General features: G+C 49.6%; 54 protein-coding genes and 1 pseudogene (2 of these 55 running past the window's edge). 35 read left to right on the top strand and 20 right to left on the bottom strand.

What is annotated here, in order from left to right; genetic code table 11:
* The 3 genes from ACQ76X_RS20505 to ACQ76X_RS20495 all read left to right on the top strand — a co-directional run.
* Window positions 1-481, top strand: partial view of a winged helix-turn-helix domain-containing protein gene (locus ACQ76X_RS20505; protein ID WP_438495674.1) — the 3' portion only. It extends 671 nt beyond the left edge of the window; only the last 481 of its 1152 coding nucleotides appear in the window; its start codon lies off the left edge, out of view; the stop codon is at window positions 479-481.
* Window positions 482-564: 83 nt separating this feature from the next.
* Window positions 565-1839, top strand: a complete 1275-nt coding sequence (locus ACQ76X_RS20500) for an MFS transporter (RefSeq protein WP_438495673.1) — start codon at window positions 565-567, stop codon at window positions 1837-1839.
* Window positions 1840-2504: 665 nt separating this feature from the next.
* Entirely contained in the window at window positions 2505-3074 is a 570-nt protein-coding gene (locus tag ACQ76X_RS20495) for a histidine phosphatase family protein (RefSeq protein WP_438495672.1), read from the top strand.
* 61 nt (window positions 3075-3135) lie between these two features.
* Here the strand turns inward: ACQ76X_RS20495 and ACQ76X_RS20490 are convergent, their stop codons facing one another.
* Both ACQ76X_RS20490 and ACQ76X_RS20485 read right to left on the bottom strand, forming a co-directional pair.
* Entirely contained in the window at window positions 3136-3915 is a 780-nt protein-coding gene (locus ACQ76X_RS20490; protein WP_438495671.1) for a TatD family hydrolase, read from the bottom strand.
* 53 nt (window positions 3916-3968) lie between these two features.
* On the bottom strand, window positions 3969-5102 hold the full coding sequence (locus ACQ76X_RS20485) for a stalk domain-containing protein (RefSeq protein WP_438495670.1): 1134 nt from the start codon (window positions 5100-5102) through the stop codon (window positions 3969-3971).
* 270 nt (window positions 5103-5372) lie between these two features.
* Between ACQ76X_RS20485 and ACQ76X_RS20480 the strand changes: the two genes are divergently transcribed.
* Window positions 5373-5789: a MarR family winged helix-turn-helix transcriptional regulator gene (locus ACQ76X_RS20480; RefSeq protein WP_438495669.1), complete on the top strand. Its 417-nt coding sequence runs from the start codon at window positions 5373-5375 to the stop codon at window positions 5787-5789.
* Window positions 5790-6017: 228 nt separating this feature from the next.
* A complete protein-coding gene (locus ACQ76X_RS20475) occupies window positions 6018-6179 on the top strand; it encodes an aspartyl-phosphate phosphatase Spo0E family protein (protein WP_081965701.1) in 162 nt (53 codons plus the stop codon).
* A 36-nt stretch (window positions 6180-6215) separates the two neighbouring features.
* Here the strand turns inward: ACQ76X_RS20475 and ACQ76X_RS20470 are convergent, their stop codons facing one another.
* The gene (locus tag ACQ76X_RS20470; protein ID WP_438495668.1) at window positions 6216-6503 is read right to left on the bottom strand and encodes a hypothetical protein; all 288 of its coding nucleotides are present in this window, start codon (window positions 6501-6503) and stop codon (window positions 6216-6218) included.
* 171 nt (window positions 6504-6674) lie between these two features.
* Between ACQ76X_RS20470 and ACQ76X_RS20465 the strand changes: the two genes are divergently transcribed.
* Genes ACQ76X_RS20465 through ACQ76X_RS20445 form a run of 5 tightly spaced genes read left to right on the top strand, consistent with a single transcriptional unit; the run spans window position 6675 to window position 9722 of the window.
* Entirely contained in the window at window positions 6675-7058 is a 384-nt protein-coding gene (locus tag ACQ76X_RS20465) for a sigma-70 family RNA polymerase sigma factor (RefSeq protein WP_438495667.1), read from the top strand.
* Complete coding sequence (locus ACQ76X_RS20460) at window positions 7025-7240, top strand: sigma-70 family RNA polymerase sigma factor (protein ID WP_438495666.1); 216 nt, start codon at window positions 7025-7027, stop codon at window positions 7238-7240. The genes ACQ76X_RS20465 and ACQ76X_RS20460 overlap by 34 nt, the downstream gene beginning before the upstream one ends.
* Complete coding sequence (locus ACQ76X_RS20455; RefSeq protein WP_438495665.1) at window positions 7237-8205, top strand: DUF4367 domain-containing protein; 969 nt, start codon at window positions 7237-7239, stop codon at window positions 8203-8205. The genes ACQ76X_RS20460 and ACQ76X_RS20455 overlap by 4 nt, the downstream gene beginning before the upstream one ends.
* A 37-nt stretch (window positions 8206-8242) precedes the next feature.
* Window positions 8243-9220, top strand: coding sequence for a helix-turn-helix domain-containing protein (locus tag ACQ76X_RS20450; RefSeq protein ID WP_438495664.1), 978 nt, complete (start codon window positions 8243-8245; stop codon window positions 9218-9220).
* Window positions 9221-9257: 37 nt separating this feature from the next.
* Window positions 9258-9722: a GNAT family N-acetyltransferase gene (locus ACQ76X_RS20445; RefSeq protein ID WP_438495663.1), complete on the top strand. Its 465-nt coding sequence runs from the start codon at window positions 9258-9260 to the stop codon at window positions 9720-9722.
* A 114-nt stretch (window positions 9723-9836) separates the two neighbouring features.
* Here ACQ76X_RS20445 and ACQ76X_RS20440 read toward each other — a convergent pair whose 3' ends face one another.
* The 6 genes from ACQ76X_RS20440 to ACQ76X_RS20415 form a co-directional block, all read right to left on the bottom strand.
* Window positions 9837-10505 (bottom strand): hypothetical protein, encoded by a 669-nt coding sequence (locus ACQ76X_RS20440; protein ID WP_438495662.1) that lies wholly within the window; start codon window positions 10503-10505, stop codon window positions 9837-9839.
* A 140-nt stretch (window positions 10506-10645) separates the two neighbouring features.
* The gene (locus ACQ76X_RS20435; protein WP_438495661.1) at window positions 10646-11065 is read right to left on the bottom strand and encodes a MarR family winged helix-turn-helix transcriptional regulator; all 420 of its coding nucleotides are present in this window, start codon (window positions 11063-11065) and stop codon (window positions 10646-10648) included.
* A 76-nt stretch (window positions 11066-11141) separates the two neighbouring features.
* Window positions 11142-12110 carry a hypothetical protein gene (locus tag ACQ76X_RS20430; protein WP_438495660.1) on the bottom strand — a complete coding sequence of 323 codons (969 nt, stop codon included), beginning with the start codon at window positions 12108-12110 and terminating at the stop codon, window positions 11142-11144.
* Window positions 12111-12160: 50 nt separating this feature from the next.
* On the bottom strand, window positions 12161-13153 hold the full coding sequence (locus ACQ76X_RS20425; RefSeq protein WP_438495659.1) for a hypothetical protein: 993 nt from the start codon (window positions 13151-13153) through the stop codon (window positions 12161-12163).
* On the bottom strand, window positions 13143-14051 hold the full coding sequence (locus tag ACQ76X_RS20420; protein WP_438495658.1) for a helix-turn-helix transcriptional regulator: 909 nt from the start codon (window positions 14049-14051) through the stop codon (window positions 13143-13145). Before ACQ76X_RS20420 ends, ACQ76X_RS20425 begins: the two co-directional genes overlap by 11 nt.
* A 156-nt stretch (window positions 14052-14207) precedes the next feature.
* Window positions 14208-14396: a hypothetical protein gene (locus ACQ76X_RS20415; RefSeq protein ID WP_076111252.1), complete on the bottom strand. Its 189-nt coding sequence runs from the start codon at window positions 14394-14396 to the stop codon at window positions 14208-14210.
* 194 nt (window positions 14397-14590) lie between these two features.
* Here ACQ76X_RS20415 and ACQ76X_RS20410 point away from each other — a divergent pair, with 194 nt between their 5' ends.
* From ACQ76X_RS20410 to ACQ76X_RS20385, 6 genes are all read left to right on the top strand, one after another.
* Entirely contained in the window at window positions 14591-14755 is a 165-nt protein-coding gene (locus ACQ76X_RS20410) for a hypothetical protein (RefSeq protein ID WP_179091764.1), read from the top strand.
* 279 nt (window positions 14756-15034) lie between these two features.
* On the top strand, window positions 15035-16348 hold the full coding sequence (locus tag ACQ76X_RS20405; RefSeq protein WP_438495657.1) for an ABC transporter substrate-binding protein: 1314 nt from the start codon (window positions 15035-15037) through the stop codon (window positions 16346-16348).
* Window positions 16345-18042, top strand: coding sequence for a methyl-accepting chemotaxis protein (locus ACQ76X_RS20400; RefSeq protein WP_438495656.1), 1698 nt, complete (start codon window positions 16345-16347; stop codon window positions 18040-18042). The genes ACQ76X_RS20405 and ACQ76X_RS20400 overlap by 4 nt, the downstream gene beginning before the upstream one ends.
* Before the next feature lie 210 nt (window positions 18043-18252).
* Window positions 18253-19095, top strand: coding sequence for a methyl-accepting chemotaxis protein (locus ACQ76X_RS20395; RefSeq protein ID WP_438495655.1), 843 nt, complete (start codon window positions 18253-18255; stop codon window positions 19093-19095).
* Window positions 19096-19137: 42 nt separating this feature from the next.
* The gene (locus ACQ76X_RS20390; protein ID WP_438495654.1) at window positions 19138-20358 is read left to right on the top strand and encodes an outer membrane protein assembly factor BamB family protein; all 1221 of its coding nucleotides are present in this window, start codon (window positions 19138-19140) and stop codon (window positions 20356-20358) included.
* A gap of 164 nt (window positions 20359-20522) precedes the next feature.
* Entirely contained in the window at window positions 20523-21176 is a 654-nt protein-coding gene (locus ACQ76X_RS20385; protein WP_438495653.1) for a M48 family metallopeptidase, read from the top strand.
* Window positions 21177-21224: 48 nt separating this feature from the next.
* On the opposite strand, the gene ACQ76X_RS20380 is transcribed toward ACQ76X_RS20385, so the two are convergent.
* A complete protein-coding gene (locus tag ACQ76X_RS20380) occupies window positions 21225-22100 on the bottom strand; it encodes a GNAT family N-acetyltransferase (protein ID WP_438495652.1) in 876 nt (291 codons plus the stop codon).
* A 192-nt stretch (window positions 22101-22292) separates the two neighbouring features.
* Between ACQ76X_RS20380 and ACQ76X_RS20375 the strand changes: the two genes are divergently transcribed.
* The 9 genes from ACQ76X_RS20375 (at window position 22293) to ACQ76X_RS20335 (ending at window position 31746) form a co-directional block, all read left to right on the top strand.
* A complete protein-coding gene (locus ACQ76X_RS20375; protein WP_438495651.1) occupies window positions 22293-23378 on the top strand; it encodes a DUF4367 domain-containing protein in 1086 nt (361 codons plus the stop codon).
* Between the two features lie 228 nt (window positions 23379-23606).
* Window positions 23607-24788, top strand: coding sequence for an alanine racemase (gene alr, locus ACQ76X_RS20370; protein ID WP_076111245.1), 1182 nt, complete (start codon window positions 23607-23609; stop codon window positions 24786-24788).
* Window positions 24789-25000: 212 nt separating this feature from the next.
* Window positions 25001-25282, top strand: coding sequence for a CopG family ribbon-helix-helix protein (locus ACQ76X_RS20365; protein WP_076111276.1), 282 nt, complete (start codon window positions 25001-25003; stop codon window positions 25280-25282).
* A gap of 3 nt (window positions 25283-25285) precedes the next feature.
* Window positions 25286-25636 carry a type II toxin-antitoxin system PemK/MazF family toxin gene (locus tag ACQ76X_RS20360; protein WP_038586937.1) on the top strand — a complete coding sequence of 117 codons (351 nt, stop codon included), beginning with the start codon at window positions 25286-25288 and terminating at the stop codon, window positions 25634-25636.
* 166 nt (window positions 25637-25802) lie between these two features.
* Window positions 25803-26411 carry a TetR/AcrR family transcriptional regulator gene (locus tag ACQ76X_RS20355; RefSeq protein WP_438495650.1) on the top strand — a complete coding sequence of 203 codons (609 nt, stop codon included), beginning with the start codon at window positions 25803-25805 and terminating at the stop codon, window positions 26409-26411.
* Between the two features lie 285 nt (window positions 26412-26696).
* Window positions 26697-27905, top strand: coding sequence for an MFS transporter (locus ACQ76X_RS20350; RefSeq protein WP_438495649.1), 1209 nt, complete (start codon window positions 26697-26699; stop codon window positions 27903-27905).
* Window positions 27906-28089: 184 nt separating this feature from the next.
* Window positions 28090-30288 carry a Tex family protein gene (locus ACQ76X_RS20345; protein WP_438495694.1) on the top strand — a complete coding sequence of 733 codons (2199 nt, stop codon included), beginning with the start codon at window positions 28090-28092 and terminating at the stop codon, window positions 30286-30288.
* Between the two features lie 185 nt (window positions 30289-30473).
* Window positions 30474-31013: a hypothetical protein gene (locus ACQ76X_RS20340; RefSeq protein ID WP_438495648.1), complete on the top strand. Its 540-nt coding sequence runs from the start codon at window positions 30474-30476 to the stop codon at window positions 31011-31013.
* 388 nt (window positions 31014-31401) lie between these two features.
* Window positions 31402-31746: a DUF1648 domain-containing protein gene (locus ACQ76X_RS20335; protein ID WP_438495647.1), complete on the top strand. Its 345-nt coding sequence runs from the start codon at window positions 31402-31404 to the stop codon at window positions 31744-31746.
* A gap of 200 nt (window positions 31747-31946) precedes the next feature.
* Here ACQ76X_RS20335 and ACQ76X_RS20330 read toward each other — a convergent pair whose 3' ends face one another.
* Complete coding sequence (locus ACQ76X_RS20330) at window positions 31947-32870, bottom strand: ketopantoate reductase family protein (RefSeq protein ID WP_438495646.1); 924 nt, start codon at window positions 32868-32870, stop codon at window positions 31947-31949.
* Between the two features lie 148 nt (window positions 32871-33018).
* Between ACQ76X_RS20330 and ACQ76X_RS20325 the strand changes: the two genes are divergently transcribed.
* Window positions 33019-33570: a TetR/AcrR family transcriptional regulator gene (locus ACQ76X_RS20325; RefSeq protein ID WP_438495645.1), complete on the top strand. Its 552-nt coding sequence runs from the start codon at window positions 33019-33021 to the stop codon at window positions 33568-33570.
* A gap of 202 nt (window positions 33571-33772) precedes the next feature.
* On the opposite strand, the gene ACQ76X_RS20320 is transcribed toward ACQ76X_RS20325, so the two are convergent.
* A complete protein-coding gene (locus ACQ76X_RS20320; RefSeq protein WP_438495644.1) occupies window positions 33773-34801 on the bottom strand; it encodes a polysaccharide pyruvyl transferase family protein in 1029 nt (342 codons plus the stop codon).
* A 375-nt stretch (window positions 34802-35176) separates the two neighbouring features.
* Between ACQ76X_RS20320 and ACQ76X_RS20315 the strand changes: the two genes are divergently transcribed.
* From ACQ76X_RS20315 to ACQ76X_RS20300, 4 genes are all read left to right on the top strand, one after another.
* Complete coding sequence (locus ACQ76X_RS20315) at window positions 35177-35959, top strand: TetR/AcrR family transcriptional regulator (protein ID WP_438495643.1); 783 nt, start codon at window positions 35177-35179, stop codon at window positions 35957-35959.
* A gap of 27 nt (window positions 35960-35986) precedes the next feature.
* Window positions 35987-36733 (top strand): type I methionyl aminopeptidase, encoded by a 747-nt coding sequence (map, locus tag ACQ76X_RS20310; protein ID WP_438495642.1) that lies wholly within the window; start codon window positions 35987-35989, stop codon window positions 36731-36733.
* A gap of 452 nt (window positions 36734-37185) precedes the next feature.
* Entirely contained in the window at window positions 37186-38481 is a 1296-nt protein-coding gene (locus tag ACQ76X_RS20305; RefSeq protein ID WP_038586967.1) for a GntP family permease, read from the top strand.
* A 21-nt stretch (window positions 38482-38502) separates the two neighbouring features.
* Window positions 38503-39645 (top strand): glycerate kinase family protein, encoded by a 1143-nt coding sequence (locus ACQ76X_RS20300; RefSeq protein WP_438495641.1) that lies wholly within the window; start codon window positions 38503-38505, stop codon window positions 39643-39645.
* An 89-nt stretch (window positions 39646-39734) separates the two neighbouring features.
* Here ACQ76X_RS20300 and ACQ76X_RS20295 read toward each other — a convergent pair whose 3' ends face one another.
* Window positions 39735-40190, bottom strand: coding sequence for a PucR family transcriptional regulator (locus tag ACQ76X_RS20295; RefSeq protein WP_438495640.1), 456 nt, complete (start codon window positions 40188-40190; stop codon window positions 39735-39737).
* Window positions 40135-40743, bottom strand: coding sequence for a sugar diacid recognition domain-containing protein (locus tag ACQ76X_RS20290; RefSeq protein ID WP_438495639.1), 609 nt, complete (start codon window positions 40741-40743; stop codon window positions 40135-40137). Before ACQ76X_RS20290 ends, ACQ76X_RS20295 begins: the two co-directional genes overlap by 56 nt.
* A 234-nt stretch (window positions 40744-40977) precedes the next feature.
* On the opposite strand from ACQ76X_RS20290, the gene ACQ76X_RS20285 reads away from it, so the two are divergent.
* Both ACQ76X_RS20285 and ACQ76X_RS20280 read left to right on the top strand, forming a co-directional pair.
* Window positions 40978-41298, top strand: a complete 321-nt coding sequence (locus tag ACQ76X_RS20285; protein ID WP_438495638.1) for a carboxymuconolactone decarboxylase family protein — start codon at window positions 40978-40980, stop codon at window positions 41296-41298.
* 129 nt (window positions 41299-41427) lie between these two features.
* The gene (locus tag ACQ76X_RS20280; protein WP_438495637.1) at window positions 41428-42153 is read left to right on the top strand and encodes a hypothetical protein; all 726 of its coding nucleotides are present in this window, start codon (window positions 41428-41430) and stop codon (window positions 42151-42153) included.
* Window positions 42154-42284: 131 nt separating this feature from the next.
* Here ACQ76X_RS20280 and ACQ76X_RS20275 read toward each other — a convergent pair whose 3' ends face one another.
* From ACQ76X_RS20275 to ACQ76X_RS20260, 4 genes and pseudogenes are all read right to left on the bottom strand, one after another.
* Window positions 42285-44951 carry a cation-translocating P-type ATPase gene (locus tag ACQ76X_RS20275; protein WP_438495636.1) on the bottom strand — a complete coding sequence of 889 codons (2667 nt, stop codon included), beginning with the start codon at window positions 44949-44951 and terminating at the stop codon, window positions 42285-42287.
* A 374-nt stretch (window positions 44952-45325) separates the two neighbouring features.
* Window positions 45326-48901: a M14 family metallopeptidase gene (locus ACQ76X_RS20270; protein WP_438495635.1), complete on the bottom strand. Its 3576-nt coding sequence runs from the start codon at window positions 48899-48901 to the stop codon at window positions 45326-45328.
* Between the two features lie 579 nt (window positions 48902-49480).
* The gene (locus ACQ76X_RS20265) at window positions 49481-50452 is read right to left on the bottom strand and encodes an S-layer homology domain-containing protein (protein ID WP_438495634.1); all 972 of its coding nucleotides are present in this window, start codon (window positions 50450-50452) and stop codon (window positions 49481-49483) included.
* An 82-nt stretch (window positions 50453-50534) separates the two neighbouring features.
* Window positions 50535-50840, bottom strand: a pseudogene (locus tag ACQ76X_RS20260) (SDR family oxidoreductase); the annotation flags it as partial.
* A gap of 237 nt (window positions 50841-51077) precedes the next feature.
* Between ACQ76X_RS20260 and ACQ76X_RS20255 the strand changes: the two are divergent.
* Both ACQ76X_RS20255 and ACQ76X_RS20250 read left to right on the top strand, forming a co-directional pair.
* Window positions 51078-53057 carry a GTP-binding protein gene (locus tag ACQ76X_RS20255; protein WP_438495633.1) on the top strand — a complete coding sequence of 660 codons (1980 nt, stop codon included), beginning with the start codon at window positions 51078-51080 and terminating at the stop codon, window positions 53055-53057.
* Between the two features lie 426 nt (window positions 53058-53483).
* A complete protein-coding gene (locus tag ACQ76X_RS20250; protein WP_438495632.1) occupies window positions 53484-54212 on the top strand; it encodes an HIT domain-containing protein in 729 nt (242 codons plus the stop codon).
* Window positions 54213-54312: 100 nt separating this feature from the next.
* On the opposite strand, the gene ACQ76X_RS20245 is transcribed toward ACQ76X_RS20250, so the two are convergent.
* Both ACQ76X_RS20245 and ACQ76X_RS20240 read right to left on the bottom strand, forming a co-directional pair.
* A complete protein-coding gene (locus ACQ76X_RS20245; protein WP_438495631.1) occupies window positions 54313-55365 on the bottom strand; it encodes a sensor histidine kinase in 1053 nt (350 codons plus the stop codon).
* Window positions 55362-56090 carry a response regulator transcription factor gene (locus ACQ76X_RS20240; protein ID WP_340894390.1) on the bottom strand — a complete coding sequence of 243 codons (729 nt, stop codon included), beginning with the start codon at window positions 56088-56090 and terminating at the stop codon, window positions 55362-55364. The genes ACQ76X_RS20245 and ACQ76X_RS20240 overlap by 4 nt, the downstream gene beginning before the upstream one ends.
* A gap of 164 nt (window positions 56091-56254) precedes the next feature.
* On the opposite strand from ACQ76X_RS20240, the gene ACQ76X_RS20235 reads away from it, so the two are divergent.
* Window positions 56255-57671, top strand: partial view of a serine hydrolase gene (locus ACQ76X_RS20235; protein WP_438495630.1) — the 5' portion only. The gene runs 482 nt beyond the window's last position; the window shows 1417 of its 1899 coding nt (coding positions 1-1417); its start codon is at window positions 56255-56257; its stop codon lies beyond the right edge, outside the window.

Raw genomic sequence — 57671 nt, 5'->3', positions numbered from 1 at the left:
GGAGAGGGCGCTGGAACGTCTGGAAAGGTCCTATCAAGTCATTGCTGAACCCGGTTATGAAAATTTCATTCCGGTTACGATGATTGTGGAGCTGTTTGTGCATCTGGTGGCGGGAACCGGAGATGCTGAGCTGGAACGGCTGGACGAGGCTATAGAGGGAGTATTGTTGGACAAGCCTTTTTTGCGGGAGATTGGCAGCTATAAAATAGTCAAAGGACTATGGCGTTTGCGCAACAAGCAGTGGCGTGAAGCAGAGAAACTGCTGGATGAAGGGCTGCAGGTGCTGGAAATGACCGGATTCGTTCCTCTGCCTCTTCATGCGTTGTACCGCATATATCACTTCTGCCGGATGTTCCCTCCTCCTCAAGCGTTGCAGCACAAATATGATAATCAATTTGCAGCCAAGCTTGAGGAATTGGGGTTCGACCGGCTCGCCCAGTCTTTGGAGGATGTGTTGCAGCAGATATTGAAAGCTCTCTGATAATTCTCTGACAATTCTCCGTTACAGTAGGATCATGAATTACACAATTCTAAGATTCTAAATGTGACCTGGAGGAATGACAGATGGAGGCTTCAACTAAGCAGGGAACCAGCCTGCTGCATAACAAAGTATACATGCGTGTATACAGCGCCTTCGCCACGGCAACCTTTGGCGATTGGTTCGATACACTGGCCATTCAAGTGCTTGTCGGCTACCGCTGGCAGGCCAGCCCGCTGATGCTGGCGCTGATTCCGGTAGCCATAGCGCTGCCGAGCGTATTGCTCGGCTCCGTGGCAGGGGTGGCCGCCGACCGGATGAACAAGCTGAAGCTGATGCGGTTATGCGATCTGCTCACCGCGGTTCTGACCGTGCTGGTATTATTTGCTCCCAGTATGGTCTGGCTGCTGCCTTTGCTGTCGCTGCGCGCAGCAGTTTCTACGTTAAATGTGCCTGCACAGCAGTCCATGACCCGGAGTATTGTCAGGGAGGACCAGCTGCTTCAGGCAACCTCGCTTAACGGCATTGTGAATCAAGGCTCCAAAATTGCCGGCCCGCTGCTGGGCGGATTAGCCTTGTCAGTGCTCACGCCGCAGTGGTGCATTTTATTGAATGCCATTTTTCGTGTCTGCTCCTATCTGCTGCTGCTTTCGGTAAGAAACATTCCTGCGGGAGAGGCAAATCCTGTTCCCGAGTCACCGGAAGAACGGGTTCCGCTTCGCACCATGTGGAAGGAAGGCTGGAGCTTTATGCTGCACAGCCGAGTGCTGCTGAATACGATGCTGTTCGGACTTACCGGGGCATTGGCGATCCAGATGGTTGATTTTCAATTTACCAGCTTGTTCCGGATGGTTTCGCCGACCAATGAATCCTTGCTGGGCTGGATGGTTGCCGCTTCCGGTGCGGGGGCTGTGCTCATCATCCTCGTCATGAACAAGCTGAAGCTGGGAACGGGGTATGGCTGGAGACTTGGAACTGGTTATGTGCTAATCGGCGTCTCAGTTCTCGGCCTGGGACTGCTCCAGCCCGGAGCTTCTGTAATCTGGGTGCTGCTGCTGGGATTCATACTGGGCATCGGGAACGGAATGTTTATTGTGGCCTTTAATTATTGCCTGCAGAAAGAAACGCCTCCACATATGACAGGCCGGGTATTCGGTATTCAGAGCACGATCCTCGGTGCCGTGATGATTGTTGCCCCGCTGCTGGGAGGTCTGCTGGTCGAACTTGCCGGTCCTGGTCAAATCTTCGTCAACTTCGGCATCGTCCAAGCTGTTCTGGGTCTGACCGGTATAGTGTTCGGACGTGTGCTCTGGCCAGTTGCAAAACGGGAGAGAGTAAGTTCTGTAGAACAGGTCAGCTAGTGTGCTGGATATTAGTGTGCTCGATATTAGTCTGCTGGATAGAAGTGTGCTGGATAGAAGTGGAAGTGGCTCTAAAGGGCGTGACAGCGTAGTTAAGCTGGTTCTGCGGACGAATTGGGTAGTAGGGCAGCAGTGCCCTAAAGTTATTTTAGTTGTGTTTTGGTAAGCTGGACCTCTCCCTTTGCCTCATTTGCCGGGTGGCAGATTTATAGTTGTACTTCGTACAGCTAAAGTGACTCCCCAGGGCCTGATTTTACTTTTAATTGTATTTCGTACAGCTAAAATTAGCTGATTGCCCGAAATTCGGTGGATAGCCGATTTCTAGCTGTACAGAATACAACTAACTCTCCCATATGTGCAAATATCCCTAATATAACTGTACAAAGTACACTTAGGGCTTCTCCTGTAGGGTTTCTCCTGTAGAGCTTCCCCCTGTAGAGATTCTCATATTCAACTTAAATATCCAACAAGCCCGCGTGGCTCTTTCGTAGTATTAGGTCAGCCAGAAACCTTTGGTTGGTCTATTTTTCTTGTTGAAGGAGGACATGGAATCCTCCCGGCGAAAGTGTTAGGAGAAGCGTATGCTTCAGCCGCAGGCTTGTAGGCAGTTACAGTTATTGTAAGAATTCAATGCCGGCAATACAATTTCAGGAGGATTATTTGAAATGAGTACTTTCATTTACATGGTACGGCACGGAGAGTCTCCCAAAACCGGAGGAGATGAGAGGGAACGCGGGTTATCTCCCAAAGGTGAAGCAGATGCCCGTCAGGTGACGGCAAGATTGCGGAGTGAAGGGATCCATGCATTTTACAGCAGTCCTTATGTCCGTGCGGTACAGACGATAGCACATTTAGCAGAAGAACTGGGTCAGGAGATTGTTCCCGATGAAGCGCTGAAAGAAAAAATCTGGATGGAAGGCAACCGCCCGTTGCCAGAAGACGAATTATATCCTTCGCTAAGAAAGATGTATGCAGACGCGGATTTTGCCTTACCGGGCGGAGAATCCAATAACGAATGCCAAGCACGGGCGGTCCAAGTCCTTAAGGGTATCCTGTGGAAGCACCCGGGAGAAAACATAGTCATTGGCACCCATGGTCTGGTGATGGCCTTAATGATGGGGTATTTCTCCGATGACTATGGACTGGAATTTCTGATGCAGACTACGAAGCCGGATATTTACCGGATGGAATTCACCGGTGAGAAATTGTCACGTGTAGAAAGAATCCCGCTGTAGGGCTAGCTCTGACTTGCCGGCAATTACACATCCTTCTTCTCCGGCGGCAGCGTGTCTCTATCTAGAAATCATAGAACCTCGCCGTATTCGCAGTCAGCATGGCCGCCGCCTGGGAGGCGGAATAACCATGTAGCGCCCCCCAGGCGGCTGCAACTTCACGGATCATGGCCGGATGGGTGGGCTTCCCGGCAAAAGGACCTTCGAACGGCCAAGGTCCATCTGTCTCCGCCATTACCAGCTTCGGCGGATAACGGAGGGCGAGGTCGCGGATCTCCGGTTCGTAGAGAATATCCGGGGTGAAGGAAATATGATATCCGCGTTCGATCATGCGGACAATAGCTTCTTCCGGGCCTTTGAACCAATGAAAGTGCGCACGGGTAATGCCGTGCTTCTCCAGAAGATCGCAAGCGGTCAGAGCATCCTCGTATACGGCATGCAGTACAACGGGCTTGTTCAGGCGGGTTGCAAGGCCAAGCAGGGTATCCAGCAGCCTGATATACGGCTCCATCTCAAAGGCTTCGCCCCGCTCCAGTGCTTCTGCCCGTGTATAGTAGGGCAATCCGATTTCACCTACGGCAGTCATTTCTCCGGCATGGCGTTCAATCCAGTCCAGCAGTGCGTAAAGCTCGGTTTCCTGAGGCAGCGGCTGCTCGGGATGGAAGCCATAGGCCGGTTTTACCTGGACTGGATATAATGCGGCGATTTTCTGCGTGCGGATGCAGGAATCCAGGTTCATCGAGACTGCGATCAGCGATTCGATGTCGAGTCCTGGCAGCTCAAGCAACATGGACTCCAGCTCCATGTCAGTATATTGCTCTAGATGGATATGGGCATCTATCATTGGTTTCTTGAACCTCCTTCTGTTGTCTCCGGCAGACTCTTGATTTTGTTCAATTACCCCTGCTTAGGCTCCATGTTCGGCTTAATGGCAGCATCCGGCTCAAATTTGATTGAACCCAGTTCCATTCCCTTCCCGCCTGCCTTGTACTCCAGCATGAGTGTTCCTATACTCTCTTGCATTCCGACCATTACACTGGTCTCTGCCTTCAGTTTGCCGCCCTCCACTTGGTAATAGGTAACAGCTCCGATTCCTGCCTCCTTGCCGAAATAATCCAAACCGTAATCCGTTGCACGGCCGGGAAGCCGCAGCGTTAGCTTGGACGGTGCCGTTCCTTTGACCTCAAGGCGGATCAGCACATCCTTCTGATCGATGGCCAGACTGGAGGTAACGGCAGCTGCAGCTGCCTTATCTGCTGCAGGGAGGGTTAGCTCTTTCCACAGTTCAGGCTTTACGACATGGACCTCCTGCGCAACAATTCCGGTTCCGGTACCCTGCGTAAGAATGACGATTGCTTCCGGCCTCCCGTCGTTATCGACATCGGCATAGTGAAGCTCGGGCGGAGAGTTGTAGATTCTTGGAGCCGACCAATTGAAGTTATGTTTCCGGCCATTCACTTCAAGTATGAATCCTTTATAAGTGTCGCCGTTCTTAAGCGCGGTGTATAGCTTGACCTTGGAGTTGTTCGCTGCAACAGCAAGAGGCTCCTTAGGAACCCGAACCGTCGTGCTGACACTTCCGGGCACAATGGATACTGTATTCCCTATGGTCTCAAACTTACTTTCAGCTCCGGTAAGATCATACAATGTATCAGCCGGGATATAGTTATGTCCGTCCTTCACGATGACGGGTCCTTCCTGCATTTCTTCATTGCTGCCGTCTGTTTGTGTATAGGTGATTTGCATGGCTGAGCTGCCGGGTGTAAGGACTGTATTGGAGCTGATATCGCTGAGGGTCAGTTGTTTACGGACATTGTCCCAGATCAATTGGCAGGGATAATATTCGAGCAAGACTCTTGCGGGTACATACAAGATTCCTCCGGAATAGAAGGGATGAAGTGGTGTGAGAGCAGGTTGTCCATCCACAGCAAGGAGTAAGGGGGATGCGGCGTAAGCAGTATCTATAGGAGACGCAGCCGTACATCCTGCAATAAACAGGGCGATCGCGGCAGCGCCGAATAATTTTTTCATAGGTTAACCTCCAAAGTATAAACGTTCCAGTCTATTTTATTATATAGTAAAACACCTGCTTTCAGATCACGATCTGTTAACAAAGCAACAACAAGGCTGTTACGAATGGGTCAGGTGCCAGCGGCCAACGTAGTGAAGGTACCCAGAATCACACCCTGATCGACAGGGATTCACCGGCTGGAAGCGGAATATTGAAGAAATCTACGCCGGGAAGTGCGGCTTTACGGGGAAAGGCTTGACACATATTTTGCTTAAAATTAACATGGGATTATGAATGAAAATAATGTACTCGCGGTCATTGGCCGCATTCACCGGCGTGGCAATAAGTTCATCGAACGGGAATTGAAAAAACACAATCTTCAAGGTATCGCCCCCTCGCACGGAGATATTCTATACCAGCTGTTTGTCCAGGAATACATAACGATGCATCAGTTGTCTTGCTACATTGATAAGGACAAATCTACAATTACAGCTTTGGTGGATAAACTGGTGCGCATGGAATACGTCCAGCGGGAGCAGGATCAAAGAGATGGGAGGATCTTTCGCTTGTCTCTTACGGCGAAAGGCCGGGAGCTTCAGCCGATATTTGAAGCCGTATCGGAGTCGCTGCTGGCAGCGGTCTATGAGGAATTCGCACCGGAAGAGAAGGAGCAGCTGCTCGGCTTATTAGAAAAGATTAAACTGTGAAGCATGGCTGGAACCGGACCGAGGCGGTACAAGAGTAAGTATTCTTGTACCGCCTCGGTCTGTTTACGGTAATTCCGTTTCCGCCTCTGAAATTTATATTTGTCGACTCTTTACCGCCGCCTAACGGGAACTAAACCGCAAGCGGCGTATTTTTATACGTTGATGCATTGTACAACTTCACCTATATTTTGACATAAACCTCTAGAATATTTACGGGAGGTAGTGCTAATGAACGAGATAGAAGTCATCCAGAAACAGATTGAAGTGGAGCGGGCCAGACTAAATCAGATGGAACAGCAGTTTGGCCTGCTGCACCCGAGTGTAATTAAACAATCTATGTTATTGGATGAGTTGATCAATAAATATACTAAATTAGATAATAATGTATAATTAATAGTTGTTGGAAAAGAAACGGTCCGCTGGGAACTACACAGTGCCCGTTTCTTTTTTGTGAAAAATCCCTGTAAGCAGAACGATCAATCCGGCCAGGAAAAAAAGTGGAAGCAGCAGCAGCAGCGCAATCCCTGCAAATCCATCATGTGCAACAAAGTCCGCATAGAGCAAAGAAATCATCCATGATGCCAAGGGAGAGACAGGCACCATGAGGGTGATCCCCCAAATGATTAATTTTCTCTTTCTGGATTTCCCGCTGCTTACACGATACGCTGCAACTAGAGTAGCTATTAACAGTAACGCTGCAAATACAATTACCATAATTTCAAATCCTCCATTTCAGCAAACCTATCATAGATTTGGTTAATTATACCATAAAATATTCATTCGTAATAATTTCCCAATCCTGTAATGAAACTGCGTGTACACGCGTATTAGCTGGAGTAAATTACTTGGCCAAGTGAAATTTTGCAGGAAGGGAGAGCTTAAGGGATGCAAGAGCGCGCATTGTTACAGCCTTTTATTCTAGAGAGAATGCAGGAAAATACGGAGACAGACCAGCAGTTTACAACGATTTTTGAAACCTACTATAAGCGGATATATAACTATATAGCTTACAGGGTCAGCTGCCGTTATACGGCTGAGGATCTGACGAGCCTGGTATTTGAGAAAACGTTGTCTAAGCTGGACAGCTTTTCCGGTGAGAAAGCGCCCTTTGAAGTGTGGCTGTTTGCCATCGCCAGAAATGTTGTGAACGATTATTACAGAAGCCGGAAGAGAACCCGTCTGTTCTCACTGGATACAGTTATGGAACTGGTGTCCGGCAAAAAAGCCCCGAGGATTTGCTGCTGGAGGAAGAACGAAATACGAGGCTGAATCATGCGCTGGACAAGCTGGCTGTCAAGGAGCGGAATGTCGTAGCGCTTAAATTCGGTGCCGATTTGAAAAATAAAGAGATCGCTCTGCTCACAGGGATTTCCGAGAGTAATGTAGGTGTGATTCTCTACCGAAGTATGAGAAAACTCAAATCTGAAATAGGGAGTGTGGATGAACTGTGAAAAACAAGGATACCGCGCAACGTTTTGCGATGGATATGGATAACGGTGTTCACAAAGCAGGCTCTGGTGAATGGAAGGGATCCGAAGAATACCGCGAGCTGCTTGAGCTTGGACAAGTGTTGGCCGAACATGATTTCAGCCGCAATACGGATCAGCAGGCAGTTTGGTCCAAGGTTAGAAGCCGGGCCGGCAAAGTGCAGGCCGGTTCCAGAAGGAGCTCTTCCCGCAGCTTCAAACGGCCGGTAATGATTGCGGCTTCGCTGCTTGTAGCATTTGCGGTAAGCGGAGCTGTGGTCAAGCCATCCTTTGCACAGGAGGTTCTGAGCCGGGTGCTTCAGACCATTAATCTGGGACATATCATCGCGAATGAGATGGATCCGGACCAGATCCCTGAAATTCCGGAAGAGATGAAAGGCAAGATTTATGATAAGGACGGCCATCCGGTAGTATCCTTTGCCCAGGAGATAGAGAGGGGGCAGATCTTTACGGCGGACGGCGAGCCGATTGTGGATTTTGTAGACGGCAAACCTGTCACACAGCAGGAGCAGGATGTGCTTGATAAGGAAAAAGCGGCTGGTATTTTCAGTGTCAAGACAGTTGCAGAGCTGAACCAATACACGGTTTTTGAAGTGAAGCTGCCGGAATATTTACCTGAAGGCATTGCTTTTGACCACGGAGAGCTGTACAAGGGAAAGGATGGGATCAGCAGGAAATATGCCGACTTGATCTTCACCAGTGAGAAGAAAGGCGTAAAGATCTGGATGCAGCAGTCTTATGCTGATCATGAAACAGCCTATGAGATGTCGACCGACGGCAAGATCGAGCAGGTGAAGGTGAACGGGATCGACGCAGTGTTAATGAATAGCAAAAGCTTGGATTGGGAAGCAGACGGCGTATTATACAGCTTGAGCACCAAAGGTTTAGACCGCGAAGAAATCATGCAGATTGCTGAATCAATCCGCTGAGCAGCGGAACAGGGGATCTCCTTAACGGGGGATCTTTTTGTTTAAATATAGAATTTATATGCTTCTCGCTATAAATGGACTTAGCAATAAATGTCCGGTAGTCCGTTTGCCGGGTGATTATAATGAAAGTAATCGTTGCAACGAGGATGTGAACGGCTTGGGGTATACGGAGTATATGCAGAAAGCAATTGATTACATTGAAGAGAATCTAAAAGGTCCGATTACGATTGAGGATTGTGCGCGCGTATCCGGATTCTCGAAATTTCATTTCCACAGGTTGTTTACTATTCATCTGGATATCACCTTAATGGAGTATATCCGCAGGAGACGGCTTTGCCATGCGATGAATGAACTGATTCGTGGAAGAAGGATTCTAGATATTGCCCTGGACTACGGATATAGCTCCGAGCGTGCGTTCAGCAGGGCATTTCTGCAGGAGTTCGGCCAAATTCCAAGCAGATGCCGGAGTGCTAACTACTCCATCCCTCCCAAACCGTTGTTAGAGGAAAGCTTAAACCACAGTACTGGAGGCATTCCAATGGGTTATTTAAGTGAGGTCAGAATTGACAGTCTCCACACGATGAATACCGCCAGCGGCGTAAGAATCAGCAAGGAGCCTGAGGCGGAGGTCATCACATTTATAAGTGAGTGGTCAGCGAAAACGGGAATCGGCGCCGGGACAAGAAGGTTTGGTTTTGATGTTCCTGTGTCTGAAGAACAGCAGCAGGAAGGCCTGCGGGGGTATGAATATTGGGTTGTACTCAATCAGGATATTCCGGCACTGGCTGAAGGCATAACGTGTAAGCATGTGGAGGGCTGCAGGTACGCAATATTACGGATTACGGAGCCCTTTGCCGATCCCTTTGAGCGTATACCCCTCGGCTGGAAGAAGCTCGCGGCTTGGGTGAACAGCAGGGGATACCAAGCAGCATGTGACAAAGAGCGTTACTGGCTAGAGGAAGTACAGGAGACCGGGGAATCTGTGGTGATGGATATCTATTTTCCCATTGAGTAATAAAAATAAGCTGAACAAGACAAAGGAGCCGGAAGATATGTTTAAAATTCAACTAGCCGATCTACAGGACGCCAAGACCTTAGCCGAAATACAGAAGAAAACCTTCAACGAGGACGCGCGGCAGTTCCAAAATAAAGAAGAAGACGGGCCACCGGGCTATGATTCCAGCGCCTGGCAGGCAGAGATGATGCAGAAGGGCCACTATTACAAGCTGCTTGCCGATGATGCCATTATTGGCGGAATGATCGTCTTTCCTGCTCCCGGCGGAGAGGAATGTCATCTTGGCCGGATTTATATGGATCCGCATTATCAGAATAAAGGCTACGGCCAGGAGGCCTTCCGCTTCCTGTTTGATACTTATCCCTCAGCACAGAAATGGACATTGGACACGCCCTCTTGGGCAGTCAGAAATCATTATCTCTATCAGAAGCTGGGGTTCATCCGGATCGGCGAGATTCAGGATGCCTCGAGCGGAGAAACCATAATTGAGTATGAAAGATGACCTCCAGGATTCAGGGTTTCACATACCGTAGGCAGCTTCGGAGGCATCGAGGAGGGTGAAGCCTTTACCGAGGAAGGCAGCTGTATTGGGTCGGGATCCATGCGGCTGCTCTGCTCATGATACAGGCCCTCCAGATCCGTTCGTATGCACAGCTCTGCCTACTTTCGATTTCGGGTCAACATGCAAACTTCCGCTGTAGCGGATTTCCTGAATATCGCAACCGGGTCCAACCCGGATCTGCTCCCCGCACACAAGCTCAGCTGTGGTGTGCTCCAGCTCAATGGCTGTCCCTTGAATCAAGCGGGCAGTGAATTTGCGGAACGGTCCCATCAGGCGCTTAAGCAGCAGAGATGAGCGCCTGACTATCAGGGTTCCGTCCGTTCTGATCTGATCCGCAGTACAGGAAGAACCGAGCAGAATCGTAATGGATTCCTTCGCGGTAAGGCTGTTCACTCGCACAGCGCCTTCCCCCAGAAAGGTCAGCGTATGGATTGCTTCCGATGCCGCAACATATCCGGAGGAACGGATATGTTCGGCTTGCAGGCTGTGTAAACGCAGGCTTCCGAAATTCTCTACCTTCGCAGCAAGACAGGCACCTGTTATAGAGCATTCTCCAGACACTTTCAGTCGTCCCGTCGTAACCCTGCCCAGCGCTTTCAAGTGACCGAATACATCTACGGAGGCAGAGGTGATATCCTCCCGGCGGATGAGAGACCCTCTTACTTTAAGCGGAGGATGATTCAACGCATCTGTTTCCGAAGTGTGTTTGTCCAGATGTATCATGAGTAGAGCCCCCTTTTGCCGGATGTTATTTTAATAATTATAATATATACATATAATAATATATAGTCAATAAAATAATGATCCATTCAAAAAGCACCGCCTTTCAGTAGCCTGAGGCGGTGCTTGCGCAGATAAGAGAGCTATTCAATAATTTCGTCCATCAGTATTTGAATTTTGGAGAGTGTATCCGCAATCTTGTCCAGCTCTGCGGTAGCGAAACGGTCAAACAGATCAAGAATCCGCCGTTCCCCTTGCTCCGTAAGTATGATATTGACCACTCTGCGGTCTTCCTTGGTACGTACCCGTTCAATTAGAGCCGCCTCTTCCAATCTATCGCACATGGAGGAGGCAGCTCCCGGCGTAATGACGAATCGTTCAGAGATATCGGTGATATTCAGCTTTCCCGTAAGCCGCAGTTGGAACAACAGCATAATTTGATTCTGGGTCAAGGATTCCTGCCTGTTAATTCTGTCAACGAAGGCCTGGGATTTATGCTGGACGGCTGCCATTCTATCCATCACCTGATGGATAGCTAATGTTTTCTCTTCTTCTGGGCTCATAGGCACGCTCCAATTTGTTATAGTTCTTAAAATATATAGAAGCTATAACTTTGTTGTCAAGCGTACCTGCTTCTGCTCAGCGTAGTCCAATATCGTGAAAACGATTGGCAATGGGTTCACGCAGCAAGTGACGGATCGATTGAATGGCGGCGGTTTCGGCTGCCTTGGCATCGTCGAATAAGGTTATTAGTTCTTTTAACCCGGAGGGCGGGAGAGGTTGCGTATGAAGTTCAACCTGCGTGATCACCTCGAATATTTCCGACAACCGGGTATAATGTGCGGCGATCTCTTTTGCAGCTGGCCAGTACGCCAGGACTTCCTGTGCATACTTTGCCGCATCTTGTTTGGCAGCAGCGTAGACAAAGAATGTTTCGGCGGCTCCTTCAGCGTCATAGCCGCCGGAACGAAGTGCTTCTACAATGGCATCATAAGCCGCAAGCCCGCATGCATAACCGGACTCCGGCAGCATGATGTCATGGGTTTCCGCTTTGAAGACCGCTTGTATGAAAGATTCTTTAATGGCCTGCAGCACATCTATCTCGATCTGCTTCTCGTAGACCTGATAGTAGACATACGGAGATAGATTCCTCCCCAATTCTAAGTAGGGGAGTTCCTGGCAGGATTCGACTACCCCGTCCAAATAATAAAATAGCTGCTCTTGTTCATGGTATCCGTTCACAATAACAAACCGGTCTTTCCATACCACTGCGCCCGTTCCGCGGTCAATGCATGCTTTGATATCAGAGATGGCCTGCTGCTGGTAGAGAGGAAAGGTAGGTGTGAAATTAAATCCGCCCATTTGGGAGGCTGTTACTCCAATCAGGTCACAAGCTACAAGATGCTCCGCCATCCAATTGTAGGCTGTGGCCGAATCGGAATGGAGCTGCCTGTGAACGGAGAAGCGGAAACAGGCAGCCGACATTCCGGACAACATACATTTCGGCAAAGTGAACCAGCCTTTCTCTGTTAAAATACCGTATAGGGCATCTGTAAACGAATGTGATTCCAGGCGGTATTGAAGCGAATGGAGAATGACTTTACTCATGAATAAATTCCTTCTTTCCGCCGTTCTTGTTCATGGCCTGCTCTAAAATATTACCTTGCCGAATGTGCGCCCCATCTGGGCACAATAGAACGTTTGCGGTCAGGGTAACGTTCGGACATAATCCGGACCCGTTCCATTGCGCGTTCTTCAAGGGCCTCAGCTTTGGCCAGCGCTGCACATAATGAGGCTTGACGGTGCTCCGCCAGTTGACCTGTTTCATGAAAGGAGGGCAGAGACACTGCAAGTTCTTCCGTCATTAGGTCTGCCAATTCACTGTATATGTGATGAACTTCATCCAGTCCCGGGATCAGCTGATGTACTTCCTGCAAATAATCCCTGATCTCCCTTCGTGCGTATACGTAGGAATCCAGAATATATGCGGCACCCGAAGAATCATAGTCTCCCAGCTTCAAGGCTTGAATCAGGTATGGATAGGCGAGCCGGCCTGAGGCGATTTCCTTATCCGGCCATGTTTTGTAAGGTGTCTCCCAGTCATAGAGTGCCAGACGGAGAGATTCGAGCACCGCATCCTTCAAGGGAATCTCTACCTGATTGCCGAACACCTGGCAGTACCAGAAGGAGGTGAAGTTGATGCCGAAATTGTCATACAACACCACTTGGCTCTCCCCGGACCAGCCGTCCTGCAGATAAAATACCCTGTCCGCATCATCATAGCCGTGAATTACCCCGAACTCCGGAATCCAGTACAACGCTCCCACACCGGCATCTATGCTTTGTTTGATCCAAGCGATGGCATCCTGCTGATACACTTCGAACGAGCAGTGCCTTGTACGTCCGCCGTCATAGGCCGTGTGAATCCCCAGATTATCAATAGCAGGTGCATGCTCATTTCCCCACTGCCCGTATGCCGTAACCGACATAGGCTGAAGCCTGCGGTGCACCGAGAATTTGAAGGCCATACCGCTAAGCCCGGAGAGCATATACTTCGGTCCTTCAAACCGCTGCGCGGCTGTCAGGATGGCATATAAGGCGTCTGTAAAAGACTTCGATTCACGTTTCATCTGAATATTATTAAGGTTCACTTGGATTCTCCTGTGGATTCAGCAAATCAAGCATCGCTTGGCATCTGCTGCTTATTTTGACTTGCAGCCATTGGGGGGCCAGTATTTGCAGCCATTCTGTAGTGAGCAGATGCTGCACGAACATCTCCGGATCGAAAAAATCGACTTCGTAAATGTCTTTATCTATAGGATGTACCGGAAATCCGAGCCATGATCCTCCTTTGGGCGGAGCAGCCAGGCGGATCTGTGCCGTAAAAGGCTTGAGCTTTCGGACCTGATCCTGCCGCAGTCCGCCGTCGGCTTCTCCATTGAACCGCCGCTCAGTCAGCTTCAAAGAGCGGATGGAGGATAGCCGGAAGTGCTGGGGCGGACTATGTTCTGCCGTCTTGGCAATGACATGGTCATCATCGTAGTGGTTAACAAGCTTCAGCGGGCAGATTTCCTGTTCACCCTCCTGCCCATCATGAACAATTCTTACAACTATACATTCTTTGATGGCATGCTCCAGCAGCTCAATATACTGCAGTACATGTACATTTACCGTGAAAATCGGCAGCTGTGCCTCTGCACCCGGCTCCTGATCATCGGTAAGCCGCTCCAGCAGGCTGCCAATCCGCCGTACTGCCACTCCATTCTCGTAATTATACCGGCTGTAGCGGTAAGCCAAATATTTCAGAATCTGCTTTTCCTGATCGGTCATATAGAGATAAGGAAGCATGAAGCTGTCATCCTCATAGCAATATCCGCGCTGCTTCGCCACATATTGCAGCGGAGCCCGGAGAGAAGAGGCCATGTATTCGATATCCCGCTGAGCCTGGCGCTTGGAGATTTCGAACTGCCCGGCCAGATGATTGCTGTTCGGATAACGTCCCGCCTTAATCTGCTGGTCGAACCATTGAATACGGTGGATATGGCTCAAGTAAGACGCTCCCTTTCATGATTATGGGAATCAGAGCTTGGCCCTGTGTTTGTTTATTTCGAGTATAAGGAACCCGGCGGAATGAAACAAGGATGCCTGCACCTGTCTTATGCATATGCGCATAAAAGAGAGAGGCATCCCCGACTAAGGATACGCTTAGCCTGTTATAGCATCAACTTTGACTTGCGGCGCTTTACTGCACCGCTTGCATACCTTAATTCCGGTTCCATCACTCTTCACTTTTGGATAGAGCAGCTTAATGCGCGTAGTTTCACAGATCGGGCATGTCCCCCGGCCCCGTGACGGCAAGTTCCAAAGTACGCGGCCCCGTTTTGTTTTCGGCATAATCTTGAACCTCATTTCACAGTTTGAATGGTACCTTCGTAGTATAAAACAAGAGGTACGACATAAAATGTCGCACCTCTTACAAATCTAGATCCAAATAAATGAAATAAAATACAATATTTATGCTCTTTTTTATATAAATGAATTAATTTCCCCTATATACTTAGCTGAATCTACTGTAAAGGAGAGTTTGGATGAACAATATCATCACAATTCTGAGCGTTGCTGCAATAGCTGTCATTATGTTTTTGATGAATAAATATGTGAAGAACAAAAGCCGGATGCGCCTCGTGCTGGCCATTATGTTTGTGCTCTATATTTCTACGTTTATCATCATAGGAATGTTAAAGGATTCATGAAGCTGTCCCCAAAACTGGATACATATTAAGATGAGGAGTCCGTGCAGAGTGCGGGCTTTTTTTGTTAAAAGATAAGAATTTATATGCTTCACGTTATAATTTATCCTTCTATTTCTCGCTGAAACGGATACCGTCCTTTTGAGGACGGCGAAGCCGTTTCCATTTATCTGTTCATAAAGCAGAATCACTTTCCGATAAAGAAAACAGTTGTTGAGTATGCAAAATACTACATTATTATTGTTTATTCGACATCATTAGATAGATAGGGCGGTGGCTTTTATGAGGGGAAAGAAAGCATGGGGGTTATTGAAGGTGTGTGGGGTTCTCCTGGTCCTAACAGGAATTGTAGGTTGCAGCAACTCCGGTGACGGAAACAAGGAAGAGGCAGCAGCTCAGGAGGTTACACTGAAGTTTGTGTGGTGGGGGAAAGAGCAACGCAAAGAGGACACGCAGAAGGTAGTTGATTTGTATATGAAGGAGCATCCGGGTGTCAAGATTGTGACGGAGGATTTCTCGGGTACAGATGCGCTGTCTTCTCGTCTGGCTATGGATACGGCTGATCAGAAGGCTGCTGATATTATTCAGGGGGATTATGGATTTATATTCAATTATATTAATCGGGATCTCATTGAACCGCTTGGCCCTTATATTAAGAATAAGAGTCTTTCCATATCGGATGTTCCCCCGGAGTACCTGGCTCCAGGCATGAAAAATGATGAATTATACGCGGTCAATATCGGCATTAATTCAGAAGCTCTGATCTATGATCCGGCATTTCTTCAGGAGGCGGGCATTAAGGCACCTTCCCAGGACTATACAATAGATGAGCTGTACAAGACACTTGTAGAACTAAAAGAAACTATAGATGATCCCGATTTCTATCCGATGGGGAATATGTTTGCTGTGAGTTATTTTCTGAGAACCCGAGGTGTATCCATGTACAATGCGGAGGGAACGGCTCTTGGATATGCTGATGACAAAGATCTGGCGGATTATTTCACCCTCTATAAAAAATGGACAGAGGAAGGATTGATAGGCTCATTTAAGGGAGTCAGCAATGATGAGAATCATCCGGTAATAACCGGGAAGACGGCCTTCTTCTCCGTTTCCAGCAATGCATCGACAATCTTGAGCAGCAAGGCAGGAAGAACCATCAAGCTGCTGCCGCTGCCGAAGGCCGGGGACAAAGAAGGGCGCTTTATCAAACCCTCCATGTTCCTCGCGGTGTCGTCCTATTCTAAATATCCGGAAGAAGCGGCCAAATTCATTGATTTCTTCATTAATAATGCGGCAGCCAATGACATTCTGAAGGGAGAACGGGGAGTTCCTGTTTCCACTGTGATTGCTGCACAGCTCTCCGGCAAGCTGGATGAAGGGGGAAAACAACAGTACGAGCTGCTTGACTATCTCAAGACTCATTCATCCCCAATCGATCCTCCTGCTCCAAGCAGCGCCTTGATTGCTGACAATGCCTATAAAATCATCCTGGAACGTGTGCTGGACGGCAGCATAACCCCGGAACAAGCAGCTAAGAGTTATCGGGCAGAAGCCACCTCAATTCTGGACACAACAGATAAGGGGGCAGCGAAATGAGCAGACTCAGAAACATGACGATTAAAAATAAATTATACGGCGGGTTCGGTCTGATTCTGATCCTCCTGCTGGTTGTAGCCTTCACCAGCTACTTTTACCTTTCCAAGGTCAATGATACCTACACACAACTTCTGACGAACAAATCCCAATCGGTTCAACTGATCAAGGATTTGCGAATTGCAGTGGAGCAGGAAAGGGCAAGCATCAGCGGTTTCCTGATTGATGGAGATGAGTCCAAAGTAGCTGACTTTGAGGGAGCGAAGAATCAGTTCCGCACTGCTCTTGGTCAGCTGAAATTGCTCACTACCGATCGTGATGACAAACAAATCCTCGCCGGACTCGATCTCCTGCAGGAGCATTACAGCGGTACTGCTATGCAAGTTATCGACAGTAAAAAGCGGAATAACAGCGATTATCTGGAGATCCTGCAAACGCAGGGACCTGTTCTAAGTAAATTCAGCAGTACGGCAGAACGGTTTGTTAAGCTTCAAGAGGAGGAACTGGAGCTGGAAGCTAATACAACCTTCAGTGATGTATCGGCTACTAAGAAGCTGGTCATTGCATTGACAGGCGCAGCCTTGCTTCTGGGAACTCTGGCCGCGGCTCTGATCAGCAGGGCGATCTCGAACCCGATCCAGAAGCTCCAGAAGATGGCGGTTCAAATTGCCGGAGGGGATCTGCGGAATACCCTGGTGGAGATCAAGAATAAGGATGAGATTGGGCAATTGGCTGAGGCCTTCAATAACATGGGCAACCACTTGCGTGATCTGATCCGGGAAGTGGGCACGAATGCGGAGCATGTTGCCGCCTCATCGGAAGAGCTGACAGCCAGCGCGGAACAAACGGGACAAGCTACGGAGCATGTTGCGTCCATTACGGAGAAATTAGCAGAAGGAGCGCAGACGCAGGTGAACAGCATCGAAGCCAGCGTTGCGCTTGTTCAGAAGATGGATGGAGAGGCCGCGCAAATTGCGGAGCGTTCCATTCATGTCAAGGAATCGGTGGATGTAGCATCCGACCTGGCCACCAAAGGGATTCAGGCGGTTGAATCAGCAATTCACCAAATATCGGCTGTATCAAAAAATGTAAGTGAGGTTTCAGGAGTGGTCAGCACCTTGGCCGAAAGCTCCAGAGAAATCGGCGAAATCATTGCGATTATTACGGATATAGCGAATCAGACGAACCTGCTGTCGCTAAATGCGGCGATTGAAGCAGCGAGAGCAGGAGAGCATGGACGGGGTTTTGCTGTAGTAGCCAGTGAGGTGCGCAAGCTTGCGGAGAAGACTGCAGAATCCGGGAAACGCGTCTCTGAGGTGATTCATTCGATTCAATCGGAGACAAGCCGGACCCTCGTAATAGTCAGTCAAGGGGAGAAGGAAGTGGAGGCCGGCATTTATGCCGTCCAAACCGCCGGGCAATCCTTTGCCGAAATCGAAGCCTCCATACAAGAAATCAATGAACAGATTGGAGGCGTCTCCGATGCTTCCCAAGCAATGTCGCATGAAACTCATGAGCTGGTAGTTGCCTTTGAGCAGATCAACAGGATCACATTGGCCTCCTCCGAGGGGACCTATGACGTATCTGCCTCGGCGCAAGAGCAGTTGGCCAGTGTGGAGGAAATTGCAGCGGCTTCAAGAATGCTGTCTGAGCTTGCTCAAGAGCTTCAGGAAAGTATTTCGAAGTTTTCAGTCTAATCAATGTATCGTTAAGAGGCCAATTTCCCGCAGAAACGTTACCTTCTCTATTAAGAGGGTAACGTTTCTTTCTGGTTTCATAGTTTTATCTAATTATGGCAGGATAAATACGCAACAGATCAACCCAAAAGCAAGGACTAAATGCCTTGTCGGTTGCATTTTCCTTCATGCTATAATGATCTAAAATCCTGTATTGGGAGCTGTTGTGTCGTGAAGAGTCAAAATGAAATAGAGATTGAACAATTACTGGATGCTTTGAGAATATCGTTGCCGCTCGTGCAGCGCTTGTTTCCGCTGGATGTCATGTTCGCATTAGCCGATTCGGACAAGTTCATCTATTATCTGCCGGGGAATGAGCTGGATATCCGCATTCAAGAGGGAATGCCGGTTCCGCAGAATGGCGGGATCCGAAGATCGCTGGACACCGGCGAGACGGTTAGTGCAAATATTCCGAAGGAAATCTACGGGTTGCCCTTCAAATCTTCGTCCATGCCGATTCAGGGGCAAGATGGGAAGGTTATCGGTGTTTTTACCATTGGGATCAGCCTGCACAATCAAGAAACGTTAAGCGATGCGGCCAATACTCTGGCAACAACCTCTGAAGAGATAAGCTCCACCTCCGGGGAAATAGCCGGAACCGCTTCTGATTTGGCGAATACCGTAAGCGATCTTAAGCTGCTCGGCCAGAAGGTTGTCGAAGAACTGCATAGTACGGATGAGATTTTGGATTTCATCAAAAAAGTGGCGGACAACTCCAATCTGCTGGGCCTGAACGCCGCAATCGAAGCTGCACATGCCGCCGAGCATGGCCGGGGATTTGGGATAGTAGCGCAGGAGATTCGAAAGATGTCGGTCTCCAGCGCCTCCTCTGCCAAAGAAATCGCCAGCATCCTGCAGGCGATCAAGAAGAACATTACCCTGATGGATGCAACCCTGTTGGATTGTCTGGCACAGAGCGAGCGCCAGGCTGCGGCAACGGAGCAAATCACCGCGTCCATGCAGCAGTTAGCCGCTTCTGCAGTGGAGATCGAAAAGATCGCCCGCCTGATCTAACCCGGTCCTGCCTGTTCATACCTTTGATATGAGGAGAAAAGAATGAAAAAAGCAATGAAGCTCGTGTGCGCGCTTATCCTTATCTTTGTTTCACTTCAATACCCGCCGGCTTCTGCAGAAGCCGTGAACCCCTCAAGCCAGAAGGAGCAGAAGCTGGAGAAACAGGGGGAGATCCAATTTGGCATCTCTTCAGTAGAATATAATTACCTGGGAACCGTGAATGGCCTTATGTATTTCAAGGTGCCGCTATACGGCCATAATCCCCGCAATGAGAAGGGTCAAATGCTGCAGGAGTACATAGTGGCGGTCAATCCCCAGACCTTTACGATCCAATGGAAGCTCTCCATTTATGGGGGATATAAGTTAGGGGCCGGGGTGTTTTTTGATCAGGCTGGGAATCTCTACGGCGTAGTTGCTGCGGGTCTGAAACAGTTCTCCAATGAGACTTATCTGTATTCTATCAGTCCTAAGGGGAAGCTGAATTGGCAGGTTTTATTTCCTGAGAATGTGCAAATCTACGGATTGGCCAACAACCGGTTAATCGTATACGATGATTCGAGAGTCACAGCGGTTAATCTCAATGGCACTGTTGCCTGGAAGAAGGATTTGAGCAAGATCAAGGGGCTTGCTTCCAATTCTATCCGCACGGTGGTCTTGAATGAGTATTTGACGCTGAACTACAACAATGAGGGACGGGCTTTATCTTTTGATGTGATCGACTGGAATCTGAAGAAAAAAATGAGCTATCCCCTGAACAAGAACTGGACGGTGGAGCAGGTGGAGAAGCTGAATCAAGAGACGTACATTGCCAAAGTAGCTGAATCCAAGACGAAATCCCTGCTCGTGGCCGTCGATAAAACAGGGAAACAGAAATGGACAAAGTCCATAGACCCCACCACAGACGCCATTTATATCGTGGACGGCAAATTGTTGTTCGCCAATAATACGGGATTCTATGCAATGAACGCCGCCGGAGAGCAGCTGTACCATTCTGCACTGAACCCATTAGTGAGTAATGCAGCCTACCGGTTAAGAATAGACAGCAAGTACATTAACATCTCTCCTAAGCACACAATGAACACTGAAACCGCCCTGACCGTTATGGACCGGAAAAGCTATGCATTAGTATATTCGTTCGCCAATCCCCTGGTAATAGAAGAGTCGCAGCCGGGCGTAACTTATGATGATCTGTTTTTCGCGAATAATAGATTCTACATGATCTATGCTTACCAGCTGATCCAGCTTGGATTACAGCAAGAGTAAGCCCGCAACGTTCTATTCATTAATGACTTTGGGTAAAGAAGAGTCCACCGTGGACTCTTCTTTATTTGTGATGTGTGAAGAGGGGCGCACTATGAAACTCTGTATGCTGTGCTGGCAAACATGTTACAGTGGAGGAAAGAATATTTATAGAAGCGATGGTGGCTATGCAGATTCAGTTACAGGATGAAATGATTCAAATCCATGTACAGTACGCGAAGCGGAAGAAGATCTCCCTTCATATAGATGCAATTGGGTTGATTACGGTAAAAGCCCCTAAGGGGACAAGCAACGAAATGATTTTGGGCGCGGTGGAGCGGCACGGCGAATGGATTCTGGACAAGCTGCGCAAGGGCCGGGAGGCACGGCAGGCACCCAAGGCGAAGGAATATCAGGAGGAAGAGAAGTTTCTTTACCTTGGAAAGGAATACCCGCTGCATGAATTGATTAACATCGGTGAATGGGATGCGGAGAAGCTGAAGCTGGAACTCAAGAAGTTCTATTTTGCCCGTCTGAAGAAGATTGTCGCGGAACGGATCACCGTTTATCAGAATCAGCTCCGGGTAAAACCGAAGACGATCGAAATCGTTGAATCCAGAACCAAGTGGGGGAGCTGCAGTGCGGACAAGAAACTGACGTTTAATTACCGCCTGGCGATGGCCCCCGTCGAGGTTATTGATTATGTGATTATCCATGAGCTGTGTCATCTGCTGCATATGAATCATGACCGGTCTTTTTGGCGCCGCCTCGGGAGTGTCATGCCGGATTACAAAGAGAAGGAAGAGTTTCTGGCCCGGTTTGGGCAATTCATGACTCTCTAAACATAGCAGATCCCGGGGTTGCGGCTGACTCGCCCTAACTTCCAGTTTCTAGGCGATAGATGTAGCTGGATGCTTCATGTGGGCCGGAAATGAAGAGTTGCCGCAGGTTCTCACAAATAAGCCGCCCGGGTAAGGTGTGCTTTCTGCTTCAATCCCTATGTAATCCGGAGTAAAATGAAAAACTATTTTTTCAGTTTCACTGCTGGCCAGCTTAGCCAAAACAGCTTGAATATCAATGGCTTTCGTAAACACAATGTCGAAAATATTCAGCTCCTTGCCTTCCTGCTTGCAAATAGCTAATACGTCCTCGTTCTCCAGGTAATAGAGGTCGTCACTGAAGACGTTCAGGCAGTAGAACATCAGCAGCCCGAGCGTGCCGTCTGTTCCAAAACGCCGGGATACCGGCAATCGCTGCGCTGCGAATGTGCGGATAAAGTTTAGATCATCCGGCTGAGTCCCGTCTAATTTCCGGATCCCCGCGGAGTCGGTGCTGCCTGAAGTATAGTCGATAGAGAAGAGCTGCTCCTGCGCCGGGATAAAGCCAAACCTCGGATAGAAATCGAGCACCGTATCATTGGCAAAAAGGTACATAAAATCAACCTGATTCGCATACTCCTCCACTACCCTATTCATCAGACTGGCAGACAAGCCCTTATGCCGGTAATCCGGATGCGTCATTACGGTTCCGATCTGGATCGCCTTTTTCTGCTGGCCGTCAATGATCAAGTCCAGCACATTGACTGAAACATTCGCAATCACCTGCTCATCCTCGATATAAGAAAAAGGAATATACCGTTCATTCCAGAACCCTTCCTGATACCACTGTTCGAAGCTTATTCCAAAGCTGCTGGCGGCAAGCCCGGACAGGCTCTTTCGGAGCACCTCATTTTCTCTGTAATCTTTCCTGAAAATAAATCCCTGCATAACTTGTACCCCCTTCAATAAGCGTTGCCTAAAACAATTCTGCACGTCCGCAGCCAGTTCCTTTATTGAATCGTCCATACGGCTAATTCGAACCTCTTGTCATGCTTGTCATGCCCGTCTGCATATTGCGGTGTTGTCCCTCATAGACATGTACTAATCAATGCATTCAAAACAGGTTAAGGGGATGATGTCATGCGCCGGATAACATGGGTACTCGCGATCATAATGAGCGTGGCCCTGGTGCTCGCGGGGTGCGGGAAGAAGGATGCCGCTTCCGTAGTCAAGGATTTGAACAATGTGTCTGACAAGCTGGAGAGCAAGCAGGGGGCCTACCAAGGTGCCGGCACGATGACCCTGTACACCGGCGAACAGCCGCAGGAGTACAAGGTGGAGGTGTGGTACAAAAATCCTTCCTACTACCGGATTAGCCTCTCCAATGTCCAGAAGGATGTAACGCAGATTGTTCTGCGCAATGATGAAGGGGTATTCGTGCTGACACCGAGTCTGGGCAAGAGCTTCCGCTTCCAGAGCGATTGGCCGGATAGCCAAGGCCAGGTGTATTTGTACCAGACACTGCTCAACAGTATCGTCTCTGACAACAACCGCCAGTTTACGGAGGATGGGGACAACTACGTGTTTGAAGTGGCGGCAAATTACCAGAGCAGCGCACTGGTGCGCCAAAAAATATGGCTGACCAAAAAGACCTATGAACCGAAACAGGTGCAGGTCTCCGACTCCGAGGCCAAGGTTGTGGTCGATGTGAAGTTCGACAGCTTCAAGTTTGATCCGGAGCTCAATAAGGATTCTTTTGATATGCAAAGAAATATGGCAAACGGTACTCCTTCCGAAAGCACAGTAGCCGAGGTTGATGAAGACGGCAATCCGGTGGCTGCACCGGAGGACAAAGAACAGGGGGATCAGCCGGTTGCTGCGGAGCTTGGTGATTTCGGCATTATTGAACCGGAGTATATTCCTGCCGGTGTAGAATTTAAGGACAGCCACAAAATCGAGGACAGCAAGGATCATTCAGCGATCCTCCGTTACGACGGGATTTACCAGTATACGATTATGGAAGCCCGTCCGCTGGACCACACGGTATCGCTGGTTCCGGGAAAGGTAATTGATCTTGGCTTTACCGCAGGGCTTCTGAGCGGCGATGAACAGCTGACTCTGACCTGGATGAACGACGGCGTGGAATTCCGCATTACCAGCGCGAACCTTCCGAAGTCCGAAATGATGCAAATTGCCGCTTCTATGGCGGAACAATCGGGTAAGTAATATTCAGTAGGCGGATACTGCGCATTGTGGGAGCCCATTCCTCTACAATCTGTATCCGCTTTTTACTTATTTCTGCCGTTAACCGCCCCTTTGGAGGACCAATCAGCAAGATAGCTGTACTTACATTGACAGCCGCCTTCCATTAGCATTACCATTGGCAGTAAGACTTGTGGTTCCATACGACAATCACAGAGATGTTTTACTACAATGTAAGAAGGTGACCCTGAAGTGCAAGTAAGCTATCGACCTACAGTAGCCGAGATTAATCTGGATGATCTGCGTGCCAATTACGAAGCCTTTCGTGCGGCCTTGCTGCCGGAGACTAAATTTATGGGATGCGTCAAAGGAAATGCGTACGGCCATGGAGCAGTGGAAGTGACGCGGGAGCTTGAACGACTCGGAGCGGATTATGTTAGTGTAGCCTTTTTGGATGAGGCATTGGAGCTGCGTCAGGCGGGAATACTAATTCCTATTCTGGTGCTCGGCTACACCTCGCCGGAAGGAATAGCCGTTGCCTGGGAGTACAATATAACCGTAACACTGTTCACACCGGATGTACTGGAGGCAATAAGAAGGCTTCCTATAGATCCGGAGCACCGGCTGAAGGTGCATATCAAGATCGACAGCGGGATGGGAAGGCTGGGATTGCTGCCGGCTGACGCGCCCGGTTTCATCGCTGAAGTGCATTCTGTAGCGCAGGCGGAGCTGGAGGGTATGTTTACCCATTTTGCCAAGGCAGACGAAGAAAACAAAAGCTATACACTGATGCAGTACCGGCGGTTCATGAGCGTGGCGGAAACGCTTCGGGACAGAGAGATTGAAATCCCGATCATACATACGGGCAATAGCGCTACGGCCATTGATACACCTCTTCTATCCAGTAACATGGTGCGTGTAGGCATAAGCTTGTACGGTTTTTATCCATCGGCAGAGGTAAGCCATACAAAGGTGGCTTTACATCCGGTAATGACGCTGAAGACGCAGGCGGTTTATGTCAAAACCCTGCCGCCCGATTGGGGCATCAGCTACGGCACCCGTTACTTCACTGACAGCGAAGAGATCATTGCTACGCTGCCTGTGGGGTACGCAGATGGATATTCCCGCATGCTGACAGGCAAAGCGGAGGTGCTAATACGTGGACGTCGCGTTCCTGTCGTCGGAACGATCTGCATGGACCAGTGTATGGTATCGCTCAAATCTTTCGCTGAAGAAGCGGAACAAATCAAAGCAGGCGAAGAGGTTGTACTCATCGGAAGCCAGGCTGGCGTGTCCATCACGGCAGACGAACTGGCACTCCATCTGGGAACGATTCACTACGAGGTAATCTGTATGCTGGCCCACCGGGTGCCCCGCGTATATGTGCGTGAAGGTGCTACTCCGAACCTGGTGAATCCCCTGCTGCAGGCTTGATGTTCTTACTGTGTAACTTTTACAGGAATCGATAAAGGGAGCTGAACCGTAAAGACCTATGTGACTTATGGTCTATACGAACCGCCATTTCTAGTTTATAATGGGATGCAGCATACTTGATATACTGGTTGCATATATTCCTTGTATAAAATTCCTTGTATATTGTAACACTGAAACACAAGGGCAGAAGGTTTGTGGGGGTGGAAGAGAAGGTGGCCAATTTGCAGAACACCAAAAGAATTATGATCAGCTTGCCCGATCATCTCTTACAGGAAGTGGATGGGATCGCTCAATTGGAGAACTCTAACCGGAGTGAATTGATTAGGCAGGCCATGAAGCTGTATTTAAGCGAACGGAGGAAACGCACCATTCGTGAGTCCATGCAGCGGGGCTATATGGAAATGGCCAAGATCAATTTGACGATGGCATGCGAGGCCTTTCTCGCTGAGGAAGATGCAGACAGTACTCTTGGCCGCTTAGTAAGCGGGGTGTAGATATTGATCGTTAAACGCGGCGACGTTTTTTTTGCCGACCTTTCGCCGGTTGTAGGTTCAGAACAAGGCGGAGTACGGCCGGTACTGATTATTCAGAACGATATTGGCAACCGTTTCAGCCCGACGGTGATTGTGGCAGCCATCACTGCCCAGATCCAGAAGGCCAAACTGCCGACGCACGTGGAAATTGATGCGGCAGCCCACGGCTTTGACCGGGATTCCGTTATTCTCCTCGAGCAGGTTCGGACAATTGACAAACAACGCTTGACCGATAAGATCACCCACCTTGACGATGATACAATGAAGAAGGTGGATGATTCGCTGCAAATCAGTCTTGGCCTGATCGATTTCTAAATCAGGCTGGGCTACATAGTATAGAATGTGTAATGGAGGCACGTCCGGTGTATAATCCGGCGTGCCTTTTTAATTGTATGGAAACTGTATACGAACCAGTGGCTTAAATGTCTTCACTTTAAACAATAGCTATGCTACAATTGGACCGGACGGTCGGGTTAAGGAGGTGGTCGGAATTAAAGGACGTTCTGACGGAGAAGAAACGAAAAAGCGGATAGTGCTAAAGGCAACACAGTTATTTGTTCAGAAAGGTTTTGCAGCGGTGACCATGAACGAAGTCTGTACGGCGGCCAAGGTGAGCAAAGGAAGTTTATATCACCATTTTCCGAGTAAAGATGAACTGTTTCTATATGTAGTAGAAGACGATACCGAGCAGTGGCTCAGCGATTGGGAGCAGAAACGGAGCGGAATCAGCGGCATCGAGGAACGTTTCTATGCATTAGGCGAGCATTATGCGAATGATTTTCAGAATCCGCTAATCCGCGCGCTTGAGGAATACGCCAGATCCCGGCCTCATTCAGAAGAGGTTCAACAGCGTCTCTCCCGGCTCTACGAATCGGCATCGCAAGCCTGCCGCAATCTGCTGCAGGAGGGTATGGACACGGGGTACCTGGTCAAGGGCAACCTGGACAATTACGTAATTATTGTAAGCGGCTTGCTGGAGGGAATCAGCAGAGTCAGCGAGATTACAGTTCTGGCCAACGCGCCGGAGGATATCATGGAGTATTACCGGGATGCCATACGGCTGCTGCTGCAGGGGATACGTACCGGATAGGCATTGAGAATAAGCGTGCCTGTGAAGACAGAGCACTGCAGTGAAGCTATACGCAGGGGCCGGTTTTATTTTATTGCAGGTTTGAGCCCAAAAAATCAGTTTGAGGAAGGCGTTTTTATTTACCCTCAATTAGACCGGATGGTCGGTCTTACGTGTCTTATTTAAGATTTTTCATTTGTGGAATAAAAGGTATGGCAACTGACGGATAAGCGGATATTTAACTATAAGATAAACAGAATTACCCCTACTTGAAGATTTGGTTGCGGGAATACGGAGGTTATTGCAATGTCATTACTGCTAAGAAACCGGGGCGCTATGCTGCTCCTTATGCTGAATATTTTTCTGGCGTTTACAGGCATCGGACTGGTTGTTCCGATAATGCCTACTTATATGAATGAGCTGCACATCGGAGGCAGTGTTGTCGGGTTGCTGGTGGCAGCCTTCTCTGTAACTCAGTTGATTGTGTCGCCGTTTGCGGGCAGACTATCGGACCGGATGGGCCGAAAAAAAATTATCGTCGCCGGACTGATTGTTTTTTCACTCTCGGAGCTGCTGTTCGGGTTGGCAAATGCGCCCTGGCTGCTGTTTGTATCCCGAATGCTAGGAGGTGTCGGAGCAGCGCTGATTATGCCCGCGGTCATGGCTTACGTGGCGGATACGACTTCCACAGAGGAACGGGCCAAAGGAATGGGGCTGATCAATGCGGCCATCACCACCGGTTTTATTATCGGACCGGGAATTGGCGGTTATCTGGCGGAGTTTGGTATCCGTGTGCCGTTCTTCGCAGCAGCAGCAGCAGCGGCTTTGGTGGCTTTGATAAGTACATTTGTATTGCCGGAATCGCGCTCCGTAGCCCAGCGTGAAGCTGTGAAGTCAGCACAGAACGATAAAGAGAGTCTTGTAACTCAACTGGTGCGTTCCTACCGTGAACCCTATTTCATTGGGTTGGTTATTGTATTTGTACTCTCCTTCGGATTGGCGAATTATGAAACGGTATTCGGGTTGTTTGTGGATCATAAATTTGGATTCACCCCTAAGGATATTGCCTTTGTCCTAACCTTTGGCTCTATCTCGGGGGCCGTGATTCAAGTTACGGCGTTCAGCTGGATATTGAATCGTTTTGGTGAAAATAAAGTCATTTCGTTCTCTTTGCTTATCGCGGGCCTGTTCATCTTCCTCACACTGTTTGTACACGGCTACTGGGCCATCGTTGCAGTGACGTTCATTGTGTTTCTTTCGATGGATATCCTGCGACCCGCTGTCGGAACACAGCTCTCCAAATTGGCGGTGGAATCGCAGCAGGGCTTCGTGATGGGCATGAATTCTGCCTATACCAGTCTTGGCAATATTGCCGGTCCGATTGTGGCCGGAGTCCTGTTTGACCTGGATATCAACTTCCCGTATGCCGTGGCTGCACTAGTGCTTGTTCTGTGCTTTGGGCTATCGCTCGCCTCCGCTAAGCGGATGGACCGGCGGGGCCTGCAAATGAAATGATCTGTGGTTCCTGCAGGGATGACAATATACTTCGCAGCAAGCCTTCTTTTTCCGGAGTCAATGAATCCCTAAACTTTGGTAGATAGCCAATTTGTGATACTATTTCAGGTAGGGATTATAAGAACGCAGAACGTGTGCGGAAAGAGGGATTCAATTGGCTGCAGAAAATACGAATGCCGGTACTGTGCCGGATGAAGCTGCTGCGCGGCAGGAGCAGGAACTGATTACCGCGGCGATTGCCAAGGAGCTGGGCATTAGCCTGAAACAGGTGCGTACGACGGTAGGCCTTCTGGATGAGGGGAATACGATTCCGTTTATTGCGAGATACCGTAAGGAAATGACCGGTGAGCTGGACGAGAACGAACTGCGTGATATTGAGGAAAGGCTGGCTTATCTGCGCAATCTGGGTGACCGCAAGAAAGATGTCATCCGCAGCATTGAGGAGCAGGGCAAGCTGACAAAGGAGCTGCATGAGCAGATCCTGAAAGCAGTCAAGCTGCAGGAAGTGGAGGATCTGTATCGCCCCTTCCGGCAGAAGCGCAAGACGCGGGCAAGTGTGGCCAAGGAGAAGGGGCTGGAGCCGCTGGCGAACTGGGTTATGGAACAGCGCCGGCAGGGGCTTCCGCTGGAAGAGGCCGCTAAATATATTGATGCGGACAAAGGCGTGGGGAGTGCTGAGCTGGCGCTGCAGGGCGCGATGGATATTATCGCCGAGAACATTGCCGATGATCCGGTCATCCGTTCCTGGATACGCCAGTACACCGCAAGTCAAGGGGTGCTGATCTCCGAAGCCAAGGATGCTGAGCAGGAGAGCGTATACGAGAACTATTACAGTTACCGTGAACCGGTACACAAAATGCCGCCCCACCGGATTCTCGCCATCAACCGCGGGGAACGGGAGAACGTGCTTAAGGTAGGCATTGAGGTAACTACTGACAAGATTCATGCCTTTATCTCGCGGAAGCTGGTCAAGGGGCCGTCCCCGGTCAAGGAATTGCTCGAGACCGTGACGGAGGATTCCTACAAGCGGCTGATCGCTCCGTCTGTTGAGCGCGAGGTGCGCGGAGAGATGACGGAGAAAGGAGAGAATCAGGCGATTTCGATCTTCTCCGGGAATCTGCGCAGCCTGCTGCTGCAGCCGCCGGTCAAAGGCCGGAACGTGCTTGGCGTTGACCCGGCCTACCGTACCGGGTGCAAGCTGGCCGTTGTGGACGATACCGGCAAGCTGCTGGAGGTAGCGGTCACTTATCCGACGCCGCCGAACAACAAGAAGAAGGAGGCGGCGGCGAAGTTCAAGGAGCTGATTGCCAAATACGGCATTCAGCTGATCGTAATCGGCAACGGCACCGGCTCGCGGGAGACGGAGCAGTTCACCGCCGAGGTCATCGCAGAGATCGGCAATCCTGAGCTGGCGTACCTGATCGTTAATGAAGCGGGAGCCAGTGTCTATTCCGCCTCCAAGCTTGCGCAGGAGGAGTTCCCGGATCTGGATGTGGCCGAGCGCAGCGCCGCATCCATTGCCCGCCGCGTGCAGGACCCGCTGGCGGAGCTGGTGAAGATCGATCCGAAGGCGATTGGAGTCGGGCAGTACCAGCATGACGTCTCCCAGAAGCATCTGGAGGAGAGCCTGAAGGGCGTTGTGGAATCCGCGGTTAACCACGTCGGTGTCGATGTGAATACAGCATCCGCATCCCTGCTGTCCTATGTTGCGGGCGTGAATGCCACAATCGCCAAGAATATTGTGAAGTTCCGCGAGGAGAACGGCAAGTTCGTGACCCGCAAGGCGCTGCAGAAGGTGCCGCGCCTCGGTGCCAAATCCTACGAGCAGTGCATCGGCTTCCTGCGGATTCCCGGCGGGGACAATACGCTGGACCGCACGCCGATCCATCCGGAGTCCTATCCGGTGGTGGACCGCCTGTTCCGTGAGCTGGGGCTGGAGGTAACCCGGCTCGGCAGCAAGGAGGTCGCTGAGGAGCTGCAGGCGCAGAACGCCGAAGAGCTGGCTGCGAAGCTGGATGTCGGCGTGCCTACACTGCGCGACATCCTCGAAAGTCTGCAGCGCCCGGGCCGCGATCCGCGCGAGGAGCTGCCGCTGCCGATCTTCCGCACCGATGTGCTGAAGATCGAGGATCTGGTTCCCGGCATGGAGATGCAGGGAACCGTCCGCAACGTAATTGATTTTGGCGCCTTCGTCGATATCGGAATCAAGAACGACGGGCTGGTGCATATCTCCCAGCTTAGCGGCAGCTTCGTGAAGCATCCGATGGACGTCGTCTCTGTAGGAGACAATGTCACCGTATGGGTCATGGGCGTTGACCTCAAGAAAGGCCGGGTCAGCCTGACCATGCGTCCGCCGCGCAGCGAAGCAGGCAGCGTCAAGTAAATCCAACAGCAAGCCCTCTGCAGGATACGGGACTGACCCCGTAACGCTGGCAGGGGGCTTTTTTTCATCACCAATGGCTGACTGTTGGCTTGCACCCCGAACTAGCCGCTTGCAAAGTAAGTATTGTGCTGCCGTATAACATTATTTATATTAAGAGTATTATACTAAGGGGGAATAGTGGGAGAATGAAAAAGGCGATGATATTGTTGTTGCTATTGGTGGTTGTATTACCATCACAGGCGTTTGCTGCTACATATTCTAATGCGTACGTAGACAAGTATTATTTTGAATCCTACAAAGACAGGGTCAAAGAGGTTAAGGATGCGCAGAAGAACTTAAGTAAAGTCTTGGGTACCGAGGTTACAGCCTTAGCGCAGAAGTCCAAGGTTTCTGCAGCCAACTATAGCAATGCGGTCAAAAACAAGCTGAGCAAGGAGGCTGTCGCCAAGGCTAGAAATGAAATGACACAGGATAAAAAATCACTCGCGGCAGCAAAAGCCAAGTTGTCAAAAACCGTAAAGAGCGCCAAAAAGGAAAGCGATGCATCCCTTAAAGAGATCGCAAATCATAAAACATCTCTGGTCAAGATGATCAAGACTCATTTGGAAGGCAAAGACAAACAAAGCGATGCAGCATTTAATAAGACGCTAAACTCGGAGCTTTCCCAAATAGACTCCAGTTTTAATGCAGCTCTGGAATATTTGCAGAACATTGAGCTTGATTAATCCGCGAAGCGGGAAGCGTCAAGTAAACTAGAAAGCCCATTCCCGGATATACTCCGGCAACGAAAATGGAAGCCTGCTACTGGAGATGATCCGGCGGTGGGCTTTTTGTTAACAGCATCTTCATACATGCATTGCTAGTTGGACTGATTTCTACAACGATCATGTGATGTAGTGTTCGAATGGCCACCGTTAGCACTCTTGCGCTTCGTGTAGGAAGATCCACCTTCTTCTCAGTTTTTTGACAAATAATGATAAAAATCATTTAATCATCTAGAAAGTAATGGTATATTTTTAAAAATTGTGTTCCAGCTGATATTATAAATAACTTGAGTTTTACAAGTTCTCAGCGATCGAATTGGAGTTGAAGATAAAATTTGAGGAGGAACTTATGGTGAGAATAAAAAAAGTCTCATTGCTGGTATCTAGTATGATTACTGTAGTAAACTTCTTGCTGCTGTATATATACTGGGGAGGAATTCCTCGAAGTATCCCTCTACATATCGACTTCAATTCAAATATAGACAGTTACGGAAATAAAAATAATTTGTTTTATTTAGCAGCTTTTGGGATCGTATTAGCGGTTTTGTCCTTTTGTTTTAGCAAAAATGCACCCGTATCCGGTAGCTTTATTTCAAACAAGAGCAAATACTTGATTTTGAGCATTACTTCAATGATCATTTGTAGTTTTTTTCTATTGTATTCGTGTTTAACCATAATTAAGTTTAATCAATGACAGGAGAGGTCCGGTCTACTCCCGCTCTCAACTAACTGTTCTCATAACCATGAAAGCGGCTGTGTGCGCCCATATTTACTGGACGCGGCAGCCGCTTTTGCTTTTATATTCAATGAATCTGGTCCCGTAGATCGTATGCAGAACGAATCTAGTGTTCTGTGAAAATAAAGTCTTAGACTAGAGTCGTTGAGTTAACAACGTTACTGAACATGTATTTCCGATTTGATATCATTTTGACTTAAAAATTTCATTAAATCATTACTCAGCTGCACAATCTCATTGTTAGCATTATTCGCATAATCCGGCAACATCATATCCCTAACCATTTTAGTTCGTAGCCATGTCATAAAGAAAAGATCCAAAAATAAGTTTGGAAATTTAAGCACCATTTTAAGCATTGGAGGATCAATTGAAACGCCAGCTTTTTGTATTGCCCTTAGATACGCTTTTAAAGTGACTGTTATTTTGCGTGCCGTCTTTCTGGTTCTGGCTGTTTTTTTGTCAATTATCTTATTCTCAGAATGCAAAAAGCTCAACATGGCAATGTCTGATACGGAATGTGTTATTAGATACGCTTGCATATCCTTTTTAATAACGTAGGGAAGCTTTGCTGTTTTAAATAATTTTGCGAGGTTTTCTATGCGTTCTGTCACTACACCATTAATTTCTCCAAATGCAGTTGCCACTATAATCTTTGGTGGAAATCGAGCATGCAATACTCCATCTTTAATCTGTCCGCCGAAGCCGGGAAAAGCTGGTAAAAGTCTATCCCCTACGATATCCAGCCACGAAGAAAATCCAATTGAATTACTAGTCATCGTAACTATATTTTTGCTTTGATTATCTTTTAGCGCTAACAACGCTGATTCGGACCGATCATAACGAACGGTAACGAAAATAAAATCGTATACATCGTCATTTTCGAGCGTATCAATGACATTCACTTGTATCGATCTAACTGTACCTTTTTCTTTATATTGCAGGCCATTTTCTCTTAATGATTTAAATCTATTAGAATGTGCAAACAGGCTAACGTCAAACCCTGCTTCAATAAGCTTAATTGCGTACATGCTCCCGATGACACCTGCACCAAAAATTAGAATTCTATCTTGTTTTGCTGACATTAAAACCACCCCTACTTATTAACATTTCCTTTTGATTATCAGACAACATGTTGTATGATGTGATTATAAATCTTCATTATTCCTTGATCAACCATCAGTTTTTTATTATTTGTCGGATGATATTCTTATTCGCTAGTAGGAGGGAAACATGAAAAAGCAACCCCAAATAACGGAGAAAACAAGACAAAAGTTTGTAGAAGTTTTTTGTGAGTTATATAGCCAAAAGCCGATTGAGAAAATTTCGGTTCAGGAAATTGCGAATAAGTCAGGATATAACCGCAGCACCTTTTATCAATACTTTACTGACATTTACGAATTGTTAGACTCTGTTGAAAATGACTTAATGAATGACATGAAAAAAGAATTGGCGAATAAAGAGCTATCGATGCATACGGTTCAAGATACGCTCTATTGTCTGGACAAAAGGGAACATCTCCTGGTTCTTAATGCCCTTTTGGGTGATTATGGAAGTGTCCGTTTTTTAAAACGCTTAAAAAAAGAAATCAGTTTGGATCAATTAGAATTAAACGTTCCGCAAAACCATTCCTTAACGCCATACTTCATTGAGTTTTACCTGACAACTTCCCTTTCTTTATTTCGTCTTTGGCTCCAGCGTCAAAAGGATTTATCGTCAGAAGAATTTTTCAAGTTAGTGGAGAACCTATATTCAAGAGGGATTACGCCCTATTTTAAAGAATGAGTCTGTCATTCAAACCAAATCCATATGTTGTATAACAAACCTACTCTTAAGGGTTTGCATTCTGTAAATAATTGTCTTTTGAATATAAAGGTCAAAATTCGTCAAATATTCCATTCATAACTTAACCCTTCCTTCATGTTTGACAACACTCATCCGCATTTGTAGAATGCCCTTGCCTAGCGCACACATGCTTTGGTTTATTTTAAGATTCCAAAGCATCTTTAAGAAATTGAAGTGAATTATGACGAAATGCACTTGTTTTTGATTCGTCTATATGATGAAAAGTAACATCAGCAATATTTGGAATATTTGATGTATCATAAACATAGCAAGAAGATAAGCCAAACGTATCCAGCAGAGCTATCAGTCTTGAATCCATTGATTTGGGGTCTTGTGGATTATCAGATACCGGGAAAACCAAAAATGGAACCTTATATAAAATGGCAAAAGCAGCCCCATGAAAAGCACTAGTAATAAAATACTTAGCGTGTTTTATGTACCCTACAAATTCCTTCGGACCAACCGTAGCTGCTCCAGCAGTTGCAAGAGATATAATCTCGTATCCGTACTTTTTTGAAAGTGCTTCAGCGTATTCCTGAACCCCTGTAATATCTCGTAAATCATAAGTGAGTATATAGGATTTTTCTGGCGGAGTAGCAGATATATCATCCCATTCGGATTTATCAAGAAGCATTACTGGATCCAATACATGAGTAACCTCTCCATTTTTCATCGTTTTCACAAAAGGGATTGCACTTTTTTCACGAACAGAAACAAAGTCTAAGGAATTAACGTGTGGAGCAAGGATATTTTTTCGATCGGGCCCTATTTCTGCTCCTCCCATGCTTGCTGCGTATGCAATTTTCGTTTTTGATGCTGGAACAAAAGAAAGTGCCATACAGGGTAAAATGTCATCGGAAATAACCCATGGTAAACCCCATATTTGGTCGCTACCGCAAACAAAAATATCGTAATCATCAACACATTCTGCAATATCAGATACTGTATATAAGCGTTCGCTGTGGGGAATGCTTTCGGAAAAAGTCCTAAAATGTTCAGCACCTTTAGCACTTTCATATGCTTGCAAGGTGTATTCATTTAGCCACTTGAATGTAATTTGCTCACAATGAAATCCTAACTTAGCTATAGCTTTTTGCAGTGCATAAGCTCCAAGTTGGCCACCGTAATTATAGTTTTTGTAGTAAAGAGTAATAATTCCAACTCTTTTCATAATAATCTCCATTCCGAACTAAGTCGGCACAAACAGGAATGAAAGAAAAGTGCCGAAAAGTCTACATAAATTTGAATCCTAAAATGATTTCTTTGACTATCCAATTAGCTCAAAAACCGCCGTTTTTGCATCCATCTCACTAAGCATGGTCAGTCTAATACTTTATTTTCTCAGTCTACAACTTTATTTGCTGAGTGTAGCACTTTATTTTTCAGTCTAGCACTTTATTTTCTCCTTACATCTAGTAGACCCGTTGGTCAAGCACTGATTTCTAGGTTGAGCTGGAAATCCTCGAGCTAATCTCTTGTAATTCGCAAGCCGATGTTTTATATTGACATAAGAGCAGGTCAATAATAAAAGAGGTGAACGGACGAGATGACTCCACGCACGAAGGAACAAAACGAAGAGATCCGGCTGCGGCGTCTGGCGCAAATTCGTAAAGCCGCTGCCGATGTGTTTTTGAATAAAGGGCCTTTACTGGAGATCCGCGATGTGGCCGCGCAGGCAGGACTCGGCTATGGCACGGTGTACCATTATTACAGCAATAAGGGCGATTTGCTCTACGATCTGTTATGGGACGCAGTGGAGCGGGCCGGGGGATGGCTGGAGGCTCCGCTAGAGGCACGGCTGAAGGTCCCGCTGGAGGCTCAACTGAAGGCTCCGCTGGAGTTCCCGCGTGCTTCGGCTTCGGGGGAGGCGCCGGCGGGCGGGCATTTCGGCTTGGCTGCTGTGGCGGACACTGGGAACTTGGCTGCCGCGGATTCCCGAAGCGGAAGCCGCGAAACGGCCGCTGCCGCAGAGCTTGGTCCCGTCGCCGCCGCCGGCGTCCGGCTGCTGCAGCTTTGGGCGGAGGACCACGCCCTGTACCTGCTGCATAAGCAGGCCAGTGAGGACTTTGCCTCGCTGCCTGAAGCGCGCTCGGCCCTGCTCTCGGCCGCCTTTCGCCGGGAGGTGCTCGCGCCGTTTGCCGCGCTGCTGGAAACCGGGCATGCGGCGGACGGGGCTGCCGCTTCCGGCGGAAACGCGGCGGGGCCGCCGTATCGGCTACAGCATGCTGAAATGCTGCTGGCTGCCTTGGTCGGCTGCGCCTCGCTTTCGCTTCGCCGCGGAAAGCTGCACGAGGAGGCCAGGGATATCGTCCGGTTTTTAAAATTATAGAATGGATAAGGAGCGAATAAGCAAAAGATGATCATTTTAAAATCCCCTAGGGAAATCGAAGAGATGAAGCCGGCGAGCCAAATCATTGCGGACTGCTACCGCGAGGCGGCCAAACTGATCGAGCCTGGAATCACCACCCGGGAAATCAATGACTTTGTTGCCAGACACATCACCAAGCTGGGCGGCAAGCAGTTTACGAAAGGGTACAATGGTTTCCCCGCCGAAACCTGCATTTCGGTCAACGATGTGGTGGCCCACGGCATTCCTTCGAACCAGGTGCTTATGGACGGCGATTTGCTTAAGCTCGACATCGTCGTGGAATACGGCGGATGGTTCGGCGATTCGTGCTGGTGCTATGCGGTGGGCAATATCCGGCCGGAGGCGCAAAAATTAATGAAGGTGGCAAAGGAATGCTTGGATCTGGGGATTGCCCGGGCACTCCCCGGGGGCCGGCTCGGCGACATAACGTCGGCGATTCAACAGCATGCGGAAGCGAACGGGTTTTCGGTCGTACGCGATCTGCTGGCGCATGGGATCGGGCGGAGCCTGCACGAGGAGCCGAGCTACGAGCATATCGGCGTAGCCGGCAAAGGCATTCGGTTAAAGGAAGGCATGGTGTTTACGATTGAACCGATGATCAACGAAGGTACGTTCCGTATCACGATCGACGACGATGAGTGGACGGCGAGAACGGCCGACGGCAAGTTGTCGGCGCAATATGAGCATACGATCGCAGTCACGGCGGACGGACCGCTGATTTTAACGGCCCAGTAAGAATAGAGGCGAACGGACGGGAATGCCTCATTTTAGGAAATAAGTCGCCAACCCGGTCTGCTTGGCCTAACCGAAACGACGAAAAAGCGCTGAGCCCAGCCTGGAACCAGGGAAGCTTTTGTTAACATGGTTTGTAACTATACCGATTTACGAAAAACCGCGTATGCGGTTTTTTATTATGACTTCGGTATAAATTTTATAACTTTTTTGGAAAATAGTGTACAAATCGAACGAAACTTAGTGCATAATTCGTGGGCGCTCAACCCGTCGGAATTCTTCTGTACGCGCTTTTGCTTATTCGCTGAAGCATTACAGCATGTAATACTCCAGCTAGTTATTGGGAAAATCGTTGTTCAACTGCACAATGCATTTCGTCCGATTATCAATATTTTTTGGCGATGGTAAGCGTTACAATGAAAGCGTGTTCAACAAGAGCAATGGGAGGCATAACAATGGAAGGATTAATGATTGGCTGGTATGGCGCTTTGGCGGGGTTGGCAATTGCTATTATTCTGATATTAAGAAAACTGAATCCCGTATATGCGTTGTTTTTGGGGGCCATTGCAGGTTCGCTGATCGGCGGCGCCAATCTGGAGCAGACGGTAACTGTTCTTGTAAGCGGTACGCAAAGTGTAATGGGCACGGTGCTGCGTGTGCTCGCCGCCGGTGTCCTGGCAGGGGTAATGATGGAATCGGGGGCGGCCGAGACCATTGCCCAGGCGATTGTCAAAAAATTCGGTGGCAGCAAAGCCATTCTGGCCTTGGCCCTAGCAACGATGATTATTACCGCAGTGGGTGTCTTCATTCCCGTAGCGGTGCTGATTGTGGCTCCTATTGCTTTGTCGGTAGGCAATAAGATGGGAATTTCCAAGATGGCGCTGCTGCTTGCCCTATCGGGCGGAGGTAAAGCGGGGAACATTATCTCCCCCAATCCGAATACGATAGCCGCGGCCCGCGGGTTCGATCTGGACCTGAGCCACGTGATGCTGGCCGGCTTGATTCCGGCAGTGTGCGGTCTGATCGTAACCGTTATTGTCGCTTCACTTCTGAAGAAAAAAGGGATTATGGTCACAGACCAGGAGGCGGTGAACAACACCGCCGACACCTCCAAATATCCGCCGCTTCATCAGGCGATTGTTGCACCGCTCGTTGCGGTCATTCTGCTGATGATCAATCCGATTGGCTCGTTATCCGGAATTGAGGCATTGTCCAACTTCAAGGTGGATGCATTATATATCCTGCCGATTGCAGGGATTATCGGCATGCTGGCTATGGGCCAAGGCAAGAAGATCCTGCAGTACAGCTCGTCCGGATTGAACAAAATGACAGCAACTGTTCTGATCCTGATTGGTGCAGGAGGCATAGCCGGTTTGATTGCGGCTTCTGATCTGTCGACCCAGGTGGTTCAGTTGATTCAGGCTTCGGGTATATCCGGCACCTTCCTGGCACCAATTTCCGGTATCCTGATGGCGGCGGCTACCGCCTCAACCTCAACGGGTGTTATTCTGGCTACAGGCTCCTTCGGACAAGCCATTCTCGATATGGGCACCGCTCCGCTGGCAGCCGCAGTAATGGTCCATACCGGAGCCACTGTCATTGACTCTCTTCCGCAGGGGAACTACTTCCATGTAACGGCGGATAGTATGAAAATGACGATCAAGCAGCGGTTAGGGCTGGTCCCTTACGAGGCGATTGTCGGCGGAACGATGACGCTTGTGGCGACGATTATTTACGGATTTTTATTCTAATATCAAACATGGGGTGAGGAAATGAGAGAGAAAACCTTTGTACTGGCACCGGACTCCTTTAAAGAGAGCATGAGCGCTAAGGAAGTCTGCATTGCGATGGAAAAGGGGCTGCGAAAGGTTTATCCCAAGGCTGAATATATACATGTTCCTATGGCGGATGGAGGGGAAGGAACGGTCCAATCGCTTGTCGATGCCTCCGGAGGGCAAATTTATACCAAAGAGGTTATGGGACCGCTGGGGCAACCTGTTACAGCGAAGTACGGCATCCTCGGCGACGGCCGTACGGCGGCCATTGAGATGGCTTCGGCAAGCGGTATTCATCTGGTGGACAAGGCGGACAGAAACCCGCTTATCACCACCACCTATGGCACCGGCGAACTGATTAGGGAATGTCTTGACCGGGACATCCGCAATATCATTATCGGCATCGGGGGCAGCGCGACCAATGACGGCGGCACAGGGATGGCCGAGGCGCTCGGGGCCAGATTCCTCGATGAAGCGGGGAATGAGCTTCCGCGCGGCGGCGGCAGTCTGGACCGGCTGGCAAGCATTGATATTGCTTCTCTTGACGGGCGGCTGAAGCAGGTTCAGCTGATCGTGGCCTGTGACGTCACCAACCCGCTGTGCGGGGAGCAAGGCGCATCCCGGGTGTTCGGCCCGCAAAAGGGGGCTACACCCGGGATGGTCCTGCAGCTTGATGAGAATCTTGCCCATTATGCGGAAATCGTAAACAAACAGCTGGATAAGGATATCCGCGATTTGCCGGGTGCCGGAGCTGCCGGAGGACTTGGCGCGGGACTGCTGATATTTACACAGGCAGTTCTGCAGAAAGGAATCGAAATCGTTATTGAGTATACCGGCCTCAAGCACAAGCTGGCCGCTGCCGATATTGTGTTCACCGGCGAGGGCGGCATTGACTTCCAGACCAAATTCGGTAAAACACCGTACGGAGTGGCCCGCACCGCCAAAGCAGGCGGTAAGAAGGTCATTGCCTTAGCCGGTTACATCGGTGAAGGGATTGACACGCTCTATGCGGAAGGCATAGATGCCATCTTCGGAATTGTTCCGGGAGCGGCTGAACTGGAAAAGCTGCTAAACGACGGTCCGGCCAATGTCGAACGGACCTGTGAGAATATTGCGAGAGTGCTGAAGTTAAGCGAATAACGAATGCAGAAGGCCCCGAAGAAGAAATTCTTCGGGGCCTTCTGCAGTTAGGTACCGGAAGATGAGCGGCAGCAGCTCTGAAGTTTAGGTTACTTGTACAAGGCCAGCAATCCGTAGGTGAGCTCGAACAGCTGCAGCAGATTCCGCGGATCTTTGCCGGTGAGGCTCTCAATCCGTTTCAGCCGGTACTGCAGTGTATTCCGGTGAATGTTCAGCGCCTCCGACGTATGCGAGACACTGCAATTGTGGTTGATGAAACTCCTTAGTGTCTCCAGTAAATCGGCGGTATCCTCCAGCTTGATGGTGGTATTCAGAGTGTCCGTCAGCTCCGCATGGCTCAGCTTCACCAGAAATTCGGCCTCCTCGAAATGGATGGTCTGCGCAGAGGGCTTCAGCGCCAGCAGGATTCCCATGGCCGACTTCGCCTGCCGGTAGCTCTCCGCGATGCTGGCCTCCTGCTTACCGGAAGCCAGAAGCACATGCGGCTGATTATGAAGAATTTGCCGGATCAGCAGATTGCAGTCCTGCTGGTTCTGGACCAGCATAAGCCAGGTGTTCTCTTGGCAGCAGAATCTTGGCATTCTGCTCTGCCGGTATAAAATTCTTGATATACAGGACCGTTGTTTTGAGCAGCAGATCGATGTGATAAGCGGCTGCTTCTTTTCGTAATTTCTGCGAATAGGCTCCCTGATGAGCCAGCAGCAGTTCCAGGAACGCTTTCTTGCGGCTCGCTTCATTGGCGAGATCCTCCAGCGTATTTCTTTGTTCAATCAGAAGAGAGACTGTCGTTCTTACGATATTGCAAAAGGGGCGGACTTCATCCGGGTTGCCCGAAATTCCAATCACACCCACAGGCGCATCGCCTATAACAATCGGCTCATTGGTGCCCTTTTTTTCATAACGTCCATCCTCCCAGACCTCGACCATTATTCCGGTGGACAGTGCTTTGACTGCCCCCTGGTGAATGGTGCCGACCCGTTCTTTTTTTCCGCTGCCGATGATGACCCCTTTCCCGTTCATAATGTTGATGTTATAGGGGATGTCCATCATCATTTTATCTACAATTTCCTGTGCCTGCTTTTCGGAAAGCTCAAACAATCGGGTTCCTCCTTTGCCAAGCCGGTTATGCTCAGTTGTGGTCTTAGGATTAAAGCTTGTGCATTTGAACAAAATTATAGATGATCTTCCGTATTTATAAAAGCAGGAAGTGATGTTCTGACAGCATGAGGCCTGAAGGAAAGACACTGGCGGTTTTGCTAGTGACATTTCTGATAGCTCTTAGATCGGGAGATGGAGTAATTTAACATTAAATACTAGGATGGGGTGAAAGAAATGAATGACAAATCTTTAATCAGCAACGCTTTTCAAATGTTCAGTAAGGAAGCTCCGGCACATCAGGAGGCGTGGATGCAGGCTGTAAAGGGACTGGGGGCTGCAAGCAAGCTGGATTCCAGAACGGAAGCGCTGGCTTACATTGCGGTGCTTGCAGTGGCCAGACTTGAGAGCGGACTTCCTTTTCACGTGAAGCAGGCCAAGGCTCTGGGTGTCAGCAGAGAAGAAATCATCAGTGCTGTTCTGCTGGGACTTCCGGCAGTAGGGAATACTGTGGTTCAATCGCTTCCTGCGGCACTTGCGGCATATGATGAAGAATAGCCTATAATTCTATATCAAATGAACCGGCTGCATGCCTCTCAAGGGGTGTGCAGCCGGTTCTTTAATTTGCAACTTTAACAAGTTGTGAAGCGTCTAATTAAGAATGACAGCAGGATAAGGAGGGAATTCATGTACACAGCAAGAACTTTTGGAAGGTTCGCACTGGTGGCTGCAATGCTGCTCCTTGCAGCCTGCAGCACGACACCAGCAGCAGAACCGGAGGCCACACTGGCACCGCAGCAGTCACAGGAACAAGCTCAAACCGATCCGACTTCCAGCCCGGAGGCAAGCACTGGACCGGAAGAATCGGCTGATCCGACAGCACCGGCGGAACCTGAGGAAGGGATGCCTCCTACGGCACTGGAAGCTGCCGCAACGGTAATGAAGGCGCTGAAGAACAGTGATATGGAGTCGCTCGCGGCCTGGGTTCACCCGGATAAAGGCGTCCGCTTTTCGCCCTATGCATATGTCGACCCCAAGAAGGACCTGGTCTTTACCCGTGATAAGCTAGAGGGGGTAATGAAAGACAACACGAAATATGAGTGGCGGGAGTTCGCCGGTTCAGGTGAACTGATTGCGCTGACTTTTGCAGAATACTTTAAGCAGTTTGTATATGATGCAGACTTTGCCGGTGATGCCGAAATCGCGCTGAATAAAGGACTGGGGCAAGGAACGACAGTCAACAATATCAACGAAGTTTATCCGAAGGAAACTCACGACTTCGTGGAGTACCATATCGACGGTATCGATCCTTCCGTCGAAGGCATGGACTGGCGCAGCCTGCGGCTGGTCTTCGAGAAGATGGGCGAAGATCGTGCGCTTGTAGGCATCGTTCACGATCAGTGGACGCCATAAAAGCCTTAGATGAACTCAAACCACAATCAGAAGAGAAGAACAGAGATTACCCATCATAGGAGAATCTCTGTTCTGTATTGTGATCCATTTCAGCTTGCTTTAGTGGGAGTTACATAGTTTTTGAGATATCCCTATGGGCGGGCTCTTTCAACTGCTTTGGCTGTGAACGCTCTGCGAACCAGCTTCGTCAATTCCATTAGGATGACGGCACCGAGTGCCAGGCCGCCTGCAATCAGCCACTCTGACATCCCGAACGAAGCCGGAATAGAGAAGATTTCTCTGACTCCAGGCAGAACCGCGATGCCGTAAAAGGCAAAGCAGACCAGCACGGCTCCAATGACGTATTTGTTGCTGAAAAAGCCAGCTTCAATAGAAGTTTGACTGTTCGAGCGGGCGGTAAAGGTCTGAAGTGTACGAGACAAGATCAGGGTTGTGAACGCCATGGCTACGCCCATATCAGGTGAATTCTGAAGTCCGATATACAGGGATATGATTACGGCTATCCCTATAAGCAGACCACGGGTAATAATAGCCTGCATCATTCCTCCGGCGAAAATTCCTTCCTTGAGTTCTCTTGGTTTTCTGCTCATCACATTAGGTTCAGGTTTTTCCATACCGAGAGCAATGGCGGGCAGAGAATCATTCGCCAGATTGATGAATAGAAGCTGTATCGCCGTGAAGGGATTAATCCAGTCGAAGATAAGGGCAAAGAGGATGGCGATAATCGCACCCAGATTGCCGGAAAACAAATAGGCGATCGCTTTTTTGATATTGTCGAATACCGTTCTGCCCACAGATACAGCATTGACAATAGATACAAAATTATCATCGGTCAAAATCATGGCAGCCGCATCTTTAGCAACATCGGTTCCACTGCCCATGGCAACTCCGATATCCGCTTGCTTCAAGGCAGGAGCATCATTTACGCCATCACCGGTCATGGCTGTTATTTTGCCTTTCCGCTGCCACGCCCGGACAATTCTGATCTTGTTTTCCGGGGAGACTCGGGCGTACACACCAATCTGCTCAAGCTTATGATCGAGTTCTTCGTCGGACATGACATCAAGCTCTTGGCCGGTTACGGCAATTTCATGTTCTGTCATCAGGCCGATATCGCGACCGATCGCTTGTGCGGTTGTCTTATGATCACCAGTAATCATGATGGTCCGGATTCCAGCCTTCTTGGATTCTGCGATCGCGCCGTAGACGGCTTCCCGCGGGGGATCAATCATAGCTGTCAGACCTACCAGCACCAGATTTTGTTCATCCTCCAGTCCGACTTCAGTGACCGTATTTGGCACAGTTTTGTAAGCATAGGCAAGTACACGCAGTGCTCTGCTGGAGAACTCCTCATTGGCTTCGATGAAACGTTCGAGAACTTCCGGGGTCACCGGCACTTCTTTTCCGCTTAACAGTACATGCGTGCATAGACCAAAGAGCACATCCGGCCCGCCTTTGGTAATCATTGCTTTTTGCCCGTTAAACGTGTGCAGGGTAGTCATGAGCTTGCGGTCTGAGTCAAAAGGAAGTTCGGCTTCGCGGGGGAAATTGTCGCGTATTTCCCTGTAATCTCTATTCTTACTGTTGCTGAAGGCAATAAGTGCCACTTCTGTCGGGTCCCCCAGCTCTTTACCATCCTCATTAATGTTAGAGTCGTTACAGAGCACAGCAATATGTAGCAGACGCCGGGCTTCCTCAGACCATTCATCGGGCTGCTTGTTGAATTGATCACGGTCACCTTCCGGTAAAAAGTAATCTACAACCGTCATTTTATTCTGGGTTAGGGTGCCGGTTTTGTCCGTACAGATGACACTGGTTGATCCAAGGGCCTCGACGGCCGGAAGCTTACGGATAATTGCATGTTGCTTAGCCATCTTGTTCGTACCTACGGAGAGGACAATGGTTACGATCGAGGAAAGAGCTTCGGGAATTGCAGCGACTGCTACAGCGACTGCAAACATTAGCGCATTCAGGATGGCCTCCGTTGTATCCACTGTGTCATTCGACAGCCAAACACGTCCGGCCTGGATGGCAAAGATCAAAATGGACAGCAGTATAATGGCTACGCCCAGCTGCTTGCTGAATGTTTCGAGCTTGCGTTGCAGCGGCGTCTGCTTGGCTTCGGCGCTTTCAATGAGTTCAGCAATTTTTCCGATTTCGGTAGTCAGTGCGGTGTCCGTTACCATAAGGGTTCCACGGCCATATACAACCAAGGAACCACTGAACGCCATATTGCGGCGGTCTCCGAGCGGAGATTCCTTAGGGATGGTATCCGTATGTTTCTCAACAGCCTCGGATTCCCCGGTCAGCATGCCTTCATTTATCTTCAAGCTTCCCGATTCTATAATCCGGCCGTCGGCAGGTACAAAATCGCCGGCTTCCAGCAATACGATATCACCGCGAACAAGCTCCCTTGCAGGGACGGTTTGTAAAGCTCCATCCCGCAGCACTTTGGCCTCGGGTGCTGACATCTGCTGCAGGGCGTCGAGTGAACTCTCCGCTTTACGGGTTTGGATAACACTTATAACTGCATTGAGAATCAACACGAGAAAAATGATAAGCGACTCCATAACTTGTCCCATAACAATCTGGACGATGGCCGCTATAAGCAGTACGACCACCATAGGGTCCTTGAAGTTTTCAAGAAAAAGCTTCCAGATGGGATCTTTTTTCTTTCCTTTTAATTCATTGTAACCATCATTTTGCAGGCGTTTGTCGACTTCTGCCGACGTAAGCCCGTTAGCTGAACTCTGCACATCCTGTAAACTGTCTGCTACACTTTTGCGGTAATACTCCACTAATGATAGCTCCTCTCTGCTGTGGGGTGTCTTCGTTTCAGGTCTCATCAGTTTCGATTTACTGCACTAGTGCACATAACTACGTGTTTACGCAAGTATGATTTATTAGTTCATCTAATCAGTAGACTTCAAGACCTATCTTAAAACTTACGAATCAACCCGGAGCAAGTTTCAATTACTTCCAGATGCAATCTTATTGCAATGTGGATTTTGGGAGATGGATAAAGGCAGTCAAATGGAGAACGCGGAACTTTCGCTTACAGTAATCTCATTTACCCGGGTGATACGTAACTACTCTACGACAAACAGGGATGCCCTCAGCCATTGCGGCCGGGGGCATCCCTGTTCACATTCACGGCAATCATCCCTTCGGACTATTGCAGGTTGATGATGTTGCTGATAATGACAGCGGCTTGCGCACGGTTGGCAATACCTTTTGGCGCAAATGTGTCGGCTGTCATGCCTTTCACAATGCCTTCCTGGGTAAGCAGAGCAACTGCGTCTTTACCATAGGAAGCAATGCTCGATTTGTCTTTGAAGTTCGCAAGCAGCGCATCAGCATCGGTAACCGATTTGCCTTTGAACTTCGTCAGTGCGTTCGCGGCGATGATCGCCATCTCTTCACGCGTGATGGAGCGGTTAGGCTCGAACTTGCCTCCGCCAACACCGTTGATCAGACCACTGTTGACACCGGCAGCAACATAGCTGTAAGACCAATTCGAAGTTGCTACATCACTGAAGTCAGCCGAAACGTTCTCCAGCGGCAGGTTAAAGGCGCGGACGATCATGGTGATGAATTCAGCACGGGTCACTTCTTTGAGCGGTGCGAATGAGTTGCTGCCTACACCGCTAATGATGCCTTTAGCCGTCAATTCTTTGATAGCAGCTTCTGCCCAGGCTACTGTGCCAAGATCCGTGAAATTGACCGCCGGAGCTGGTGCAGCTGTCGGCTGTGGTGTAGCCGGAACTACAGTTGGAGCCGGTGTTGCGGTTGGCGTTGCGGTTGGAGCTGGCACACTAGTATCCGGGTAAGTCGGTGTAGCCGGAACCGGCTCAAGCGCACCATTATCCATACCGTCTGCTTCAGTAGCTGCCGGAGCGGAGGCATAGATCGCGTTCGCCAGTAATCTGAACTGGTTCTGCGGATGATATTTGTTCAGCAGATCGTTCGCGAACAAGGTCACATGAATGCTGTCCGTTTGATAATCCAATGCCAGCACCTGACCCTTGGCAGCATCGCTGTTCGGCCACCAGCCGGCTTTGAAGAAATCGTCGCCCGTTCCGTATTCCGCCAGCACTTCAGCGCCTTCCGGAACAGCCGTGATATAAGCGGCAGATACGGTATACAGGTATTCATTGTCTGCATAAGGAGCAGTAATTACGCTGTCTTGCGAGACGGTTGCTTTGAACAATCCTTCATGTGCTGCGGATCTGTCCGATTGGTTCACCGGATTGGAGTAATCCAGGCCCGGTAAGATATTCAGAGATTTAAGGCTGTTGAGCATTGTACGTCCATATCCGATGAACGGCTTGCCGCTGGCAATCAGGTTTGTACCTGTATTGACGAGGACGTCTGCCGCAGCAGCATCGGAAGTTACCTTAAATCCAAGATCGGCCACGATAAAGGAAGGTGCTGCGGCAATGCCAACATTCACTGGCTTGAGCAGTTTGCCTGTCTTGTCACCTGATGCGCTGAATGGCACTAGGTCGAGCAAGTATTTGGATGCTACTGTTCTCAGGTTTGATCTGGAGACCAGGAAGCTGCCTTTTTCATAGCCGGGTCCATCGTTCGAGAGCAGGGTTACTGCTTTTTGGTTCGCAAGCAAATCGTTAACCGCTTTGATCGCATCATTGTTGCTGTTGCGGATGACGTAATTTTGCTCAAAACGGTATTGATTCAGATCTGTCGTTGGAATGACGATGCTGCTAACTTGCTGTGTCTTGCCGGAGAATGCACCAGCGCTGCGGCTGATGTACCGGTCGAATCCCCGCATGTCCGCAAAATTCTGTACGGTGTCGGAATACATCGCATCGAAGTCGGATACATCCAGTCCGTCATACAGAACCAGGTTGGCATAGCCTCGTTTGGCCTGATGCATGTTCACCACATAGGTTCCTGCCGGATAAGTGACGCCATCCACGTTTACCGGAGTAATTGTCTGCTCTACCTTCACTCCATTACGAAGCAGGTATTGCACCATTTTGTATGTTTCCAGCACGTTCTTTTGCAGATCTTTGGCTACTGGAAGCACGTAATATTCAGGGAAAAAGTTACTTTCTTCCGTTTCACGCTCACGGCCGACCGATTCATATTTAGCGTTTACCAAATACGGGTCAACTGCTTTGTTGTCTTCATTGTTCAAGCCGCGTTTGAAGATTTCGAGTTGGTTCAGGAACAGCTTCTCTTTGTTGTCCTGCACATAGTTAGTGGCAGCCAGAGTTGCATAATAGAAGGCGTTCAGGGAATCCTCGTTCAGCTCCGGCACTTCAATGGTATGTCCAAGGGCACCTTGGTGCATCGCATAGACAGCAGTGTAAGCCGGTGAAGCATCATCCCATCCGGTAGCATTGCCATAAGGATCGGCATAATCCGGGTCATTCTTTAATTTCTCAGCTTCCAGATAAGGAATGTGGTACTCCTCATATTTGGTGTTGGCGATCCCGGCATTCCCCATTGCTGTGGCCTGTTCAATCAAATTGTCCATGACCAGATCGTATTCGACGTTCGGATCATGCGGTGGTGTGCATGGCTCGATCAGGAAGCCGCTCACGAACCCGTGCATATCCAGGAAGCTCAGCGGGGTCCACTTGGCGATTTGTGCTGTAACAGCCTGAGTCTCCGGTTGGGTCTGGTAGGAGTTGTCGCGGTTCGGGTCAAGCAGCGTTGAAGTCGCACGTGTGTTCAAAACACGGCCATCCGGATTCTCCACATAGTCGAGCAGGAATATTACATTGTCCAGCGCCTTGTCAATGTCCAGTGTAACGGGAACGATATTGCCGTCAGCATTGGTCGTATCATAGTTTACGATTTTCTCGGTCATCAGCGTATCCAAAAACTTAATAATAACGTCTACGCCATTGGCTTCATCCGCATGGATGTTGTTCAGCCAGATGGGCACTTTATAGTCCTGCAACTGGCCGTTTTTGATCATCTCCTGCAATGCAGCAGGATCATTGTTCATCAGCGGCAGTGTTTCATTCAAATATTGGTCTACGGACGCTTTGTCCTTGGCTATGATGGAGAAGTGGATCGCCCGTCCTTGTGTGGACGTTCCGATCTGCTGATACTCCACATAACGGCCATATTTATTGTTGCTGTCGGCAGTAATGGTATCAATCGCCGGTTTGATCTCATCATATGTATGATAGGTATCATACGGGTTCAGCTTCACTTGTTGCTGCACCAGCACATCATCATCAGGTGCGGCCGCCGTCAGGTTGTATACACCCGCAAGCTTCACATACTCGGCCCGGATGCCGCTAAGTGACAGGTTGGAGCCGAATGGCATATCGAAGTATACCAGAGCGGTTACCGTAGAAGGTGAGACAGTCTCATAGCTTACTTTTACGAACGGGTCACCCGTATATGCTCTAACGTTAGAAGCGTTGTTCCATTTTTTCCACTGTGTTAGCGGCTTCATCTCTTCCGCCGTTCTGCCAAAATTCCAGGTGATTTGGTCTGCTGTCAGACCATCGGGAAGGGTCAATGTTATCGGCAGTGTTCTGGCCTCGGTCATTGAGGCTTGGTAGACTGCTGTCGATACTGAAGGAACAGAAGTTTGATAGACTTCCGAGGAAACCGTAGATGATAAGCCGGAATCCGTGGATGCCGGTGCAGTTAAAACCTGAGGCTGTACCTCAGCGGCAACTTCACCGGCATAGGCTGCCGGAAGGATTCCGGACAACGTCAGGGTTAACGCGATTAATAAGGATAATAATTTCTTAGACATCATTTACCTCCCAGTAGTTCTCTCTATTTGTAGGCTTTCTAGTAAAACGGACTACTCCAGCGTCTGCAGGTTTATGCATCCCTCCAATAGATTCGCACGGCAATGCTACCATGATTATGTCATAATCACATCGCGTGTGATGAATTAATATACATAATATATTTTTAATATACATTTAATTTTATATAATATAGTATTTTATTCAAAAGCGGAAGCTTTTTCATAGATTAGTTGCCGGGGATCGCTCAAGGGGAGTTTATCAATGAGTCTGACAGGGAAAGAGAACGAACAGGATAAGCTTAATGAAAGGGATCTGCGGGAGCCATGGGAGGAAGAGCCTGAGATATGGATTGACGATGACTGCGTATGATGTGGGATGGTAGATTCTGTAGGTGAGAAAAGAAAAGCCAGCGGATAAATAACCGCTGGCTAGAAAGCTATTCACCCGTTGGGGTGATTTTGTTCAAATATAAGAATTTATATGCTTCACGCTATAAATTATCCTTCTATTTCTCGCTGAAACGGATACCGTCCTGTTGAGGACAGCGAAGCCGTTTCCACTTGTTCAGCAGCGGCAAATTATTGAACGCTGCTGGAGGATACTGAGGAACCGGCAGTGCCGGTTACAGGCTGGGCTGTCGCCGTATAGCCTTCCGGCAAGTAGGTGACTACGGAAGCTGCCGAGATCACCTGTGCGTAACTTTTGCCGGGATCCGGCTGGGTTACGCTGTAATAGATGACGGCTGTCTTGTTCTTGCCAAATTCGATCCGGTCGATGCTTAGGCCATAGCCCGGATGCGGCAGGTTGCTGACGGTCACTGTAACTTTGTTTACTCCGTCAGCGGCTTTTTCCAGCTTCACTGCCGTTTCATAATTATAAGAAGGAGCTGTTGTTCCGCCATCCGGCTCAATGACTTCCTTGGCGAATTTAGCTGCTTCGAAGAGCCATTCCGCTGCTTCCCCGCGGGTAACGGCTTCTGATGGGCGGAACGTGTTGTTCTTCTCCAGGGTAACGATATGTGTGTTAACCAGAATCTGCAGGCTGTTCATTTCCGCCGTGGATAGCTTGCTGCCATCGGAAATATTGGCAAACATCATCGTTACCGGGAAGTTGCCCTTGCTCTGCAAAGCCTGGGTCAGCAAATGAGCGAACTGGGCGCGTGTCATCGTGCTGTTCGGATCAACGGTTTTGTCCAAAGACAGGCCGTTCTGCTTGGCGGCTACGAATGCGGAAGCATACCAGGCTTTGTCCTTTACTTTGTCAAAGTAATCACTAGCTTTACCAGTGGTTTGCGGGGACAGCTGCAGTCCGCTTACGATAAACTGAATGCCCTGGGCGAAGGTTACTTTTGATTTCGGTGCGAACTTGTCGCTGGTTACTCCGTTGATAATCCCGTCCTTATGCAAAGTATTGATTTTGGCTTCGGCGGAATGGCCGTTCAAATCGGAAAATGCAAATGCCGATGTTCCCAAAGACAAGCTTGCTGCCAGAATGCTGCACGCTATGGTTAGTTTTTTAGCGTTCATCTGGAATGATTGATTCTTCTTCATTGTGCCTCACCTCTTATTCTCTTAGATGGCAGAATGCCGCAAAATGTTGCAGGGTAGCTCAAATTAAATGTAATTTAAGCATTTATCCGCGGAGCAGCGACTCGGCACCATCCACAAATATTTCCGTCCCCGTGACATGAAAGGACTCGTCCGAGGCAAGAAACAGCACCAGATTGGCTACCTGCTCCGGCTTGCCGGGAGCTTGCTCCAGCGGATGACTGCCGTCCGGAAACTCAACGGGGATTTTTACTTCCTCTATTGCATCGCTTTTGTACGTATTATCCCCAATATTGGTATCAATTGATCCGGGGCAGACGGCATTTACGCGGATGGCGTATTGCGCCAGCTCCAGTGCAGTCATTTTCATAAAAGCGACCTGGCCTGCCTTAATAAATTCCTCCTAAAAGTTGCTCTGTCAGTAACTACATACCCCTCTCATTGGGGATGAACCAGTCTGGAAGCGGGGATGCCGGAAGGTGCAGGGATGCTTCTGGTCCCTTCACCAGCGCTGTTAGCAACTCATACCGCTATGTCTCTTGCAATTGAACAAAAGAGCCATTTCGCAGTACACTTAAGGATGATAGCGCTATATTTACTACTTTCAGATCATGACAGGAGAACATAGATGATTCAGCAGCAGGGAATGGAGCGGATTAACGTCGGGATCTTTGCCCATGTCGATGCGGGAAAGACGACCACGACGGAGCATATTTTATATGAAAGCGGGCGGATTCGCGCGCTGGGCAGTGTGGATAGCGGGACGGCTATGACAGATTCGATGGAGGTCGAGCGGCAACGGGGAATATCGGTGCGGGCGGCGCTGGCTTCATTTGCCTGGAAAGGGGTGCAGGTTAATCTGGTGGATACTCCGGGCCACGTCGATTTTCTGTCCGAGGTGGAGCGGAGTCTGCGCGTGATGGACTGCGCGGTGCTGATCCTCTCGGCGGTGGAAGGTGTGCAGGCTCAGAGCGAGATGATCTGGAATGCGCTGCGCAAGCTGGGGATTCCGACCTTGATTTTTGTGAACAAAATGGACCGCGTCGGCGCTGAGCCGGGGGCTGTACTGGCCCAGGCGCGTACCTACCTGTCCGGCGATATTATTCCGGTCCAGGAGCCAGTCGGCAAAGAGCAGGAATACACGGGTGCCTCAGATTTATGGCAGGCAGGTGCAGATGCGGCGGCACGGACGGAGCTGCTTGAGGAGCTAGCCGAAAGAGATGAGCGGCTGCTGGAGCTCTACATGTCAGGTGGTTCCCCCGATCTTGGGGTATGGAAAAAACATCTGCAGGCGGAAGCGGCTTCGGGGCGGATGTTCCCGCTTGTCTACGGCGTCGCGGCTAAAGGCTTCGGCATTACGGAGCTGCTGGACGCGATGATCGATTATTTTCCCCGGGCTGGAGGGGATGCGGAGCAGCCGGTGTCCGGCATCGTGTACAACATTCAGCGCGATAAAAGCATGGGCCGCATGGCTTTTGTCCGTCTTTATGATGGAACGATACGCAACCGTGATACGGTAAAGAACTACTCACAGAATGTAGAGGCTAAAGTGACGCAGATCCGCAAGGTGGAGGGTGGACGGACGGAGGATGTCGGGGCGCTCGAGGCCGGAGATATCGCCGTAGTATACGGGCTCTCCGGCGTGCGGATCGGTGATGTGCTGGGCCGGCCGGATGCCATTCCGCAGGAAGCGAAGCTGGCTGTGCCGCTGCTGACTGTTCGTGTCTTCTGGGGAGCGGAATTCGATGACCGCAAGGTGATCGGCGCGCTTCAGGAGCTGGCGGACGAAGATCCGCTGCTGGATGCCCAGTGGCTGCAGGAGGAGCGGGAGCTGCATATCAAGGTCATGGGCCCGATCCAGCTGGAGGTGCTGGACAGCGTAATGGAGAGCCGTTACGACCTGAAGGTTACCTTCGGGCAGCCGTCAGTGATTTACAAAGAGACGCCAAGCCGCGCGGGTGAAGGCTTCATCGCCTATACGATGCCGAAGCCGTGCTGGGCGATTCTGCGCTTCCTCATTGAGCCGGGGCCACCGGGCAGCGGTCTGGTGTATGAATCGCTGGTGCGCAGCTCGGATCTGCTGCCGCAGTACCAGAACGAGACGGCCCGCCGGGTGCCGGAGGCGCTGCAGCAAGGCCTCTACGGCTGGGAGGTGACCGACCTGAAGGTGACGCTGGTGGAGGGGAACCATCATGTGTGGCATACCCATCCTCTGGATTTTGCCGTGGCTACGCCGATGGGCATTATGGACGGGCTGAACCGAATCGGCACCAAGCTGCTGGAGCCGATTCTCCAGGTGCGCATTGTCGTGCCGGAGGAGAACGGCGGCCGTGTAATGAACGACCTCGTGCAGATGCGCGGCACCTTCGAGCCGCCGCTGCTGCAGGGCGAGCGGATGATCATCGAGGGCCGGCTGCCGCTGGCGACATCGCTTGATTACCCGGTGACCCTGAGCTCTTACACGAAGGGGCGCAGCACATTCACGTCTTTTTTTGCCGGCTACGAGGAATGCCCGCCTGACGTCACCGCCGAGCGTACCCGCCGGGGTGTGAACCCGCTCGACCAAGCCAAATATATCCTCAGCGTGCGCAAGGCGCTGCAAGGATGAAGCGGGAAGAGGCTAGTGGAGTGAGGCTAGGTGGAGTGAGGCTGGATGAAGGAGAACGGGGGGCGGAGGATTATGCCGGCCGTATGCGAGTGAGTACGTCTCCCAGCGGGCAAAGTGCTGGATGGGCTAAAGCTAGAAGTTTGAAAGGCTGGGGTTGAAAGCATTCTATTGTAAAAAGTACAGCAGATGGCTGATTTTTGAGCTGGAAATGGCAATCTGCTGCACTTCCTGCAGTTGAATTTCTCAATTTGCCAATAATAAGGGGGTTTCGCTGATTTCTACTGCACAAACTGCAGCAGAACGCGAATCTCAGGTAATGGCAGGCATTTCTATTGTAGAGAATGCAGTAGATGATTGCATGATGCATGGTGGTGCGCAGGGATGTCACATGGGGGATGCAGTAACCTAGTAGAATGGAGAATCGGTATGGAATGCCTGGGATGCAGGATCGTTAACCGGCTGGAGCCGGAGGTGCAAATTGTTTATGAAGATCAGTATGTGGCCTGTGTGCTGGACATCGCTCCGTTTAATGACGGACATTTGCTGATTATGCCTAAGAAGCATTATCTGGATGTTGAAGAGATGGATGAAGCTACCTCAACGCACATTATGCGTGTCTCTGTCACCATGTCACAGCTGCTTAAGCGCGCCTTCCGGCCGGATGGAATTACAATCTGCCAGAACGGCGGAGTGTTTAATGACCTGGGACATTATCACATGCATGTGATCCCCCGGTATGAGGGAGACGGATTTGCCTGGTCCGAACCGAAGGAGGGCTTTCTGAGCGGAAGACCCTTAAGTGAGGTCAAGGAAAAGCTGGTTAGAGCATTGGAAGCACCAGAGTCGGTAAAAGCACCAGAGTCAGCAGCACTACCAGAGCTAGCAAAAGCACCAGAGTCAGCAGCACTACCAGAGTCAGCAAAAGCACCAGAGTCAGCAGCACTACCAGAGGCAGCAACAGCTCCAGAGTCGGCAACACTATCAGAGCCAGCGACAGTTCCAGAGTCGGCAACACTACCAGAGCCAGCAAAAGCACCAGAGTCATCAGCACTACCAGAGCCAGCAACAGCTCCAAAGTCGGCAACACTACCAGAGTCGGCATCAGCAACTGCATCAGAGTTGTTATCAGCGCCTGGGGAGCCTCCAAAAGAGTGAACACCGGCGTAGGCCGCAAGGATAATCTTATCCGCAGGCTGGCAGGAAGATGAAGCCGTGGGTTTTTCACCGATCCCCTGTCCTTGATCCGGGACCTTGTTTACCGGTACAGCACCAGCTCAAACGAAGTCCGGCCTGGGCGGTTGTCCAGGTTCAACTCACCGCCCTGCCGCACCATCATCTGCTTGGCAATCGACAGACCCAGTCCGCTGCCCCCGTCCCGTTTTCTGGAAGCGTCGCCCCGTACAAAAGGGTCGAAAATCACAGCCTTCAGTTCACCGGAAATGCCTACGCCATTGTCTATTACAGCTAGCCGCACGACATCCTCCGACTGCTCAAGCCGGAGCGTAACCTCTGTGCCGGGGGGATTGTAGCGCAGCGCATTCGATAAAAGATTGGCGATGGCCCGCCGCATCAGATTGGTGTCGTAAGATACCAGCACTTCACGGGACGGGATTTCAACATGCAGCATAAACTGCTTGTCCTCGAACTGCTGATAATAATCCGCCGCGGCTTCCCTCAGCAGCTCGGCGATATCGCCGGGCTTGACGGATACAGGAAAGTCGGGACTGTCCAGCTTCGACAAATGGAAAATATCGTCGATGAGCGAGGTGACAAGCTGGGATTTGTTATAGATAAGCTGCAAATACTGCTCTCTTTTCTCCTCATTGTCCGCCATTCCGAGCTGCAGTGCTTTGGCGTAGCCCTGAATAGTAGTAATCGGGGTCTTGAGGTCATGCGACAGATCGACAAGCATCCGCTGCTTGCTCAGCTGCAGCCTGCGGTTTTCGGCTTCTGTCCGCTGCAGCGACTCGGCCAGGTCATTGAAGTACATCTGCACCTGGGCGAATTCATCGCTATCGCCAGTTTGAATATCCAGCCGCTTATGAAATTTACGCAGCCGCATCTCCCGGATGGCTCCGGCAATCTGCTCCAGGGGTCTGGTGATCCGCCGGGCTGTCCAAACACTGTAGATTAAGACGTTTAGGCCAAATAATACAAGCAGGAGCAGCAGCCACTGCACGGAGACCGTAATGGTTTCCTGCTCGACATCAATAGCCATAATCAGAAAGGCTATGCCGACTACAGCCAGTGTACATGCGAACAAGATATAGGATTTGACCAGCCTGGACAAAAGCGTGTTTTTCTTCACCGGAATTCATCCTTCCTGGCGAATTTGTAGCCCAGTCCGCGGATGGTCCGGATATACACCGGCTGTCTGGCGTTGTCCTCGATCTTCTCTCTCAGCCGGGAGATATGTACCATAATGGTATTGGCATCTTCATAATAAGGATCAGACCAGGCCTGTTCGAACAGCTGTTTTTTGGTCCAAACCCGGCCCGGGGAATCCATGAAGGTGGTGAGCAGCTTGTATTCGATCGCCGTCAGCGGTATGTCTTGGCCCTCTTTGTACAGGACACAATCCAGGTGATCCAGTTCGAGCTGCCCGATGACTGTGCGTTCCTGCGGAGCCGGTGGCTCAGGGTCCTCCTGGCCGGTAGGTTCGTTAAATTCATAGGTCCGTCTCAGCATCGCCTGAATGCGGGCCATAACCTCCAGCGGATTGAAGGGCTTCGCAATGAAATCATCCGCACCCAGCTGCAGTCCCAGAATTTTATCACTGTCCTCATTTTTGGCGGAAATAATAATAACGGGAATTTTGTAATCCGTCCGGAGCAGCTTCAGCAGCTGAATACCGTCAAGTTCAGGCATCATAATATCAATTACTGCCAGATCAACCCGTTGCTCCCGTATAAAACTCCATGCCTCGATGCCATTCAGTGCCTCCAGCACCTTCAGATTCTCCCGCTCCAGAAACAGCCTCAGCAATTCCAGAATATCCGGGTCATCATCCGCCAGCAAAACAGTTCTGCTCATCTGCTGCTCCGCTCCTCTCAAGTTGTCCTATTTCATCAGTCTATCATTTTTTGATCCGTATTTTATGATCTTAAGATGAATTTAAGATTGAGGGAAGATTCAGGACAGAAACGGACGGTATGCTGAAAGCAGAACGAACCATTATAGTGCTGGAGGTTGCAAGAATGAAAAACAGATTACAGCGATTGCTCGCAGTGCCGCTTGTCTTCTTGGGGATGAACGTCTTCATGGGCCATGAAGCAGAAGCGGCTGCCACACCTGCCGTGCCTGCCGCTTTATCGGCGAGCCAGCTTGAACAGAGTATAGACCCTATTATGCAAGAGGAGCTTGAGAAGCGGCATGTTCCCGGATCGGCCGTAGTCGTGACTCAGGGAGACCGGATTATTTTCAGCAAAGGTTATGGTTATGCTGATGTTGAACAGAGCATTCCTGTAGATCCTGCGAAAACGATCATGCGATTAGGTTCGATTACCAAAACGGTAACAGCCGTCTCAGCTATGCAATTGGTAGAGCAAGGGAAACTGACGCTGCATGAGGATCTTAATTCTTTTTTGCACGCGTATCAATTGCCTTCCTTCGGAAAGCAGCCCATTACGCTGCATCACCTGCTGACCCATACTGCCGGGCTCGACGAGTCCATCTACAATATCCAGGGGCACTCCCGGGAGGACTCTCTTTCAGCAGAGCAATATCTGCGGCAATATTTCCGCCAGCAGCCTCCCGTGCGGGAGCCGGGACAGGAATACGAATACAGTAACGCGGGACTGGGATTGGTTGGCAACTTAATAGAGCAGACTGCTGGTACTGATCTAGAGTCCTATATGTTCCAGAATGTGTTTGGTCCCCTGAAGATGCCCAGCGCAAGCCTGACGGTTCCCGAGAGCAGCCCGGATATGGCAAAATCCTATGTGTATTCCAATAAAAAGTACAATGCTGTGTCTTCGACTTACCCCCACATCCTCGGGGCCGGAGCGCTGAGTGTGATTCCCGATGAATTCGCCCATTTTATGATCGCTTTACTTAACCAAGGGGTTTATCAAGGGACGGCATTGTTGAAGCCTGACAGCGTTGAAATGATGCAGCAGTCTCAATTTGCTGAGCACCCGAAGGTTGATGGTGTAGGATATGGCTTGTATCGGGGACATCTTGCAGATGGTAGCACTGTGCTGACGCATACCGGAGAGATCGAAGGATTCGCCGCCAAAATGGAGCTTATCCCTTCGCAGAAGCTTGGCATTCTAATCGTCAGCAATGGGGAAGAGGGTGCGATAACTTACGACAAGGTTACGGATGCGGTTGCCGGGCTCTTAACCAAAAAGCCGGAAGCTGTGACGCCATTGCCGATTTCCTTGGAGGATTTGCAGCAATACGAGCGGACCTATACCTTTGCTAAGGTTCCGCAGCATGGCTGGGGCAAATGGCTGTATTTCCTGGGCGGCAGAAATTACAAGGTTACAGCAGCCGAAGGAGAACTGGTTGTGAGCGGAGTATTCCCGGATGGGAGCGGAGAAACGGCGGAGAAGAGCTTCGTGCCGATTGCCGATGGATTGTTTCAGGAACAGGGGGGTGGGATGCAGCTGT

The organism is Paenibacillus sp. IHBB 3054, assembly GCF_051594305.1.
Lineage (GTDB): Bacteria > Bacillota > Bacilli > Paenibacillales > Paenibacillaceae > Paenibacillus_AQ.
Note: the sequence above shows the minus strand (reverse complement) of the source record. Positions and strands in the feature narration are given on the sequence as shown.

Excerpts from the sequence above, each read along its gene's own strand:
- ACQ76X_RS20500 (WP_438495673.1), top strand. The coding sequence starts at position 565 with ATGGAGGCTTCAACTAAGCAGGGAACCAGCCTGCTGCATAACAAAGTA.
- ACQ76X_RS20495 (WP_438495672.1), top strand. The coding sequence starts at position 2,505 with ATGAGTACTTTCATTTACATGGTACGGCACGGAGAGTCTCCCAAAACC.
- ACQ76X_RS20490 (WP_438495671.1), bottom strand. The coding sequence starts at position 3,915 with ATGATAGATGCCCATATCCATCTAGAGCAATATACTGACATGGAGCTG.
- ACQ76X_RS20485 (WP_438495670.1), bottom strand. The coding sequence starts at position 5,102 with ATGAAAAAATTATTCGGCGCTGCCGCGATCGCCCTGTTTATTGCAGGA.
- ACQ76X_RS20480 (WP_438495669.1), top strand. The coding sequence starts at position 5,373 with ATGAATGAAAATAATGTACTCGCGGTCATTGGCCGCATTCACCGGCGT.
- ACQ76X_RS20475 (WP_081965701.1), top strand. The coding sequence starts at position 6,018 with ATGAACGAGATAGAAGTCATCCAGAAACAGATTGAAGTGGAGCGGGCC.
- ACQ76X_RS20470 (WP_438495668.1), bottom strand. The coding sequence starts at position 6,503 with ATGGTAATTGTATTTGCAGCGTTACTGTTAATAGCTACTCTAGTTGCA.
- ACQ76X_RS20465 (WP_438495667.1), top strand. The coding sequence starts at position 6,675 with ATGCAAGAGCGCGCATTGTTACAGCCTTTTATTCTAGAGAGAATGCAG.
- ACQ76X_RS20445 (WP_438495663.1), top strand. The coding sequence starts at position 9,258 with ATGTTTAAAATTCAACTAGCCGATCTACAGGACGCCAAGACCTTAGCC.
- ACQ76X_RS20440 (WP_438495662.1), bottom strand. The coding sequence starts at position 10,505 with ATGATACATCTGGACAAACACACTTCGGAAACAGATGCGTTGAATCAT.
- ACQ76X_RS20435 (WP_438495661.1), bottom strand. The coding sequence starts at position 11,065 with ATGAGCCCAGAAGAAGAGAAAACATTAGCTATCCATCAGGTGATGGAT.
- ACQ76X_RS20430 (WP_438495660.1), bottom strand. The coding sequence starts at position 12,110 with ATGAGTAAAGTCATTCTCCATTCGCTTCAATACCGCCTGGAATCACAT.
- ACQ76X_RS20415 (WP_076111252.1), bottom strand. The coding sequence starts at position 14,396 with ATGCCGAAAACAAAACGGGGCCGCGTACTTTGGAACTTGCCGTCACGG.
- ACQ76X_RS20410 (WP_179091764.1), top strand. The coding sequence starts at position 14,591 with ATGAACAATATCATCACAATTCTGAGCGTTGCTGCAATAGCTGTCATT.
- ACQ76X_RS20405 (WP_438495657.1), top strand. The coding sequence starts at position 15,035 with ATGAGGGGAAAGAAAGCATGGGGGTTATTGAAGGTGTGTGGGGTTCTC.
- ACQ76X_RS20400 (WP_438495656.1), top strand. The coding sequence starts at position 16,345 with ATGAGCAGACTCAGAAACATGACGATTAAAAATAAATTATACGGCGGG.
- ACQ76X_RS20390 (WP_438495654.1), top strand. The coding sequence starts at position 19,138 with ATGAAAAAAGCAATGAAGCTCGTGTGCGCGCTTATCCTTATCTTTGTT.
- ACQ76X_RS20385 (WP_438495653.1), top strand. The coding sequence starts at position 20,523 with ATGCAGATTCAGTTACAGGATGAAATGATTCAAATCCATGTACAGTAC.
- ACQ76X_RS20380 (WP_438495652.1), bottom strand. The coding sequence starts at position 22,100 with ATGCAGGGATTTATTTTCAGGAAAGATTACAGAGAAAATGAGGTGCTC.
- ACQ76X_RS20375 (WP_438495651.1), top strand. The coding sequence starts at position 22,293 with ATGCGCCGGATAACATGGGTACTCGCGATCATAATGAGCGTGGCCCTG.
- ACQ76X_RS20350 (WP_438495649.1), top strand. The coding sequence starts at position 26,697 with ATGTCATTACTGCTAAGAAACCGGGGCGCTATGCTGCTCCTTATGCTG.
- ACQ76X_RS20340 (WP_438495648.1), top strand. The coding sequence starts at position 30,474 with ATGAAAAAGGCGATGATATTGTTGTTGCTATTGGTGGTTGTATTACCA.
- ACQ76X_RS20335 (WP_438495647.1), top strand. The coding sequence starts at position 31,402 with ATGGTGAGAATAAAAAAAGTCTCATTGCTGGTATCTAGTATGATTACT.
- ACQ76X_RS20330 (WP_438495646.1), bottom strand. The coding sequence starts at position 32,870 with ATGTCAGCAAAACAAGATAGAATTCTAATTTTTGGTGCAGGTGTCATC.
- ACQ76X_RS20325 (WP_438495645.1), top strand. The coding sequence starts at position 33,019 with ATGAAAAAGCAACCCCAAATAACGGAGAAAACAAGACAAAAGTTTGTA.
- ACQ76X_RS20320 (WP_438495644.1), bottom strand. The coding sequence starts at position 34,801 with ATGAAAAGAGTTGGAATTATTACTCTTTACTACAAAAACTATAATTAC.
- ACQ76X_RS20315 (WP_438495643.1), top strand. The coding sequence starts at position 35,177 with ATGACTCCACGCACGAAGGAACAAAACGAAGAGATCCGGCTGCGGCGT.
- map (WP_438495642.1), top strand. The coding sequence starts at position 35,987 with ATGATCATTTTAAAATCCCCTAGGGAAATCGAAGAGATGAAGCCGGCG.
- ACQ76X_RS20305 (WP_038586967.1), top strand. The coding sequence starts at position 37,186 with ATGGAAGGATTAATGATTGGCTGGTATGGCGCTTTGGCGGGGTTGGCA.
- ACQ76X_RS20300 (WP_438495641.1), top strand. The coding sequence starts at position 38,503 with ATGAGAGAGAAAACCTTTGTACTGGCACCGGACTCCTTTAAAGAGAGC.
- ACQ76X_RS20295 (WP_438495640.1), bottom strand. The coding sequence starts at position 40,190 with ATGCTGGTCCAGAACCAGCAGGACTGCAATCTGCTGATCCGGCAAATT.
- ACQ76X_RS20285 (WP_438495638.1), top strand. The coding sequence starts at position 40,978 with ATGAATGACAAATCTTTAATCAGCAACGCTTTTCAAATGTTCAGTAAG.
- ACQ76X_RS20280 (WP_438495637.1), top strand. The coding sequence starts at position 41,428 with ATGTACACAGCAAGAACTTTTGGAAGGTTCGCACTGGTGGCTGCAATG.
- ACQ76X_RS20270 (WP_438495635.1), bottom strand. The coding sequence starts at position 48,901 with ATGTCTAAGAAATTATTATCCTTATTAATCGCGTTAACCCTGACGTTG.
- ACQ76X_RS20265 (WP_438495634.1), bottom strand. The coding sequence starts at position 50,452 with ATGAAGAAGAATCAATCATTCCAGATGAACGCTAAAAAACTAACCATA.
- ACQ76X_RS20255 (WP_438495633.1), top strand. The coding sequence starts at position 51,078 with ATGATTCAGCAGCAGGGAATGGAGCGGATTAACGTCGGGATCTTTGCC.
- ACQ76X_RS20250 (WP_438495632.1), top strand. The coding sequence starts at position 53,484 with ATGGAATGCCTGGGATGCAGGATCGTTAACCGGCTGGAGCCGGAGGTG.
- ACQ76X_RS20240 (WP_340894390.1), bottom strand. The coding sequence starts at position 56,090 with ATGAGCAGAACTGTTTTGCTGGCGGATGATGACCCGGATATTCTGGAA.